This is a genomic window from Citrobacter sp. wls710, from assembly GCF_005281115.1.
GTDB classification, from domain to species: Bacteria; Pseudomonadota; Gammaproteobacteria; order Enterobacterales; family Enterobacteriaceae; genus Citrobacter; species Citrobacter werkmanii.
On record NZ_SZXD01000076.1, the window covers coordinates 1 to 57318 of the forward strand.

The following is a 57318-nucleotide window of genomic DNA, read 5'->3' on the forward strand; positions in this document are numbered from 1 at the left end:
CGCCAGCTATACCGCGCCGTGTAATAACACCATGCTCAACCTGGTGATTATTTGTGGGGCGGTTGTCTATCTGACGGTGGTTCTGGACGTATTTGGTCTGCTGCCAACGTTTCACTAGCGCAGGAGGCATTATGTTTATGACATTGCTACGATTTCAGCATCCACTGGTCTACCGTTTTGCGTGGCTTCGTCTGTGGGTCAGGGTGTTAAGGGCGTGCGGGCTGCGCAAGTGAAAGGGAGCTAGTTGCCGGATGCGGCGCTTGCGCCTTATCCGGCCGACAAATGAGCGTGAAACGCAGGCCTGATAAGCGAATCGCCATCAGGCATTACACGCGGAAGTAGCGTGGTGGGATCAACGCAGAAAAGGCGTCGAACTTCTTCACCATCTTTTTCCAGAACAACATAACAACAATCCTCGATTTGAAACATCGGCGCTATTTTAGTCAGCGCCGACAAATCGTAAAGCCTGTCACCTCGTTCCGATCCCGGGGCGGTGTAAACCTTTATGGTCACCGCTTCGTCAAATACGATTGCCGCGAATTTGGCGGGGTTGACAACGGGTTACGCCATAAACCAGTAATAAAAGAGACCGACTTTCAGGCCGAGGATCACAATGTAGGCGCAGCAGTATTTCATGGTGCCAGACATTATCTGGTTGGCCTGACCGTCCATTTTGGTAGCCGAAACTGCGATGGCGATGCTCTGTGGTGAAATCATTTTTCCGCCCGTTGCGCCGGAGGTGTTGGCCGCCGCCAGCCAGTTGGGATCGATATGCAGCTTACTGGCGGCAATGGTTTGCAGTTTACCGAACAGAATGTTCGAGTTGGTATCGCTGCCGGTGACAAATGTACCCAGCGCGCCAATCACCGGGGCGAGGAAGACGTATGAGCTGCCGGTCAAATCAACAATCGACTGGGCCAGCGTGGAGATAATCCCACTGAGATCCATCACCGTGGCCAGCGCGACGATCGCCATAATCGCCACAATGGAATTTTTAAGCTGGAAAATAGTTTTGATAAACACTTCCAGCATCCCACGTGTCGATGCTCCCTGAATAAAACCGCCGATAATGGTCGCAAAGATGATCAGCATCCCCGGCGTGGTCACCCATTCAACTTTCAGCGCCAGCGTTTTGCCGTCGGCGAGCGTGAAATGCAGTACCGAGGCCAGTTGGGACGCCGCAGCTTTTATCGTCGGGAACAGCGGCGAACACAGCAGGATAAAGACAAAAATAAACAGATAGATAGAGCCCACGCGGAACAACACTTTTGCGGAGCGCGGCGTGGTTTCGCGGGTATGGCTGACCTCAATGCGCCATTCGGGATCGGTTTTCCCTTTGCGCAGGCGGCTGACCATCGCGACGGCAAGCAGGCTGACCAGGCTCCCGGCAAAGGCGGGCAATTCCGCGCCAAGATGGATAGCGACAAAATATTGCGGAACCAGCGTGGTGATGCCACACATCAGTGTGATCAGAAATACGCCGCGAATGGCTTTCAGGCCACCGCCAATTATGCAGACAATGACAAACGGCAGCAGGATATTAAACAGCGCCAGCTGCAAAATAATGGTTCCGCCTAAGGTATAAACCGGCAGATTAACCTGTTCCGCCAGAATAGAAACCGGGATCCCGACCGCGCCGAATGCGGTGGGAACGGTATTTGCCACCAGAGAGGCGATCGCCGCCTTCAGCGGGTTGAATCCGAGCGCAATAAGAATGCCGATCGGGATGGCGACCGCCGTGCCATAACCTGCCGCGGCTTCAAGAAATCCGCCAAAGCACCATGAAATCAGCAGCACCTGAATACGCTTATCTTCGCTAATGCTGGCGAGAATGTCGCGCAGAATATCCAGCGCTTTGGTCGCCTGCATGACGTTATAACTGAAGATAGCGCCGAGGATCACAATCACGATCGGCCATAATCCCTTCAGTGCGCCATAGCCTATCGCGGCTTTCAAATTCTGTACGGGCATTTCCCAGAATAGTGCCGATAGCGCGGCGGTGAATACTAAAGAGATTAGCACAGAATAATGGATGGGCATTTTCAATTTTAATATTAAAAATACCATCAGTAGTAACGGAGAGAGTGCCAGGGCAAACATAAAATATTCTTTCATTGCTATTCCCGATTGGTTCATTAAACCTGATTTATATTTATGGCGGGGAGGGTACCTTGCTGAATTAATAAAAGCTGTAAACTGAATCGCTTCAGTGGATAAAGTAATTATGATTTGTGGTTTTGTAACTATTGTAATTTTTTAATTAAGAATTAGCGCCGTGTAAATATACTTAAGATCAAGCTTAATACCCATAAGTAGTTATTTAACAACCTCTTTGATAATGGTAGTGACGAGAATAGTTATCTCCTGAAACTATTGTTAAGGTGTTAATAATGCTGTGATTTTAAATATAAAAATGTGAGCGATGCCGAAATAAATAAACCTGGGTATTGCATGTCCGAGTCGATTAGGGGATTATTTTGTTTTGTCATACAAATGAAAATGCAGACATTTGCGATTGTCCTGATATAAGAAATGGAGAGTCGCCATCAAAGGAAAACGATCTGAGCATCATTATGAACCCAGGCATTAGTAAAACGAGCAAACCGAAAAACTGGGTGTGAAAGACGATTGAACCTTTGCTTGATATAGCAATATCAAGCGCAATAAACAGAAATGAAGCAATGGAGTAGTTATTGTGAATGTAAATTTCTTTGTTACCTGCATTGGTGACGCACTGAAATCACGGATGGCACGAGACTCCGTATTGCTGCTGGAAAAACTGGGTTGTCGCGTGAATTTCCCCGAGAAGCAAGGGTGTTGCGGTCAGCCAGCCATCAACAGCGGTTACATCAAAGAAGCGATCCCCGGGATGAAAAACCTGATCGCCGCGCTGGAAGATAACGACGATCCGATTATCTCTCCGGCAGGCTCCTGCACCTATGCGGTAAAAAGCTACCCGACCTATCTGGCCGATGAACCTGAGTGGGCGATCCGTGCTGAGAACGTTGCCGCGCGTATGCAGGATCTTACCTCTTTTATCGTCAACAAACTCGGCGTGGTGGATGTCGGCGCCAGTCTGCAGGGCCGCGCCGTATATCACCCCTCCTGTAGCCTGACCCGCAAGCTGGGTGTGAAGGAAGAGCCGCTCACATTGTTGAAAAACGTGCGCGGGCTGGAACTGCTGACGTTTGCCGATCAGGACACCTGCTGCGGCTTTGGCGGGACGTTCTCGGTCAAGATGGCTGAAATATCCGGCGAGATGGTGAAAGAGAAAGTTTTCCACCTGATGGATGCGAAGCCGGAATATTTGATTGGCGCAGACGTCAGTTGCCTGCTGAACATTGGCGGTCGACTGCAACGGGAAGGTCAGCCGGTCAAAGTGATGCATATTGCTGAAGTGCTGATGAGCCGCTGAGGGGAAATAAATGTCGATAAAAACCAGCGATGTAGAATTTAAACTGCGCATTCGTCAGCAGATTGAAGACCCGATCATGCGCAAAGCCGTGGCCAATGCGCAGGAGCGTATCGGCGCGAATCGACAGAAAATGGTCGATGAGTTAGGCCACTGGGAAGACTGGCGCGATCGTGCCAGCCAGATCCGCGATCACGTTCTGAGCAATCTCGATGCTTACTTGTATCAACTCTCCGAGAAAGTGACGCAAAACGGCGGGCACGTCTATTTCGCCAAAACCAAAGAAGAGGCCACCCGCTACATTCTGCAGGTCGCGCAGAATAAAAATGCGAAGAAAGTGGTGAAGTCCAAGTCGATGGTGACCGAAGAGATCGGCGTCAACCATGTACTACAGGATGCCGGAATTCAGGTGATCGAAACCGATCTCGGCGAGTACATCCTGCAATTGGATCAGGATCCGCCTTCGCACGTAGTGGTCCCAGCTATTCATAAAGATCGCTATCAGATCCGCCGTGTGCTGCACGAACGTCTGGGCTACGACGGCCCGGAAACACCGGAAGCCATGACCTTGTTCATTCGCCAGAAGATCCGCGAGGATTTCCTGAGTGCCGAAATCGGCATTACCGGCTGCAACTTTGCCGTGGCGGAAACCGGCTCGGTGTGTCTGGTGACCAACGAAGGTAACGCGCGCATGTGCACCACGCTGCCGAAAACGCACATTGCGGTAATGGGTATGGAGCGTATCGCACCGACGTTTGCCGATGTGGATGTGCTGATCACTATGCTGGCGCGCAGCGCCGTGGGCGCACGCCTGACGGGCTACAACACCTGGCTGACCGGCCCGCGTGAGGCGGATAACGTTGACGGACCGGAAGAATTTCATCTGGTGATTGTCGATAACGGGCGCTCGCAGGTGCTGGGTTCAGAGTTTCGTGATGTGCTGCGCTGTATCCGCTGCGGGGCCTGTATGAACACCTGTCCGGCGTATCGTCATATCGGCGGGCACGGCTATGGCTCTATCTATCCAGGCCCCATCGGCGCGGTGATCTCTCCGCTGCTCGGCGGCTATAAAGATTTTAAAGACCTGCCGTATGCCTGTTCACTGTGCACGGCCTGTGACAGCGTCTGTCCGGTGCGGATCCCTCTGTCAAAACTGATCCTGCGTCATCGCCGGGTGATGGCCGAGGAGGGCATTACCCCGAAAGCCGAGCGACGGGCGATCAAAATGTTCGCTTATGCCAACAGCCATCCAGGGCTGTGGAAGGTCGGCATGATGGCCGGGGCCCACGCGGCAAGCTGGTTTATCAATGGCGGTAAAACGCCGCTTAAGGTTGGCGCGATTGGTGACTGGATGGAGGCGCGCGATCTGCCTGATGCTGACGGCGAGAGTTTCCGCAGCTGGTTTAAGAAACATCAGGCGCAGGAGAAAAAAAATGGATAACCGTACCGCATTTTTAAACACCGTCGCCCAGGCGCTGGGTCGCCCGCTGCGTTTCGAGCCACAAGCGGATGCCGCGCCGGTTAACAACTATGCCAACGAGCGCCTGACCGAACTGAGCCCCGAGCAGCGCTGCGAGGCGTTTATCCAGTTTGCCAGCGAGGTGATGCTGGCCCGCTGCGAACTGACCCGCGAGGATCAGGCGGCAGACGCGGCGCTCCGTCTGTGTGAGGAGCTGGGGTCGCAACCGGTGGTACTGAGCGGCGACAGTCGGCTGGTGGAACTGGGCATTACCGAACGCTTACAGCAGGCATGCAACGCCGTGGTCTGGGACCCGGCGCGCGGTAGCGAAAATATTGCCCAGGCCGAGCAGGCTAAAGTCGGCGTGGTCTATGCCGAGTATGGCCTGACTGAGTCCGGCGGCGTGGTGCTGTTTTCTGCGCCGGAGCGTGGGCGTTCCCTGAGCCTGTTGCCGGAGTCATCGATTTTCGTGCTGCGTAAAAGCACCATCCTGCCACGCGTGGCGCAACTGGCAGAAAAACTGCATCAGAAAGCGCAGGCCGGTGAGCGTATGCCGTCGTGCATTAACATTATCAGTGGACCCAGTTCGACAGCGGATATTGAGCTTATCAAGGTGGTTGGGGTGCATGGCCCGGTGAAGGCGGTGTATCTGATTATTGAGGATTGCTAAGACGGGATGGAAAACCGCTCTGGCGCGACTGGCCAGAGCGGGACAGACGTTATGCAATCATGCTGATGATCAACACGATTATCAGGCCCACCACGGAGTTCACCAGTTCCAGCAGACCCCAGGTTTTCAGCGTATCCTTCACCGACAGGTCAAAGTAGCCTTTGAACAGCCAGAACGAGGCATCGTTGATGTGGGTCAGTGTGTTGGAGCCTGCCGCCGTTGCCAGCACCAGTAGCGCCGGATCGACGCCCACCAGTTGACCGGTTGCCGGGTCGAGGATGGCTGCGCTGATAATTCCCGCCGCCGTCATGGCTGAGACCACGCCCTGGCCGGTTGCCAGACGAATCAGCACGGTTATCAACCACGCCATGATGTACGGAGAAATATTGCCGTGCGACATCAGCATACCGATGGTGTCGCCAATGCCGGTATCGATGATGGTCTGCTTCAGTACGCCGCCCGCGCCGATGATCAGGATCACCATAGCGATACTTTTCACCGCGTTTTCAAAGGCGTTCATGACCCATTGCATATCGTGACCACGCGCGGTACCAAACAGCACGAAGGCAACAATCATGGCGATGAACATCGCAATCGGTGAAGAGCCGAGGAAGTTGACCACTTCCCACGCTTGTGTCCCTTTTACCAGCCAGATATTGGCGATGGTGGTGGAGATCATGATGATCGCCGGGATCAGCGGCACCAGAATAGACACGCCAAATGACGGTAGATTGTTCTGGTCAACCGGGACGTCGGCTTTCATGAATGAAGGCGTCGGGCGATCGAGGTTGCCGAGAAACTTCGGCAGGATAAGCCCGGCGCAGATCACGCTCGGAATGGTCACCAGAATACCGTAGATGTAGACCATGCCCATGTCAGCTCCGTAGGCGTTAACCAGCGCCACCGGGCCAGGCTGCGGTGGGAACAGGGAGTGAGCGGTGGTGGCGGCGGCAACGGCGGGAATCGCCAACTTGAGGAAGGGGATCTTCGCTTCTGCAGCAATAACGATCACCAGCGGCGCCAGCATAATAAACGCCACTTCATAGAACATCGCCAGGCCGAAGATCAGACCAATAATGATCACCGACAGCTGCACATAGCGCAGGCCGAGGCGCGCCAGTAGCGTATGGGCAATCTGATGCGCCGCCCCGGAATCAACCATCAGCTTACCTATGACCGCCCCGAATACCACGATAATCGCCAGCTCTCCCAGCGTACTGCCGAAACCGGATTTCATGGTGTGCAGCAGCTCCATTAAATCCATACCCGCCAGCATACCGACCGAGAGCGCCGCCAGCAGCAGGGCGACCATCGAGTTTATTTTGAATCTTAGATTAAGTACCAGCATCAGACCGATGCCGAATACGACCCACAGAATATTGAGAACGTGCATAAAACGTCTACCTTCTTTTGGTTGAACCATTATGATTTTGGTTGAGATGTTACATATATTGGTTAACCATTGATGCGATAGATGTCACATTGCGTTACATGTTTACATATTTACCGTGTGTTTTTGCGGCATACATAGGATCTCAACGCCTTTCATTGTGATTTGGTTAACCAATTTTGGCGTTTAGGTTGACATGTAATACCAAAAGGAGGAATTTATGCGCCATATCGTCGAGTCCATAACGTAAACGAGGAATAAAACATGGAACAGACATGGCGCTGGTATGGCCCTAACGATCCGGTCACCTTAGCGGATGTGCGTCAGGCGGGTGCCACGGGCGTTGTCACCGCCTTGCACCATATCCCGAACGGGGAAGTGTGGACGGTTGATGAAATCCTAAAGCGCAAAGCGATTGTTGAGCAGGCGGGCCTGGTCTGGTCGGTCGTCGAAAGTGTGCCGATCCACGAAGACATTAAAACCCGTTCTGGCAACTATCAGCAGTGGATCGCCAATTACCAGCAGAGCCTGCGTAACCTGGCCCAGTGCGGCATTCGTACGGTGTGCTACAACTTTATGCCGGTTCTCGACTGGACCCGTACCGATCTGGAATACGTCCTGCCGGACGGCTCCAAAGCGTTGCGTTTTGACCAGATTGAATTTGCCGCCTTTGAGTTGCATATCCTCAAACGCCCGGGCGCGGAAGCGGACTACACTGCCGAAGAAATTGTTCAGGCGAATGAACGCTTCACCACCATGAGCGATGAAGACAAAGCGCGTCTGACCCGCAATATCATCGCCGGTCTGCCTGGCGCGGAAGAAGGCTATACCCTCGATCAGTTCCGTCAGCACCTTGAGCGTTACAAAGATATCGATAAAGCTGCGCTGCGCGAGAATTTTGCCGTCTTCCTGAAAGCGATCATTCCGGTGGCAGAAGAAGTGGGTGTGCGTATGGCGGTCCATCCCGACGATCCGCCGCGCCCGATCCTCGGCCTGCCGCGTATTGTTTCCACCGTGGAAGATATGCAGTGGATGGTAGATACGGTCAGCAGCATGGCGAACGGTTTTACCATGTGCACTGGCTCCTACGGTGTCCGTGCGGACAACGATCTGGTTGACATGATCAAACAGTTTGGTCCGCGCATTTACTTCACCCATCTGCGCTCCACGCTACGTGAAGATAACCCGAAAACTTTCCATGAAGCGGCGCATCTTAACGGCGACGTTGACATGTACGAAGTGGTGAAAGCGATCGTCGAAGAAGAGCAACGTCGTAAAGCTGAGGGTAAAGAGGATCTGATCCCCATGCGGCCGGATCATGGTCACCAGATGCTTGACGATCTGAAAAAGAAAACCAACCCTGGCTACTCCGCGATTGGTCGCCTGAAGGGGCTGGCGGAAGTACGCGGTGTTGAAATGGCTATCCAGCGCGCTTTCTTCAGCCGTTAAAGCAGATTTGCCGGTCACCTGTCTGGCCGGCTTTTTCCTTTTCTCTTCCGTTGGTATTCCAACGGCTTCTGGAGTTCACGATGACAACGACAATTGCCAGTAGCAACCTGCCGGTTGCGCGTCCGGCCTGGGACAGTTCTCGCCTGCAATCCCGTATTGTTCACTTGGGATGCGGTGCTTTTCACCGCGCGCATCAGGCGCTGTACACCCACCATCTCTTAGAAACCACCGACAGCGATTGGGGTATCTGTGAAGTTAACCTGATGCCGGGTAACGACTGCGTACTGATTGAAAATCTGCGCAAGCAGCAACTGCTGTATACCGTGGCGGAAAAGGGCGCGGACAACACCGTGCTGAAAGTGATTGGCTCGATGAAAGAAGCGCTGCACCCGGATCTTGACGGTTGCGACGGCATTTTACAGGCCATGGCGCGCCCGCAGACGGCGATTGTCTCGCTGACGGTCACGGAAAAAGGGTACTGCACCGACGCTGCCAGCGGCCAGTTAGATCTCAATAACCCACTGATTAAGCACGATCTGGCGAACCCAACCGCGCCGAAATCGGCGATTGGGTACATCGTACAGGCGTTGCATCTGCGTCGTGAGCAGGGGCTGGCGGCCTTTACCGTGATGTCCTGCGATAACGTGCGTGAAAATGGTCATGTGGCGAAAGTCGCGGTGCTGGGCCTGGCGCAGGCGCGCGACCCGCAGTTAGCGGAGTGGATTGCAGCTAACGCCACCTTCCCATGCACCATGGTAGACCGCATTGTGCCGGCAGCGACGCCAGAAACGTTGCAGGAAATTGCCGACCAGCTGGGCGTTTACGATCCGTGTGCTATCGCCTGTGAGCCGTTCCGTCAGTGGGTGATTGAAGACAATTTCGTCAACGGTCGTCCGGACTGGGATAAAGTCGGCGCGCAATTCGTTGCCGATGTGGTGCCGTTTGAAATGATGAAATTGCGCATGCTTAACGGTAGCCACTCTTTCCTCGCGTATCTGGGCTATCTTGGCGGGTATGAAACTATCGCCGATACCATGACGAATCCCGCGTATCGCAAAGCGGCGTTTGCACTGATGATGCAGGAACAGGCGCCGACGCTGGCGATGCCGGAAGGTACCGATCTCAACGCCTACGCGACGCTGCTGATCGAACGTTTTAGCAACCCGTCTCTGCGCCACCGCACCTGGCAGATTGCGATGGATGGCAGCCAGAAACTGCCGCAGCGCCTGCTGGATCCGGTACGTATGCATTTGCAAAACGGCAGCGACTGGCGTCACCTGGCGCTTGGCGTCGCGGGCTGGATGCGTTATACCCACGGCGTGGATGAGCAGGGGCAGGCCATTGATGTTGTTGACCCAATGCTGGCTGAATTCCAGCGTATTAACCAACAATACCAGGGGGCTGAACGCGTGACGGCGCTGCTGGGGCTGAGCGGTATTTTTGGCCATGATTTAGCGGAAAACGCCGACTTTGTTGAGACGGTTATCGCCATCTATCAACAACTGTGCGAGCTGGGCGCGCGTGAGTGTGTTGCCGCGCTAAGCGCTGACGCTTAATTCCCCGAACTATGACGGGTCAATCAAAATACTGATTTGGTTGACCCGTTTTCTGTTTTTGACTTGCCGCAAATGCTATAGTTCGATACCTATTCACCGTATCTGATTACACGCTTCTGACGGACATAACACGATGAAATCGAACACTTCTCAACAAAGACCCTACCAGGAAGTGGGTGCCATGATCCGCGATCTGATTGTCCAGACGCCGTACCAGCCCGGTGAGCGTTTGCCCCCGGAGCGTGAAATTGCTGAGATGCTCAATGTCACTCGCACGGTGGTACGCGAAGCATTAATCATGCTGGAAATTAAAGGACTGGTGGACGTACGTCGCGGTGCCGGAATCTACGTGCTCGACAGTGCGGATGCGCAGAGTATCGACAGTACCGATGCAAATCACTGCAACGATGCCGGTCCGTTTGAACTGCTGCAGGCACGCCAGTTGCTGGAAAGCAACATCGCTGAATTTGCCGCGCTGCAGGCCACTCGCGAAGATATCGTGAAAATGCGTCAGGCGTTGCAACTGGAAGAGCGTGAGCTGGCCTCCAGCGAACCGAATGGATCCGAAAGCGGTGACATGCAGTTTCATCTGGCGATTGCTGAAGCCACGCATAACAGCATGCTGGTGGAGCTATTTCGCCAGTCATGGCAGTGGCGTGAGAACAACCCGATGTGGATCCAACTTCATAGCCACCTCGATGATACTCATTACCGTAAAGAGTGGATGGTCGACCACAAGCAGATCCTGGCGGCGTTAATTAAAAAGGACGCCCGCGCGGCCAAGCTGGCAATGTGGCAGCATCTGGAAAACGTCAAACAACGGCTGTTGGAATTTTCAAATGTCGATGATATCGACTTTGATGGCTATCTGTTCGAGTCCTGGCCGCTGGATAAAGTTAACGCCTGATTTTCCTTCTTCAGCCACACGGGCAGCTTCGATCCGTGTGGTACTTTCCCTCGTGATTATTCCCATTTTATCGTGCTGAATTGGACATAAAAAATTCTGTCTGACACCTCAGCCGAGATTTTTTCGTCGTCTTTACACCACGTAAATTGATTTATATCAATTAAAAATAACTTAATTTTGCATGCGAAAAAATGGGTTATTTACCTTATTTTTACCTTTTCGTGCGTATTTTTAGACAAAACAGGTCAGCATTAAGTGAGAATCAAAGTGATTCCGGTAGTGGTTTGGATAGAACCGCTTTGCATAACAGTACATAAAAACAAGCAGTTCGCATAAAAGTAGACATTAATAACGGCATGTAACTTATTGGCTGTAATGATGTTTTGATTAAGTGCAATTGTTCTTGTCAATGCTTTAAGCGTTTTTAATCAAATGAATAAAAATGAATATATGTAAAGTTAAAATTACACATTATTCTATAAACAAGTTATCTTTCACTTGAAATATCGTTCCATTTTCCTGCTATTTATTAACAGTTTTATTACGATTGTGAATGTTTTTTACCGTTGACATGTTTTTACACTGACTGCATATTTCATCGCCATAAGCGTCTTATTGCGTTCAGGAGATGATGACGATGCCTTCTCGAGATTATCCAGATATCCGAAAAGCCAGGGGTACCCGATCTAAAGATATGGTTCTTTTAAGTGCCCGTGTTGATAATTCTCTGTGGGAATATGTCCGAACGCTGGCATTTGAAACGCGAAAAAGTAAACAAGACATTATCGCTGAGGCGTTAATGCTACATCGCTCTATTAACCAGGGCGAGAATCAAGAGTAAACCTGGCTGACCTTATTCCGGATTTTGAATGAAATCTGAGTAGTGAATTATTTATTGCCACTTCATTATTGCCTTTATTGGTGTGTTATTGATTTCTCCCCTTGGTATTCAGGGGGCTTTTTTATGAGGACTTTCTGCCTTCATAACAAAGTTGATAGCAAAATTCACAATTAAAAGTGAGTAAAAATATGAAAAAGTCAGCAGTGGTATTAGCAGTGATGGCATTAGGCATCACTACCGCTCATGCAGCGGAAATTTATAATAAAGATGGCAACAAACTTGATTTGTACGGCAAAGTGAAAGCGGTCCACTCCTGGACTGACGGCACCGATGCTGACGGCACCTACGCACGTCTGGGTTTTCGCGGTGAGACTCAAATCAACGATCAACTGACTGGCTATGGTCAGTTTGAAAGTCAGTTTGATGCCGCTAAAGCAGAAGGTTCTCAGAATGGTGTTAATACACGTCTGGCGTTTGCTGGTCTGGATTATGGCCATGACGTTAGCTTTGACTACGGTCGTAACTACGGTATCGCTTACGACGTGGGAGCTTACACTGACACTCTTTCAGAGTTCGGCGGTGACTCCTATGAAAATACTGACCGCTTCCTTACTACACGCACTTCTGGCGTTGCAACACTCCGCACCAAAAATCTGTTTGGTGCCGTTGATGGCCTGAGCCTGGGCGCGCAATATCAGGGTCAGGATGATACCGATAAGGATCCGACGAAACAGCACGGCAATGGCTACGGCTTCTCCCTGGGCTACGACAATATCGCCGATTCCGGCGTGTCTGCGATTGCGGCCTACACCACCAGTTCCGTGACTGCTCAGCAGAAACAGAATGGTTGGGATGGCGAAAACGCAGAATTCTGGGGCGCTGGCCTGAAGTATGATGCTAACGCCATCTATGTAGCGACGATGTACGGTGAGTCCCACAACCTGATTCAGGATGCGGACAAAGCTAAGCACTTTGAAGCGATGGCTGCGTATGTGTTTGATTTTGGTCTGCGTCCGAATGTGGCCTACGTCCATACGCGTGACAACAACAATAATGACCTGACCGAATATGTGGCGCTGGGTACGGACTACTACTTCAACAAAAATATGGTTGCTGATGTAGGTTATAAAATTAACCTGCTTGATGGTGCTGACGGTGACAACCAGGTTGTTGCGGGTCTGACCTATCAGTTCTAATTTGTTGTGATAATATGTAAAAGGCGTCTTTTGTAAGACGCCTTTTTTACATCTACCTGCTTTTAAAGGAGCAAGTTAAACCGATCAGGATTAGTAACCCGCGTGATTTTTTTAAACCAGGATATATGTGTTATATGAAGACGGTGGTGATGTTGAGTCAAAATGTCCATTTTTACGCATTTTAAAGTGCGTTTATAAATTAACGGTTGTGAATTGTAATTTTCCTGGTGGGTATTTTGTTCGTTATTTAGGGTTACCGAAACGCTGTTTATATAATTGCGTGAAGCTAATAATCACAGCAATAAACAACGCAACGGCACCACACAGCGTGGCGTTAATTATGGCCTGAGCACCGCTTCCCAGCAGATTAATATTGCGCGGCACGCTAAGTTGACGGGCGAGCGGCATCACCAGCGAGGTGGTCCCTTTAAAGATTCGCCAGCGTCAGCAGGGAAGGAATTTGCGACAGGAGATATAACAGCAGGCCAATAGAACCGCCGACCAGCGTGCCGTTGACGCGAATAAACTGCAAATCTTTGCCAATGTTTAGCTCAATTTGCTGTGACATATCGCGTGCATCCCAGCTTTTCACTGTGTCGCTAATGTGGCGCGTCAGGAAGGTGGCGAACTCTGGCGCAACCTTATGCGCGGCCTGCTCCAGATGCCCATTCAATGAAGCGCGCAGGGCGCTGTCGGCAACCAGCGTTTCGCCGAACCACTGCCCGGCATTAGCAATGCGCTGCTTCACGCGAGAATCCTCGGCGTTAATGTCGGTTTTCAGCCACTGACGCAGGTCTGCCCAAAGCTCGCCGAGATAACGGTTGAAGGCTTCGTCTTCTTTCAGATAGCTTTTGAGGCTTTCCGCTCGCACGGCCATTTCCGGATCGTGTTTGAGCTTATCGATGAGCTTAAACGTCGCGCGATCGAAGGCGTGGCGGATCTGATGGGCGCGATCGTGGCTGATGTCATCCAGCAAGGAGTTTACGGCGTCAGAAACCAGCTCGGCGCTGTGCTCGCCCAGCCATTCGGTCGGCAGGATCTTCGCTTTCAGCGGATGTTCGGTCTCCAGCCAGTGCACGATCTGCCGGGCGATAAACGCTCTCGAGCTGTCGCGTTGTAACAGAGAGATCAGTTGGGCGATCAGCGTGTCGAGCAGCACCTGATGGCGATTGTTTTTGGTCATGCTTTCCAGCATCAATGCGCTGGTTTCTGAGAGATCAACCTTATCGATGGCCTTATGCACCGCCCGCTTGATCAGCCGCTGAATGCGCGCGTCGTCGGTCAGTTCGAGAAAACCGCTCATAATTTGCAGCAGGTGCTGGCCAATACGCCGGGCGTTTTCCGGCTGGCTGAACCAGTTCCCGATCAATAGCGCCGGTTCATGGCGGCGGATCAGCGCAACCAGGGACTGAGTGTCGAGAAATTTTTCCTGCACAAACTGTCCGAGATTTTCCCCGATCCGATCCTTATTGCGTGGGATAATTGCAGTATGTTGCGAGATAAACGGGATCGGCACCCGGCGAAAAAGTGCCACCACGGCAAACCAGTCCGCCAGTGCGCCGACCATCGCCGCTTCAGCGATCGCTTTGATTCCGAGCACCCAGAAGTTAGGCGGCAGAAACAGCGTGATAACGAAAGTGGCGGCGGCAATCAGCAGCAATGAGAGCGCCAGTCGCTTGGCGCGTTTGAGTTCAGTAATTTTATTCATAGGCTTAAGAATAGAGCCAGACGACAGGATCGCGCAAAAATTGTGGTGCGGCCCTCATTTTTAGGCGGCCAGATCTTACTCCGGGATCCAGTTGTCCCAGGCGGGTAAGGGACCGAGTTCCGCTACCAGAAAATCGATAAACGATCGTACCTTGGGATTGCTGTACTTACTGGGAAAATAGAGCGCATACAGGGCGTGAGTTTCACAGGTAATCGTGCCGTCGAGCATCAACGGCGTTATCTCTTCTTTTTGAATATGATCGCCAATCAGGTAGGTCGGCAAGTACGCCACGCCCTGATCTTCCAGTACCGACTTCAGTAATACCAGACTGCTATTGGCCTGGATCGGCATATGGAGTTTGAGCTGATGCAGACGATCCTGTTCATCAGCCACTTTTAACACAGGCGTGAGCCCCGGATACACCAGGCAATCATGGCTGACCAGATCGCTGCGGCGCTGGGGCATGCCTTTTTTGGCAAGGTAGCCGGGTGAGGCGCAGTACGCCCAGCGAACAGGCACCAGCTTGCGCATGGCATAGTTCTGCGGCGGCGCGGTAGAAATGCGCAGAGCGATGTCAAAATCCGTTTCGTTCAGATTCACGAAGTTATCGTTGAGATCGATATACAAATTCACATCCGGGAACTGAGTGCGATATTTATCCACCAGGTTCACCAGTCGGGAATAGCCAAACGCAATTGAGCAGGTTATCCGTAATTCACCCTGCGGGCTGTGGTAATAACCGGAAGTAGTATTCAGCGTTTCATCGAATTCTTTCAAAAGCTTATTTGCGCGGTTGAAGAGATATTGCCCAGCGTCGGTCAGGGTAATACTGCGGGTGGTGCGTTTAATTAACGTCGTCCTCAGCGTGTCTTCCATCGCGGCCAGGCTTTTACTGACCGCAGACGGCGAGACGTTGAGCTGCGCCGCGGCTTCTGACAGCCCCCCGCAATCGACGATTTTCGTAAAAAATTCCAGATGCTTGAGTGAAATTGGCGTACTCATAATTTCCTTTAATTCACAAGTGATTTGCAAAAACGGTACGACCAGGCCGTTACATTCGGCTTTTAAACATGCAACTATTGAATCACAGGCAACAAGTTGCTGGCAAAATGAAAAAATAACAACTTAGGTGAGTTACGTCACAAAATAACAGGAGGCGAAACGGAAACTCATCATATTGTGAATTTAATCTCATTAATTATTATTCTAAAGGTACCGATTATGTGGTCACGACTCGAACCCTATAGATCGTCGATTATTTTATTAGTTGCTCTGGTGATTGGCGGCATATTAGGTATTTATGCCCCATCGTTGGCAAGTAAACTCCAGCCAATAGGTCAGATATTCTTAAACCTGTTATTTATGATTATTGTGCCGCTGGTGGGGATCAGCGTTATGTCTTCGATCGCCAGTATGACCGACCTGAAAAGGTTAGGGCGCATTATGGCGATAATCTTTATTGTTTCGATCGCCATGGCCTTTATTCCGGCAGCCGGGATCGTCGCGCTGGCGCTCTGGTATAACCCGGCGCAGGGCGTCACTATCGATCTCTCGCAGTCCGTACAGGCGGGTAGCGGCAAGATGGATTTTGTGAGCATGATTACCACCAGCGACTTTATTGGACTGTTTTCTAAGTCCAATATCCTGGCGCTGATCGTGATGGCGATCATTGCTGGTGTGGCGATTGGCCAGTCGGATCAGGCAGGGAAACGCATTGCTTCACTGCTGGAGGATGCCAACATGCTGATCATGAAGATCGTCTCAATCATCATGAAGGTGGCGCCGATTGGTCTGGGCTGCTACTTCGCCGCCACCATGGCCAGCCAGGACTCTGCTCTGTTGCTAACCTTTGCCCGCGCCATTGGCCTGTTTATGGTTGCTACGCTGGTCTACTTTGTTTTTGGCTCTATTCTCTATTCGTACATTGGCGGCGGTATTCCGGCGGTGAAAGCCTTTTGGCGTAATGCGATTGAGCCCTCTGCGACCGCGCTGGGAACCTGTTCTTCGCTGGGCACGCTACCGGTGACGCTGCGCGCCGGTAAAGCGATGGGGATCAACCCGGAAATCGTTGATGTCTCCATTCCGCTGCTGGTAAACCTGAATAAAGGCGGTGTGGCGATGATAGCTGCACTGAAAATTGTCTTTATCTATTCCGTGCTGGGTATGGAGTTCACCACTGAAACCTTCTTCCTGACGATGCTGATTGCGGTGCTCTCCGCCATTATCGTCGGCGGCGTGCCGGGCGGGGCGTTCCTTGGCGAGATCTTTATCGTCACCACGTTGGGTCTGCCGATGGAAGCGATCCCGATGCTGGTGGTACTGGGCACCATTACCGATGCGCCGGCTACATTGATTAACGTGATCCATGATTTGAACGCGGCACAGATTGTCGAACGGTTCGCTGGAAAAAAGCAGACCAACACTGAAATAAACTCTACTGCTGCGGTGGTATAGGTTTTCACACGGATTAAGAACAGGAGAAGTTATGAAAGACGCTATGAAGCTTGAAACGCATCTGGTCGTTGCTGGTCGCGACAAACGCTATACCCAGGGAGCGGTGAATCCGGTGATCCAACGCGCCTCTTCACTGGTGTTCGATACCGTGAAGGATAAGAAATTTGCCACCGCCAACCGGGCGAACGGTGAACTGTTTTATGGTCGTCGCGGAACCTATACGCATTTTGCCTTCCAGAAAGCCATGAGTGAGCTGGAAGGCGGTGTCGGCTGCGCGCTGTATCCGTGTGGAGCAGCAGCGGTGACCAATGCGATTCTGGCGTTCGTCCAAAGCGGCGATCATATTTTGATGACGGGCGCGGCCTACGAGCCAACCCAGGATTTTTGCAATAAGATCCTGAGTAAATTTAATGTGGAAACAACGTATTACGATCCGTTAATTGGGGCTGGGATCGTTGATCTTCTGCGTCCGGAAACGAAGGTGGTGTTCCTCGAATCACCAAGTTCTATCACGATGGAAGTCCAGGATGTGCCGGGAATGGTGCAGGCTATCCGCGCGGTGAACCCGGAGATTGTCATTATGATCGATAATACCTGGGCGGCGGGCGTTCTCTTCAAGGCACTGGATTTCGGGGTGGATATTTCCATTCAGGCAGGAACCAAGTACACCATAGGTCATTCGGACGGCATGCTGGGAACGGCGGTGTCTAACGCCCGCTGCTGGGACCGTTTGCGGGAGAACTCCTATCTGATGGGGCAAACGCTGGATGCCGACACAGCCTACAACGGTAGCCGCGGATTACGTACGCTGGCGGTACGTCTGAAGCAGCATCATGAGAGCAGTATTCACATTGCCCGCTGGCTGTCGGCAAGGCCGGAAGTGGCGCGGGTAAATCATCCGGCATTAGCGGAATGTCCGGGACATGAGTATTTTCAACGTGATTTTGTCGGAAGTTCTGGCCTGTTCTCGTTTGTGCTGAAAAAGAGACTGACCGACGAGCAGATGGCGAATTTCCTCGATAACTTCTCGCTGTTCCATATGGCCTATTCGTGGGGCGGATTTGAGTCACTCATTCTGGCGAATCAACCGGAAGAGCTGAACAGCATTCGCCCGGCCGGAGAGGTTGATTTCAACGGCACGCTGGTCAGGGTGCATATTGGTCTGGAAGATGTTGACGATCTGATTGCCGATCTGGAAGCGGGGTTTGCGCGCATCGCGTGAGGTAACACATTCGCTGCCGGATGGCGCTGATGCTTATCCGGCCTACGTAACCCAGTAGGCCGGATAAAACGCCTGTACGACATTCGCGATGACGCTATATTCACAATCAAATTAACTCATAAGTAGTCATTTAAGATCATTTTTTATCAAAAGTAATCTTTGTCACAATTTTCAGCATCCCTCCTGGGTAGCATAGCCACTGGTTTTAAGTGTTATGGCATATAAGGGATGATGAGTTATGAAGCTGAAAGATTTATTCTCACGGACACCAACTGAACGCCGACATTATGGCGTTGCCGTGTTAGTCGGTATCGTTTCCGGCGTACTTTCTGCATTTGTTAAGTGGGGAGCCGAAGTTCCGCTTCCACCCAGGACATTTTCTCTGGGAAGAAATGAGTTTAATCCTCCGTACCTTTTTCTCCGGGACTATTTAGGGATTGACCCCACGCAAACGGTCTATACCTTTTCTGAACATGTGATTAATCCGGTTATGGTCACGCACATCATATTTTCATTAGTGTTTGCAGTCGGATATTGCGTTGCCGCTGAAATTTTTCCAAAAGTTAAACTTTGGCAGGGGGTACTGGCAGGTTTAATCGTGACGGTGGCAGTTCATGGCATCTTCATTCCCGTCCTTCATCTTTCGCCGCCTTTGTCTCAGCTACCATTTGATGAATATGTGTCGGAAATTATTGGACATATTTTCTGGTTTTGGGTCATTGAAATGATTCGTCGCGACCTGCGTAATCGGATTACGCATGAACCCGATGCGGAAGTTTCGTTATCTCTCGCCAGATGATTAAAAGTTGATGCACTATGATGGATTGCCCCCGACCGCTAAACACAAAACCAGTGTTCGCGAATGGGGGCGGTTCATAGGAGGTTAACTCTCTGTGACTAACGCGGTGGCCTCATGCTGACGTACGCGCTTCAGTAAGCCTGCCAGCGTGAACACGACGGCAATACCTGCCACCACCGCCAGCAGATGAAACGAAATCCTGCCGCCGTTGAACCATAACCAACGCCCAATTTCGACAGAAACCGCCATCACCGTCAGGATCACCATATTCAACGACGCCGAAACCGTACCCTTCGGTAAGTTGTTGGAAAATAGTGTAAAGCGGAATAACGTTGGGAAGATCATTCCAATGCCAAACGCATACAGGCTGGTCCCCAGCACTGACCACAACCACACGTGCGGCGACAGTAAATTGCCAGCAATCAATACCGCCAGCCCGCTCAACTGAATGGGAACCGCTCGCCAGATAAAGCGTGGCCGGGTCGGATCCTTCACGAAGCGCACGACCACCATATTGGCGACGATCACCGCGCCAAACACTGGTGCCTGCGCCCAGGCAAACTGGGATGTGGTCATGCCGCCAGCATCAATGAGGATCACCGGTGAGACTGCCACCCAACTCATCATCGGGATATAGCTCAACGACAGCGTGGCTGCGCCAAACAGGAATACCCGGTTGCGGAAAACGTCGCGAAAATCACGCACTACGCTGCGCGCACTGAACGGCACCGCGCCACGCTGGACGGTTTCTGGCATTGCTAATGTGAGTCCAATGAGTGCGATAAGCCCCATGACGGCGATAATGGCAAACAAGATCTTCCAGTGTACAAAGTGCATCAGCGCCGCTCCTGAGAGCGGGCCGATAACCGGTGCAACCAGCACAATAGAGGTGATTACCGCCATTAGCTTGATGGCCTTTGTTTGCCCAAATGCCTCCTGCACCGTGACATAGCCGACGGTGGCGATAAAACAGATGCTGGTGCCTTGCGCAAAACGGGCGGCCAGAAATTGCGTCATCGAGGTGGTGAACAATGTGGCAGCGCAGGCGAGCGTAAAAATTAGCGCTCCCGCAATCAGTACCGGACGGCGGCCAATCCGGTCGGAAAGCGGTCCTAACAGCCATTGCAGCGCCATACCACCCGCCAGATAGAGGCTGACCGCCGCGGGTGCCAGGCTGACGTCGGCGTTGAAATCGCGGACGACATTAATGATGCCGGGCTGGATCAAGTCCGTCGACAGATAGGCGGCGAAATCATACAAAATCAACGCAATAGGAAAAAATAGCGTCGTAGCGCGTTGGGAGAAAAACGCGAGAATCCGTTGCATAAAACAGCTCCTTGTCGGGAGAAAACCCTCAACGGGAATAGCGAAATTCAATACCGTCTTTGAGACGTCAGACCGATAACAGAATAAAAGCAGACTGCAAATGTACTGAATTTCATGTAATCAAAAACGCTGTCTGCGTGAAGCGCAAACAGGAGAAACGCTCACTAACGCGGGGTCAGAAAGCGTAACGATTACAGGTAACAATCAGCACATCGCACCTCAGGAAGAGTAAGTTGAACGGGTAGTGACCATCCGCAGTGTAATGCGGATTGGATATTAATTAAACGAGTTTATCCGGTTTATTTGCAGAAAATCGCCACGTTAATCAGAGTACGATGCTCTGCAAAAAACGCAGCGCGATGGCACAACCGAAGATGACCAATACGCCGCCGGCGATACGTTCTACCCACACTATCCCGCTGGTTAACCGTCGCTGGATCTGCGGTAAACCGATGAACATCACGATCAGCAAATCCCAGAACAGCACCACGCTGGTCATCCATATCCCGCTCACGCTTTGTTGTAGCAATGTCACCGACGGGCCGAGCAGGGCGGTCATTAGCGCCAGATAAAACAACGCATTTTTCGGGTTGAGTAGTGACGAAGCTAACCCCAGCAGCAACTGTTTGCCAAACCCTGGACAGGTAGACTGGGCGTCTGCTCCGGTCAGCGTTTGCGGGCGGCTGCGTATCAACAGGCTGCCAATCCACAATAAATAGAGTGCGCCCAACAGCTCAATAACCGTAAACAGCAGAGGAAGCTGGCGCAGGATCCCCCAACCGATAATCGCCAGCATGATATACAGCCCGTTGCCGAGGGCGATCCCCACGCACAGCCCGGCACTGCCGCGCATCCGGTAACGTACGGCATAGCCGACCAGTAAAAAGAAGTCCGGACCCGGGCTGAGGAGTGCGACAAAATGCGCCAGCGCCAGCGCGGGAAAAGCAGACGGAAAAAGTAAGGAAAGCAGCGACATAGTGACCTCAGAAACGGAATCCGAGTTCACCCTACGCCTGACGCCGCACTAATTATTGTCTGATATTGATCGTCCTAATGCGTATTGACGCGGTGTGGCCGCGGTGTAGCGCACAAAGGTGCGATGGAAATGGCTCTGGTCGGCAAACCCGCTCTGGTAGCCGACATCCGCAATTTCGTCCCCTGCACGCAACCGCTGGCGGGCATAGTTAACTCTCAGGATATTCAGATAACTCCCCGGCGTCAGGCCGGTGTCCTGCTTAAAGTTACGGATCAGCGTCTCTTTACGCATGCGGCATTCATACGCCAGCTCGTCCAGCGAGGGAGGCGCAACCAAACTGGACTGCAGCCGTTCACGCAGATACGTGCTGGCTGGGCTAAGGTGTTCCGTTTTTACTGATTGCAACGGCAGCGAGCGCAGCAGTGCCTGCGCGGCATCGGTTATCTGTGTCGTTTGTTTGCGCTGCATGAGCGCCACGAGGCGTAAATAACGCTGGAATAATTGCGGATCGCGGATAACGGGATTGCGTGGGTAAAGTTGCTGATTGCTGCTCAGCTCAGGCAGATGGTTCAGGCACCACTGGGCATCAAGATAGAGCATATGGTAACTGCGAAACCGCCCATTAACGGGGTTACAGCTGTGAGGTGCCAGCGATGGGATCACAATGAGATCGCCTGAGCTCAGGAGGTATTCTTTGCCATCACACTGGCAGCAAGTCTCACCCTCAAGAATCGCCCCAATCGAGAGCTGAGAGTGATGATGACGTTTATAGGCCTGCTGGCTTTGCCAGGTGCTGCGCAGTTCCAGCCACGGCAACTGCTCATCACGCCAGAACGATTGTGGAATATCCCGGGTATGCGTCACATCGCGCCCTCCATGAAAGTGATGATTTGTTATAGCACAGGGCGTGCGATGAAAAAGCGGGAATGTGCATTGAGGTCGTGATTCTGCGGGACGCGTTCCAGACCAATGCAGACGTTACATAAGGACGTTGTTATCCCGGAAATCGCCTCGCAAAGAGAGAAAGTTGCAGGTGAGGGGGGGAGTTTTCCGGCGCTACAGTCATGGCATCTTATTTTCAGGTGAAAGATCGCCATGAACAAAGCTTCCACTTCCACACCGCATGATGCGGTCTTTAAAACGTTCTTACGTCACCCTGAGACCGCACGGGATTTTCTGCAAATACATCTTCCCGCTTCGCTACGCGAACTTTGCGATCTTCAGACGCTGAAACTCGAGTCAGATAGTTTCATTGAAGAGAATTTACGCGCGTCCTATTCCGACGTGCTTTGGTCGGTGAAAACGACGGAGGGCGATGGGTATATTTATGTAGTGATTGAACACCAGAGCACACCGGATGCACATATGGCATTCCGGTTGATGCGCTATGCGGTAGCAGCCATGCAGAAACATTTAGATGCTGGGCATCAGCAGTTGCCGCTGGTGGTGCCGATGCTGTTCTATCACGGCGCTAAAAGCCCGTACCCTTATTCATTGTGCTGGCTGGATGAGTTTGCCAACCCGAAGCTGGCTCGTCAGCTGTATGCAGCGGCGTTTCCGCTGGTGGATATTACGGTCATACCGGATGACGAAATTGTGCAGCATCGACGTATGGCGCTGTTGGAGTTAATCCAAAAACATATCCGTCAACGCGATCTTATGGGATTGGTCGAGCAAATTGTTTCCCTGCTACTTACCGGACTGACTAATGACACTCAGATAAAGACGCTGTTTAATTATATTTTACGAACTGGCGATGCACCTCGATTCAGTGAGTTTATTCGCGGGGTTGCCGAACGTTCACCGCAGTACAAGGAGCATTTGATGACGATCGCAGACAGATTACATGAGGCAGGATTTCAAAAAGGATGGCTTGAAGGCAAGCTTGAAGGTAAACAAGAAGGTAAACAAGAAGGACTGATAAAGGGGCGACGTGATGAGGCGCTACGTATTGCCCGCACTATGCTGGCCGACGGTATCGATATCAGCACGGTACAAAAAATTACCCGACTTTCCGCTGAAGATATTCAGGGTTTAAGCCATTAGAGATGATTTAAACCGCTTAATCGCCTGCCCGGAAGCACCGGATGGTCCGGTTACTCCATCGCCGTTTTCACCGCCTCGCCGAGCTTTTGCATGACTTCCTGATGCTTCTCGTTTGGCGGCAATGCACAATTGATGCGTACGCAGTTGCGGTATTTACCGGATGCAGAGAATAGTGAGCCAGGCGCGACCTGGATTTTCAGGCGACAGAGCTGTTTGGCAACGCAGACCATATCGACCTGCTGTGGTAATTCCACCCACAGCATAAAGCCGCCTTTTGGTCGGGTGACGCAGATCCCGCAGGGGAAATATTCCCGTACCCAGCAGGTATAGATCTCCATATTCCGCTGGTAGATCTGACGCATACGGCGAACATGACGATGATAATGCCCCTCGCGCACGAAGGTGGCGGCCGCCAGCTGTGTAGCAGGAACGTTAGTGCCGATGACGGCATATTTCATATGCAGAAATTTATCGTGATAACGACCGGGAATAACCCAACCGACGCGCAATCCCGGCGCCACGGATTTGGTAAATGAGCTGCACAGTAGCACCCGACCGTCGCTGTCCCAGGAATGGATTGTGCGTGGACGTGGATATTCTGTGGCAAGCTCTCCGTACACATCATCTTCAAAAATAACAATATCGTGCTGCTGGGCGAGGGCGAGCACAGCGCGTTTACGCGCATCCGGCATAATAAAGCCGAGCGGGTTGTTGCAGTTAGGAACCAGGATCACCCCTTTAATCGGCCACTGATCCAGCGCCAGTTCCAGCGCTTCAATGCTGATCCCGGCATCCGGATCGGTCGGGATCTCAATAACTTTGATCCCTAATCCGCGTAGCAGCTGCATGGTGCCGTAATAGGCGGGAGATTCAACGGCGACAATATCGCCAGGCTGGCAGACCGTTAGCAGCGCCAGCGACATTCCGCTCTGGCTGCCATTAGTAATCACAATATCATCCGCAGTGACGACCGAACCGCCGTCCAGCATGAGCCGGGCAATCTGTTGACGCAATTCCCGACAGCCAGGTAATTCATCGTAACCCAGCACCGCCTTGAGATTATGCTGCGCCACACGGCTTAGCTCGCGCCACAGTGGCTTCAGGCTGGATTGGTTGATATCGGGCACGCCACTGCTAAAAGGGATTATCGATTTGTCCGCATGACCTGCCAGCATGTCCAGCACCTGATCCCACTGGGTTATCTCGACCGGACGCTGTACCGGGCGCGACATTGGCGGCACCGGCGGTTGTGCTTTTTGTGGCGCGACAAAATAACCGGAACGCGGCTGCGGCGTGATCAGCTGTAGTTGTTCCAGCGTCTGATAGGCCTGCTGGACGGTGCTGATACTGACCCCATGTTCCTGACTCAAGCTACGCACCGAAGGCAATTTTTCGCCGTGGCGATACAGCCCCTGCTCAATGCGTTCGGCCAGCAGATTGGCCAGATGTTGGTAACGCGTCATGCTGTATCCCTCATGGGTGCCATACAGATTAAAAAACCAGTACAGATTGGCGTGAAAAAAGCGATGCAGAACTCTTTTTAACCAATCTGTATGTTAAATAAAAGTACTTTGTGAGTCTGTATTGTTCAGACCCAAATCCGTGAATATAAAGCCTCTGGCAAGGTGGGAGGCAAGGTATGGAATTTCATGAGAATAGAGCAAAGCAGCCGTTTATTGGGCTTGTACTGATCTGGCGGGCATACAAAGCATGGCGGCTACGGGCGCAAACGCGGCGTCTGTTGCACCAGATGAGCGATGAGCGCCTACGTGACGTCGGGCTGCGACGCGATCAGGTGGAGTAATTATTTTCTATCGACCAAGGCCGGGTGTTAGCGCATCCGGCCTCTTTTATATTCACTGTGTTTATCAATTGATGCTTGTTGATAGTCTGTTTCTTGATACTTACCATGATAAGTATTATTTTCTTCATCAGCGATGAGGAAAAAGATATATGACTGAAGATGAACTGTTTGCCCGCCGTCCGATGGGGATGCGCATGGCGATGGTGGTGCGCCAGTGGCGGGCCATTATTGATGCTGCCATCACCGATACTGGCCTGACGCAATCAAGCTGGACGGTATTGATGCAGCTGTATCAACTGGGAGACAACGTCTCGGTCAGTGAACTGGCGGAGGTGCAGGGCATTGAACTGCCGCCGCTGATGCGCACCCTCACACTACTGGAAAAGCAGGGCTACCTGCTGCGTTCCACATCGCCTTATGACAAACGCATCCGACTGTTAACGCTGACCGCGCAAGGCCGCTCAAGGCTTGAAGAACTTAACCGGGTGATTGAGACATACCAACATCGCGTCACCTGTACCATTCCTGAAGCGGAGCTTGCCGCCTTTAGCACGACGTTAAATCAACTCGCCTGCAATTTGCGGACAATCCGCGAAGAAGACAATCAACACTAAAAAACTATGATGACCCCAGAACAAAAATTTGCCCGTTGGGTAAGGGTGAGTATTGCCGCTTTCCTGGTAATATTCGCTTGGTTTATCGTTGCTGATATCTGGATCCCGCTGACGCCGGACTCCACGGTGATGCGCGTGGTAACGCCTGTTTCTTCACGCGTATCCGGCTACGTCTCGCAGGTGCATGTACATAACAATAGCCAGGTGAAAAAGGGCGATTTGCTGTACGAGCTGGATCCGACGCCGTTTATCAATAAGGTCGAAGCGGCGCAAATCGCCCTTGAGCAGGCGAAGCTGAGCAACCAACAGCTGGATGCGCAGATCGCCTCCGCGCGCGCTAATCTGCGCACCGCGCAATTCAACGCCCGCAACGATAAGACTACCTTTGACCGCTATCAACGCCTGAGTGCCATGCAGAATGTGTCGCAATCCGATCTCGATAAGGTGCGCACCGCCTGGCAGACCAGCGAACAGTCGGTGGCGGCGCTCAACGCCAGTATTCAGAACCTGCTGATCCAGCGCGGCGAGCGCGATGACAAGCGCAACGTGACGCTGCAAAAATACCGTAACGCGCTGGAAGAGGCGCAGCTGAACCTCCGCTGGAGCAAAGTGTACGCCCAGACCGACGGTATAGTGAGTAACCTCCAGCTTAGCCCCGGACTTTACGCCACCGCCGCCACGCCGCTACTGGCGCTGGTCAGCCATCAGACCGATATCGTGGCCGACTTTCGCGAGAAAAGCCTGCGCCACACTCGCGTGGATACCGATGCCGCCGTGGTGTTCGACGCCATGCCGGGCAAGGTTTTCTCTGCCCGCGTCACCAGCAGTGATGCCGGTATTCTGGCGGGCCAGGAGCAGGTTAACGGCCAGCTGTCGCAGCCGGAACAGTCCACCCGCTGGGTGCGCGATGCCCAGCGTATGCGTATTCACGTAGCGCTGAACGAACCGCTCGACACGCCGTTACCGACCGGGGCGCGCGCCACGGTACAGCTGTATAACAGCGAGGGGATGTTCGCTCGCACTTTTGCCGGGGCGCAGATCCACCTCGTTAGCTGGCTGCATTATGTCTATTAACACGCTGGCCCACGTCTTTACGCCGCACGGGAATATCGTCTACACCGCCAATGACTTTCGCCAGACCCTGCGGATTTCCGTCGCCGGGACAATCGCGCTGAGTATCTCGACCTTCTACAACGTGCAGTACGGCGTATTTTTTGTGGTTTATCCGCTAATGCTGTTATCGCTGGTGCCGGTGTTCAACCGCCATGTGGCAAAACAGTTTGTGTTCAGCGCGGCAGTGAACTGCGTTGAAATGGTGCTAATCGTCGGCTATCTCTCACAATGGCCGCTGATTATGACGCTGGTGGTGTTTGGTCTGTACGTGATGCGTTTTCGCTTTATGAGTAAAGGGCCGCTGTTTTTGCTCGGCTCGATGGGCGTAGTATGTCAGAGCACGATGCTCAACTTTATGAGTTATCCCACCACCAACTGGCATACGCTGATGTTTTCCAATATGGAAGCCTGCGTCATGGCGGTGGCGCTGAGCGCGCTGCTGCATTACCTGATCCCGGACATGGAACCCCGCCAGCCGCCGCCGCGCATTGAAAAAGATGCCGCCCGGGTTCGCCACGAGTCGCTGCTTTCCGGTACGGTGGCGACGATGATTTTTGTGGTCTTCCAGATCTGCGATTTGAGTGATTCGCTGTCAGCGCTGATGGCAGGCATTTTGATTCTGTTTCCTATGCACTATCGCGGGGCGGTGATTAGCTCGATCTGGCGTGTGGTTGGCGTGGTGCTGGCCTGTCTGTATATTCTAATGGTGCAGCTGCTTATCTATGATTTCAGCAACCATATGGTGCTGATGATGCCGCTGATTGGCCTTGGGCTGGCATTCAGCGCCCGCCTGCACGTAATGGAAAAAGTCGGCGCAGGCGTGGGGTTTGCCAGTATCACCACCATCGGCATTATGTTTGGCCAGAACCTGCACCCGGATCAGGACCTGGTATTCAGCGATCTGTACCGTATCACCTCCGTCACCGTCGCGCTGGTGGCAACGCTAACGATGGTATTTCTGGTACACCAGGTTTTGAACTGCTTTGCCGCGACACAGTTTGTGATTACCGAATAAGTGGGGCTGTGAGTGCCGGATGGCGGCTGCGCCTAATCCGGCCTACAAAAATCTACTTCTTCAACCCCGCAAACGCGGCTCTGATCTCGTCTTCCGGCAGATTAATACCGATAAACACCAGCAGGCTGTGCGGCGTTTCGTCGCCCCACGGGCGGTCCCAGTCGGCGCTGTACAGGCGCTGTACGCCCTGGAACAGCAGGCGGTTTGGCTCGCCTTCAATCCACAGCATGCCTTTATAGCGCAGCAGCTTCTCGGCGGATTCCAGCAGCAGATTTTCCATTACCCGCGACACGTCGCTGATGTTCACCGGGTAATCCAGTTCGACGACGATCGAGGAGATATCGTTTTGCTTGTCGGCGATAAAGTGGAAGCGCGGTTTGGCGCTGACCACGTTCTCTTCCAGCATAAAACCGTTGGTGTCAAAAAGCAGAGAGAGGTCGATATCGCCATGCGTGACGGTGTAAATCGGGGCACGGGCGTTGATGCGCGCCAGGCGCTCACGCAGTTTCTCGCTTTCACCTGCGACGTCGGTTTTGGTCAGCAGGATGCGGTCAGCATAGCCGACCTGCGACTGGGCGATGGTAAACTGGTTCATCTGCTCGTCGGCATGCACCGCGTCAACCAGCGCAATTACGCCGTCCAGCAGGTAGCGTTCGCAAATCACTTCATGGGAGAAAAAGGTCTGGATAATCGGGCCGGGGTCGGCCATGCCGGTGCACTCGATCACCAGACGGTCAAAATTGATGGTGCCTTTGTCGAGGTTGTCGAGCAGGTCTAACAAGGCATCTTCCAGTTCATTAGAACGGGTACAGCAAATGCAGCCGTTGGTCAGGGTTTTGATCTGCGTGGCGCGGTCGCCAATCAGTTGATCGTCCACCGAAACTTCGCCGAATTCGTTTTCGATAACGGCAATCTTGTAACCGTGCTGCTCGTTGAGAATATGGCGTAGCAGGGTGGTTTTACCCGCGCCAAGAAAACCGGTGAGTAGGGTAACTGCAATCGGGGTCATTCACTTCTCCTTCTAACAGCAACTGCTTCCGCCGCTACCGTAGCGGGCTTCCTGGCGCTCGCGGAAGAATTCTTCGTAGGTCATGTACGGCTTATCGGGATGGTTGGTCTTCATGTGCTCGACGTAGTTGTCGTAGTCCGGAATGCCAATCAGCATCTTCGCCGCCTGACCGAGATATTTTTTAGCTTGCCCTAAAGTACCAAACATAAACAATCCTGATAAGCGAAAAGCCCCGCCGAAGCGGGGCTGAATACATCTTAGTGGTGTGAAGAGGTCTTCACGCCGCCTTCCGGCACCGGTACATACGGCGTCTCTTTATCAGAGCGACCGTTGATGGCGCGGGCTTTCTGCCAGGTACGGAACCCGTAGAAAATGATGCTGTACACCACCACCAGGAACAGAATACTCAGACCTGCGTTGGTGTAGTTGTTGACGACGATATGGTTCATATTGGCAATCTGCTGCGCGGTCAGTTCGCCGCCGTTAGCAATCTTCTCTTTGTACTGATTCGCCATAAAGAAGAAGCCTTCCATCTGCGGGTTGGTGCTGAACAGTTTCAGACCCAGCGCCCAGGTGGTGCAGATAAGCAGCCAGACTGCCGGAACCACGGTAACCCAGATGTATTTGGTGCGCTGCATTTTAACCAGTACCACGGTGCCGAGAACCAGCGCCACGGCAGCCAGCATCTGGTTAGAGATACCGAACAGCGGCCACAGGCTCTTAACGCCGCCCAGCGGGTCAACCACGCCTTGATACAGCAGATAACCCCACAGGCCTACGCAGCCCGCAGTACCGATGATGCCCGCAACCAGAGAGTCGGTTTTCTTCAGGAACGGCACGAAGTTACCCAGTAAATCCTGCAGCATAAAGCGGCCAGAACGGGTACCGGCATCCAGTGCGGTCAGGATGAACAGCGCTTCAAACAGAATACCGAAGTGATACCAGAAGCCCATATCAGCCATCGGCAGCACTTTGTGGAACACGTGAGCGATACCCACGGCCAGCGTCGGTGCGCCACCTGCGCGGTTCAGAACGGACGGTTCACCGATGTCTTTCGCGGTCTGCAGGATCTGCTCAGGCGAAATCACGAAGCCCCAGGAGCTGACGGTCGCTGCCGCATGTGCGGTAACATCTTTCAGCTGCGCCATAATCAGCGGTGCGTTTTCGCCGCTCATTTCATGCAGGTTCGGCATGGTGATGCCAAGGCCCGCAGGCGGGGTGTTCATCGCGAAGTACAGACCCGGTTCGATGATAGACGCAGCAACCAGCGCCATAATCGCCACGAAGGATTCCATCAGCATCGCGCCGTAACCGATAAAGCGCGCATCGGTTTCACAAGCCAGCAGCTTCGGCGTGGTACCGGAAGCAATCAACGCGTGGAAGCCAGATACCGCACCACAGGCGATGGTAATAAACAGGAACGGGAACAGAGCGCCTTTCCACAGCGGGCCAGTACCATCAACGTACTGCGTCATCGCCGGCATTTTCAGTTCCGGATTGAGGATAACAATCCCCACCGCCAGACCGACGATAACGCCGATTTTCAGGAAGGTCGCCAGATAGTCGCGCGGGGCGAGGATCAGCCATACCGGCAGCAGCGCAGAGATAAACGCGTAACCAATCAGGGTAAAGGTAATGGTGGTGTCTTTAAAGGTCAGCGCCGGACCCCAGTACGGGTCGTGCGCAATCACGCCGCCGAAGTAGATGGAAGCCACCAGCAGCACAATACCAATTACCGACACTTCACCCACACGTCCTGGGCGCAGGAATCGCATGTAGATCCCCATGAATAGCGCAATCGGTACGGTTGAGCAGACGGTGAACACACCCCATGGGCTTTCCGCCAGCGCTTTCACCACGATCAGCGCCAGTACCGCCAGGATGATGATCATGATTAAGAAGCAGCCGAACAGGGCAATGGTTCCTGGGATCGGGCCCATCTCTTCTTTGATCATCTCGCCGAGAGATGCGCCGTTACGGCGGGAAGAGATAAACAGCACCATGAAGTCCTGTACCGCACCTGCCAGTACCACGCCTGCCAGCAGCCATAACGTTCCGGGCAGGTAGCCCATCTGCGCGGCCAGTACCGGTCCAACCAGCGGACCTGCACCAGCGATAGCAGCAAAGTGGTGACCAAACAATACGTTACGGTTGGTTGGAACGTAGTTCAGACCGTCATTGTTGATGACCGCTGGCGTGGCGCGCGTCGGGTCAAGTTTCATCACTTTCTGGGCGATGTACAGACTGTAGTAACGATAGGCCACCAGATAAACAGAAACTGAGGCGACCACGATCCACAGGGCACTAATGTGCTCACCCCGACGTAATGCCACTACCGAGAGGCAGAATGCACCGATGATTCCGAGAATCACCCAGGGTATGTGCTTGAATATCTTTTTCGTATCCATAGTAAAACCTGGTATCTAATTAATAATTGGCCGAAGCCGCGTGGGTTTGATCTTGTGTATGAGGAGGTAAATTGACTGCTATGTTGGAGGGATCTTGCCAGAGAATTACGCGCGTAAAGTAAGGTAAATAAGTGAGCGGTTGTATGTCAGCTTAAGCGGTCTCAAGTGTCAGTGAGCGGTTTTGATTCGGCATAACAGATTGAAAATATGTGATTTTAGTCACATATTTTCAGGTCTGTTGTTCACACGCAGGGAGGAGATACCTGTGTTTGAGTGGCAATGAGGTAGATATAGTAGGCGGTAATGCCGATAACCACGAAATAAAACATACGCCTCTCTATTTTGTCGACCGCGTTTTTACCCATGTGACTAAGGAAGTCAAACGTGCCCCATATCACAATCAACATTAGAGAAAATTTTACGCCGACACCCGCCATGCAAAACTCACCGTAGAACAAAGTTGCCAGTGTAAGGCCGAACAGAGCGCCAAAAGTGGCCGCGGTAATAGATTTTCCAAGTTTATTGAGTGTAAAAGAAAAAATTTTGTAGAAGCATGCAGCCACTTTCTTTTGCGGATCGAATGTTCCACATAACTTGAGTAAAACGACGGTGAATAACGCATCAGTGATTAACAGTAACATGATACTTTTGGGCGCGATACTTTCCATTAAAATGCCCGCAATCTCCGGGATAAATAGCTTCGGCACGACAGGGGTAAATAACCCTAAAATGAATCCCAGCATCATGAAGGCAAACGAATGGGAGAGTAAGTCGAGAAATTTCTTTTTCACAGAAGGACTTCCTTGTTTTAGCGATGGGAGACAAGACTATCATTGGTAGTCGAAGTGCGTATGAATGAAAAGCCCTCTGAAAAGGTAGGGGAAGGCGTTGATGCTATTGTTCGTTACTTGAACTATTGGGTGTTGCTGCTTTTTTCTGCGGGATATGTCGCCGGAACATCTGCTTTTCTAACGAATTCCATAAAGTTTTCCCTTTCCAGGCCGAAAATTCTGACATCTGTCTAGCGGAAAGAGAAAACATGTTAAAACGAATGAAGATTGTTACCAGCTTACTGCTGGTATTGGCGCTATTTGGCCTTTTACAGCTCGCCTCAGGCGGCTTGTTTTTTAACTCACTGAAGAATGACAAAGAGAACTTTACCGTTCTGCAAACCATTCGCCAGCAGCAATCTGCGCTGAACGCTACCTGGGTTGAACTGCTGCAAACGCGTAATACCCTGAACCGGGCGGGTATTCGCTACATGATGGATCAGAGCAACATCGGCAGCGGCGCGACCGTTGCAGAACTGATGCAGGTGGCGAGTAATGCCCTGAAGCTGACCGAAAAAAACTGGGCGATTTACGAGTCGCTCCCGCGGGATCCGCGTCAAAGCGAAGCCGCGTTCCAGGAGATCAACCGCACCTATGACATCTATCACGGTGCGCTGGCGGAGCTGATCCAGTTACTGGGTGAAGGCAAGATCAACGCGTTTTTCGATCAACCGACGCAGAGCTATCAGGACGGTTTTGAGAAGCAGTACATGAGTTACATGCAGCAGAACGATCGCCTGTATGACATCGCGGTTGAGGACAATAACGCTTCCTATAGCCAGGCAATGTGGGTGCTGGCATGTGTACTGATTACCGTGCTGGCCGCTATCGTTGCGGTTTGGTTTGGTATCAAACTGACGCTGATCTCTCCGATGAACCGCCTGATTGAAAGCATTCGTCATATCGCCAGTGGTGATTTGGTGAAGCGTATTGAGGTGGAAGGATCCAACGAGATTGGACAGCTGGCGGAAAGTCTGCGCCACATGCAGGGTGAACTGATGAACACCGTGGGTGACGTGCGTAACGGTGCCAACGCGATTTACAGCGGCGCCAGCGAGATTGCGATGGGCAACAACGATCTCTCCTCGCGTACCGAGCAGCAGGCGGCTTCTCTGGAAGAAACGGCGGCCAGCATGGAACAGCTGACGGCGACCGTGAAGCAGAACGCCGAAAACGCGCGTCAGGCCAGCCATCTGGCGCTGAGCGCTTCGGAAACCGCGCAGAAAGGCGGTAAAGTGGTTGATAACGTGGTGCAAACCATGCGCGACATCGCTTCCAGTTCGCAGAAAATCGCCGATATTATCAGCGTTATCGACGGGATTGCCTTCCAGACCAACATTCTGGCGCTCAACGCCGCAGTAGAAGCCGCGCGTGCGGGCGAGCAGGGGCGTGGTTTTGCGGTGGTTGCGGGTGAGGTTCGTAACCTGGCCCAGCGAAGTGCGCAGGCCGCGCGCGAGATCAAGAGCCTGATTGAAGACTCGGTCAGCCGTGTGGATGTGGGGTCAACGCTGGTGGAAAGCGCCGGTGAAACCATGGATGAGATCGTTAATGCGGTAACCCGCGTGACCGATATCATGGGTGAAATTGCCTCCGCCTCTGATGAGCAGAGCCGCGGCATCGACCAGGTGGGTCTGGCCGTTGCAGAGATGGATCGCGTGACGCAGCAGAACGCCTCGCTGGTGGAAGAATCCGCCGCTGCCGCCGCGGCACTGGAAGAGCAGGCCAGCCGTCTGACCCAGGCCGTTGCCGTGTTCCGTATTCAGCATGACCAACAGCGCGCGCGCGACGTTGCCGCCGCAAAACCGGTTTCAACGGTCCAGCCGCGTAAAGCTGCGGTAACCGATGCCGGGGATAACTGGGAAACGTTCTAAGCCTGTGATGCCGGATGGCGCTGTCGCTTATCCGGCCTACGGGGACAAGTTACCCAGGGCCGATAAGGCGTAGCCGCCATCGGGCAATTAACGCAGCATCAGGCGCATGGCGCAGCGTCGTTCGTACGTCTGCCCGTGCGCCACCTCTTCAGCCCTTTTTTCGCGCAATTCCGGAGAAAGCGTCTCGTCAGCCAGCATTTCAAAACCCAGCCGCGCATACAATGGCGCATTCCACGGCACATCGCGGAAGGTGGTCAGCGTCAGTGACGTATAACCTTTCTCGCGAGCCTGTTCGGCAACATAGCCAATCAATCTGCGGCCAATTCCTTTTCCCTGCCACTCCAGATGCAGCGACAGTTCAGCAATAAACAGCGATGACCCCAGCGTTTCGGCTACCAAAAAACCGACCGGACGCTCATCGACCTGCGCCAGCCAGCTCATGCCTGCGGCGGCAAATGCCCGATGCTGAGCAGCAGATATAATCTGGTCGTCAGCAATCCACGCCAGGTCGGGGAGGAGTAAAAAACGTTGCCCCGCAGATCGTTCGATGGCGGGAAGAGCGGCAGTTTCTGCCAGAGTAGTCGCGCGCAAGATGATGTTCATACGGAGAGCATAACATGCCCGATAAGCACGGTGTTATCGGGCATCTGGAGGATTAATCTTTACGCGGATCGCTAATGGGCTGGCGCACCAGGATGATGTAGGCGAGGGCACCTGCCATCGTGACGCAACCGCAGATAATCAGCGCCAGGCGGAAAGAGTTGGTGGTATCCACAATAAAGCCGGTAACGATCGGCGCGAAGGACGCGCAGATAAAACTGGCAAAGTTCTGGATACTGCCTACGGAGGCGGTCATACGTGAGGCGACGGCGACGTGGATCAAGCCCCAGCAGGAGGTTCCGGCGAAGTGGATACAGAACAGCGCCATACCGATCAGTAACACCGCGGCCATTGATGTTGTCGCCTGCGGTACCACGAAGGTGAAGGCTGCAGAGCAGAACATCCCGGCGATAATACAAATCTTACGGCTCTTAATCGGTGCCATACCGCCTTTCACCAGCCAGTCGGTGACAAAACCGTTAATCAGCATGCCAGCTGCGCCGAACAGGAAGGGAATGGCCGCCATTAAGCCAGTGCTTTTTAAATCCAGGTTGTAGGAGGTCTGCAGGTAGCCCGGTAGCCAGGCCAGGTATAACCATGCGGTGTAGTTGATGCCGCTGAAGCCCAGCATCATGCCCCACATGGTACGGTTGCGGAACAGGCTACGCCATTCGGCAAAGCTCAACGGATCGCGGCGGGCATTGACGCTGCCGGCGTTCAGGTAAGCCTGTTCAGTGGCACTCAGCGCAATCTGCTCACGGTTGCGATACAACATGTACCAGCCGATGGCGAGGAAAATGCCCAGCACGCCGATGGTGATAAACATCCAGCGCCAGCCCATAACCAGCATCATTGCAGCCAGAATCGGTGGACTAATGGCGACGCCGATGGTGGAGGCGGCGTTAAATAAACCCATTGGGCGACCGCGCTCTTTGATGTTAAACCAGTCGTTGATGACCTTTACGCCGCACGGGTTCATGGGCGCTTCGCCGATCCCCATGCCAATACGCACCAGCACAAACTGTGTGAAGCTGTGTACCATCCCGGACAGCGCCTGAAACAGCGACCAGAAGAACATCCCGAGTCCTAACATAATGCGCGGACCCTTGCGATCCAGCAGCGGGCCGCAGGGCAGTTGTGCAATACCGTAAGCGAGAGAGAAGACCGACAGCAGGACGCCGATTTGCGTGGCGCTCAGCCCCAGTTCTTCCCGAATCGTTAAGTTGGCGACCGATAATGAACTACGGTCGAGGTAATTAATCACCGCAGCAAAAAATAATAAAATCATTGCTGTGGTCTGAATGCGTTTTATTCGGCTACTGCGTTGTACCATGCCCTCAGGCGGAACATTAATATCCGCTGATGACGACGTGTCAAACGAAGAACTCGGGTCGAGGGTAATATTATTTTTTTCCACGCCGGACTCCTGAACCTCAATAATTTATTTTTACACAGCAGTGGGCTGTGCAGTATTGAAAAAATACCAGTGATGAATCAATTTACTCATCACCGCTCACAAAAGTTTTTAATGCAGTCGACTTAGCGTGAGCATAGGCAAGAGGTATTTTTCAGGGGTTTATATTTTTATAAAATCGTGCTCCCGGTAATGGTTTGCTGTTTTTTATCGGTACTTAATGCGCGGCAGCGCTACTTTGATTGATAGAGCGAATCATCGATTGTTTGGCTGTATTCAAATGGTTACACAGCGCCAGAGTGGCATCCAGATCGCTGCGGCAAATTAGCGCGCTGAGGATGGTCATATGCTCATCGATGGCAATGATGTTGCGCTGTTTAAGATCGCTTTCATCCCATTGATAGTGGAAGTGGAAAATCACGGAGATGATTTCAAGTGATTGATTAAAAAATATATTATCAGCAGCGGAGAGCAGTAAAGCATGAAACTCACGGTCTAACTGCGAGAACATACGAAAGCTGCTGCCGATGCTGTCGCGCAGGATGCGATGGCGCTCCAACAGCGTTTTTGCCTGCAGCCAGCGCGGGTCATCATCGGGCAGATTGAGGAAATGCTGCAAAGAATGGGTTTCCAGCATTTCTCTGAGTTCAAACAACTGTTCCGCATAGGCCTGATCGAACTGCTTCATGCTCCACTGACCGCGTTTTTCGTTTTTAATCAGGTTGTAACGTTCGAATTTTAAAAGATATTCCCGTACAACTACCGGACTAACGCCTGCGGCTCTGGCAAGCTGCAGTTCGGAGAAACTCTCGCCTGCGCGCAGTTGGCGCTGGTTGATCATGGTGAAAAAAGCCTGCTCGAAGATCCGGTTTTGCTCGGTCATGGAGGCGGTGGTGCAGGCAAAACCGTCGTCATGGTCAGGTTTACGCACGATGACATAGTGGCTGCCGACCTGCGTTAGTACGCCGCATTCGCCTAAGTGGCTCAGCATATGGCGCACGGTGGTGCGGCTGATGTTGTACATCTCCGCCAGCGCGCTTTGCGACGGAAGTGGGGAAGGGATATGACCCCGCGCCATATCATCGATTATTTGGTTAATCACATTGTGGCGTAAGTTCTGTGAACGGCTCATGGCGTCTCCTTTTTGGCTATTAAAACCCGATTTAAAACATTTTTATGCGCTGAGATTCACAGATTACGTTTCCGCTTTCTCCGGTTTTTTTATTTTCGTTGATATCTGAGGCAACAAAAAACAGGAGAGCAGAATCATGTCTACGATGAATACGTTGATTTGCCAGGAACCTAAAAAATTAGTCTGGAAAGAGCGTGAAATACCTATTCCTGGTGAGGGCGAGGCATTAATAAAAATTAAGTCGGTGGGTATTTGTGGCACCGATATTCATGCCTGGGGCGGCAATCAGCCTTTTTTCAGCTATCCACGTGTATTAGGCCATGAAATATGTGGGGAAATTGTCGGGTTGGGCAAAAATATACAAAATCTGAAAAATGGCCAGCAGGTGGCGGTTATTCCTTACGTGGCCTGTCAGCAGTGTCCGGCGTGCCTGAGCGGGCGCACCAACTGTTGTGAGAATATTTCAGTGATTGGCGTGCACCAGGATGGCGGCTTCAGCGAATACTTGTCCGTGCCGGTGACCAACCTGCTGGATGCGCAGGGCATTGACCCGCAGGCTGCGGCGTTGATTGAGCCTTATGCCATCAGCGCACATGCGGTACGTCGGGCGGCGGTAGCGCTGGGTGAGCAGGTGCTGGTGGTCGGTGCCGGTCCGATTGGTCTGGGCGCGGCGGCGATTGCCAAAGCCGATGGCGCACAGGTGGTGGTGGCGGATACCAGCCCCGCGCGCCGGGAGCATGTGCTTTCCCGACTGGATCTTCCGGTTATCGATCCCTCCGCTGAAGATTTTGAGGCGCAATTGCGCGCTCAGTTTGGCGGCTCGTTGGCGCAAAAGGTCATTGATGCCACGGGGAATCAGCATGCGATGAACAACACAGTGAATTTGATTCGCCATGGCGGCAGCATCGTTTTCGTTGGGCTGTTCAAAGGCGATTTACAGTTCTCCGATCCTGAGTTCCATAAAAAAGAAACCACCATGATGGGCAGTCGCAACGCGACCCCGGAAGATTTCGCCAAGGTGGGGCGCCTGATGTCGGCAGGCAAACTGACCGCCGACATGATGCTCACGCACCGTTACGCGTTTGCCCAGCTTGCAGAGATCTACGAGCGGGACGTGATTAACAACCGGGAACTGATTAAAGGCGTGATCACGTTCTGAGAGGATAAGAGTGATGAAAACATTGAATCGACGTGATTTTCCGGGGGCCAGCTACCCAACGCGCGTGATCCAGTTTGGTGAAGGTAATTTTCTGCGGGCGTTTGTTGACTGGCAACTGGATATCCTTAATGAGAAAACGGATCTCAATGCTGGCGTGACCATTGTTCGCCCGATTAATACCGATTTTCCGCCGTCGCTGAACGCTCAGGATGGGCTATATACCACACTTATTCGTGGGTTGAACGAGCAGGGCGAGGCGGTAAGCGAGGCGCGGCTGATTCGTTCGGTGAATAACGAAATCAACCCGTACAAGGATTTCGCGGCGTATCTGGCGCTGGCGCACAATGCAGATATCCGTTTTGTGTTTTCGAACACCACTGAAGCCGGGATTAGCTATCACGCGGGGGACAGTGTGGATGATGCCCCGCCGGTGAGTTTTCCGGCCAAACTGACGCGACTGCTGCTGGAGCGCTTTAACCATTTTGCGGGGGCGGTGGATAAGGGCTGGGTGATTATCCCCTGCGAACTGATCGACTATAACGGTGAGTCGCTCAAAACGCTGGTGCTGCGGTATGCGCAGGAGTGGCACCTTCCTCCGGCGTTTGCCGACTGGGTGGAAACGGCGAACACCTTCTGTTCCACGCTGGTCGACCGCATTGTTACTGGCTACCCGCGTGAAGAAGCCGCCGCGCTGGAAGCTACGCTTGGCTATCACGATGCGTTTCTCGATACCGCGGAACACTTTTATCTGTTCGTGATCCAGGGACCGGCATGGTTGGCCGAAGAGTTAAAACTGGCGCAATGCCCGCTGAATATCCGAGTGGTGAGCGATATCAAGCCGTACAAGGAACGTAAGGTCGCGATTCTGAACGGCGCGCATACGGCGCTGGTGCCGGTTGCCTGGCTGTGCGGGCTGGAGACCGTTGGCGAAGCGATGCAGGATGCTGATGTCCGCCATTATGTTGAGCGAGCGATTGGTGAAGAAATCATTCCGGTATTGGATCTCAACGCCGATGAACTGCGTGAGTTTGCCGGGGCGGTGAGCGGACGTTTTCAGAACCCCTACATTCGCCACCAGTTGCTTTCCATCGCGCTTAACGGCATGACCAAATTCCGCACCCGTATATTGCCGCAGTTGCTGGCAGGTCAGCAAAATGGACGCTGGCCTGTGCGTTTAACCTCTGCTCTGGCCGCGCTGTTGGCGTTTTATCGCGGCGAACGGGCCGGGGAAAGCTATCCATTGCAGGACGACGAGCAGTGGATAAATCTGTATGCCAGCCTGTGGCCGCGAGTCGGCAATGACCTGACGCTGCGTGAATTGGTGGATACCGTGCTCGGCGATGCCGCGCACTGGGGGGAAGATCTGACGTTGCTGCCAGGCCTTGCAGAGCAGGTGACAGCCAACCTGGAAATGATTCTGGTGCAGGGAATGCGTCAGGCGGTGAACAGTCTGGAATAAGGTTGCCATGCAGCGCCCGGAGTTGTGTTGGGCGCTGTTTTTTTTACCCCTGAGCTGCCACCACTTTGATTTCAACCATCCCGATCCCCAGCTTACGCGGCGAGTGGCCGAGAATATTGCCCTCGTTGGTAGCGACCGGATCGGGTGGGATAATCACCAGCGTATCGGCATCCGCCGGATTATCAAAATGTAAGGTAGTGGTGCTGATATCATGGCTTAGCACCAGCGTCTGTTCCTCATTGCCAACGCGTACGGGGATTGGGCGATTGGCGTTATTGCCATAGGCTTTGGCGGTGATGACCAGATCGAATTTTTTCGGCAATGGCGCTTTGTATTCGATTTTTACCTCTTCACTGAGCTGCGCATTGGACCAGCGTCCCCATGATTCAGGGCGTGAAATACCGCTAAATTGTTTCACCTCTTCCGGCGCGCCCGCCACGTTAAAGACGAAGCTGTCTGCCTTGTAGCGAATATCGTTATCGACAATTTTCAGCGTATCGACGTTGCCTTTGTAGCGCTCCATGTCGATCACCGTGTCTTTAAAGACGGTTTTGCTTTTCCATTTGGCTTTGTCAACGTGCTGCACGATTTGTTGCCCGCCCAGTTGCCCCTGCGAGACGCACCAGTCGGTGGAAAGCGCCAACTCCGGTGCCCACAGCTGCGCCATTTTGTAGCAGCGATCGACCCAGACAAAGTTATCGCGCGGCGCGAAATCTGCCAACTGGAAGCGCAGCGGGGCCGAATATTCGCTTTCTGGTAGCGGCTCGACGCGTTTATCCGATACGCGCAGCAGCAGCGGCAGGCGGAAATGGCTGCCGGAGAAAGCGATCATATTTTTGTCCTGGTCGACGGTGAACTCTTTCATCTCTTTGGGGAAATTCCACAGGCGGATGATGTCGGGTTTCCACGCCAGCATTTTTTCTTTGATGTTGAGGAACACTTCCGACACGGATTCGCCCGACAAACTGCTGCGGCCAAGGCCGATAAAGTTATCACCGCCCAGGATATCCAGCACCGTTGCGCCGTTATCCATCGTGTTACGTTTCACCGCCAGCGTATCCTGTTGCGGCTGGTCGCCGCGCAGCACGAAGAACAGGTTGTTGCGATCCTGCTTGTTCAGATACTTCCATGCGGTGTTGTTCATCGCCAGATGATCGGAAGAAACCACGATCACGGTATCTTTAAACCACGGGGATGCTTTGATTTTATTGATAAATTCAGCGATGTTTTCCTGGCTGCAGCTCACCGCGCTGAAGGACTGATTGGCCTTACCGTCGATGTCATAACGTTTGCGGTTACAGCTACGTGAGATAAATCCATCCGGATGATGGGTATCCACGGTTAGGGTAAACAGCGAAAAACGTTGTCCTGAACGCGATAGCTCTTCAAATTTTTTCCAGGCTTCGTCCAGCACGGTGTCATCGTAAAAACCCCAGTCGTTACGATATGCGGGATCCGCCACCACACTTTTTAACTCTTCTGCGCCGTACAGATGATCAAACCCGTGAGATTTCAGGAACACATCCTTCCCGGCAAAGCGCAGGTTGGCCCCCTGCACAAAGTAGTTTTGGTAGCCGGAGTTTTTCAGGATGTCGCCGAGACAGATATTGTTGGGGAAAAAGCTGGAAACCGATGCCGAGGCATTGCCTTCAAATGGCGCAAACAGCGGGATGCCACATTGTGAAGCGACCATACCAGCGATGGTGTAATCCGTCCCCGGTAGCTGCATGGTGTTGCTGAAATCCATGCCTTCGTTTTTCAACGCGCCGAGTTCCGGGGTCAGATCCGGGAACGCATAGTTGTTAAAGTAGGTGCGTTCGAGGCTTTCGCCGTAGATATAAACCAGGTTCAGCTTCGGATGAGGGATGGTTTTCGACGGCTCTTTATAATAGGTCAGGAAATCCGGATCGCCATCGCGTGACTGAGATTTCACCAGTTCAGTTATCTGGTGAAACGCCGGGCTGGCGTCAACGGAGGCCAGCGCCAGCAGCAGGGCCAGCAGGCTGTAACCCACGTGATGCGGGTGATGGCGACGGCGGCGAAGGATCCAGCTGAGGGCGACGAAGACGGTCGTCAGCGCCAGCGCAATTCCGACGCCAGGCAGAATATATTTCCCGATACCCGCGCCGGTCAGGCTGTTGGTCAGAGTGTAAAGCACTGCGTCGTTGATTCCGTCGCCGGTGAAATAGTCACTGGCATACAGTGTGATATTCAAGACGATAAAAATCCCCAGCACCGTTAACGTGGCGGCAAACCACCAGGTATTGCGACCCGCTTTCCAGGCGTAAATCAGCACTGAAGCGAGAAACAGAGTGATGGAGATTAATTCTGACACGGTCGATCCTCAGTAAACCGGGCACATGCCTGGCAGGCTAATCATTTGGTGAGAGAACAATGTAATAGCGTTGTTATATTGCTGCAATTGTAGTGACATTAAATTACGTTGTTATTCAGAATTGGTTTAGATATGCGCGTTTTTTTGCGGGTAATTACGGCTTTCGTGATGGCGGTATGTATCGGCAGGAATGGGGGATGCCGCGCAGGGGACGCGCGGCATTTAATGCCTCAGGAAATGAAGTTCATGCCCTGTTTTAACACCAGATCGCAGGCCTTGGTTTTTACCTGCTTCGCCAGCGAGCTATTACCAATCGTATTCAGGTCCAGCTGTTGGCCATCTTTGGCATTGAGCAGGCCCTGAATGCCGTCCATGTAGTTGGTATCTTGTTTCTGCTCTGGAGCACTGAGGCCGAGTTTATCCAGCACCTGGTTTTTGACGTTTTGCGTGTCGGTAACCGAGGCCAGTTTCTGTTTGGCGCAATATTCCAGGATCCCGGCGGCGTTATTCATGCTGCTTGAGGTCAGTGACTGATTGCTGCCATTCAGCAGGCTGGTCAGGGAAGAGAGCGACGAGCTGCCCTGCGAGCCGGAGCTTTGTTTACTCAGTTCGCTGGCCGCGCTGGAGAGCGAATCCTGCCAGGAGGCAGCAAAAACGCTGGTGGAGATGAGCGTGCTGGCGGCAAGCGCACAGCACAGCAGACGTTTGGTTGTTTTCATCATTATATGCAACTCGTGTTATGCCTTTTCAGCGCAGTATAGCGCTGGCAGCTTTAGGAGTGGTCCTAATACGTTTAATACTCTTTGCCTGTTACCCGGCTACGGTAGCTGTCCCAGTTAAAAATCACCCACAGGCTGTTGCCAAGGCGCATACGGTCCATCACGCGCTCTCCCAGCAGTTTGTTCATTTCATCCATATTGCTGTTGGTTAACATGCCGGTTGGGCGTTTTGAGGACGATCGGCGATCGACGATCTGATTGATGATCACTTTTTCATAGCGCGATTCGGTCTGCATGCCGATCTCATCGATCACCAGCAGATCCACATTGCTAAGATCGTTGAGCAACTGTTCTTCGCTGGTTTCACGGTTACTAAAGGTTTCTTTCATCGCCGACATGATATCAGCCACGGTGATGATCAGTACCGACTTACCGCGGAGCAGCAGTTCATTGCAGATCGCTGCCGCCAGATGATTTTTGCCGGTGCCGGGTTTGCCCGAGAAAATAAAGCTGGCGATGTTGCCGTCAAACTCATCAACGTACTGGCGGGCTTTGCTCAGGGCGTTCATCTGACCTTCGCATTCCACCCGATAGTTATCGAATGAACAGTTTTGGTGCAGCGGACGGATACCGGAGCGGTTAAATGTGCGCTGCATTTTCATGGCCCGGTTTTCGCGGGCCAGCGCTGCGGCACGAATTTCACCTTGCTCTTTTTGCCATGCCAGTAGCTCTTCGCCCGTTTTAAAGGCAGGCTCGACATTGGGCGGCATCATTTTTTGCAGACGTTTCATCAGATCGCCAACGTTTTTCATCGTTATCCTCTAAAACCTGGTGGAATATGGCTGTCAGGTTCGCTGACACTGTTCACATCGCGCTTTGGCATTCCGCCATTGCTGGCCCGGCCAATCTGGATGCTACGCGCCAGTTTTTGCTGCCACTGAATATGGTGAAAGACTTTGCCTTCGGCCTGCCAGTAGGCGACGAATGAGGCCAGTTCCTCGGCGGTGACCGGTTCTCTTAACGCCACGCCCCACAGAGCGGCCTGGCGCTGAAAGTCGGCATCGGGCTGCCAGTCAGCGTACATCGCAAATTTCCCCATTGGCACGGCAACGGGCGCAGCTTGCGGCTCTTCATAAAATTGCGCATCCAATGTCACATCACTTCCTGGACGTGACAGCTTCTCTTCAAGCTCCAACAACTGAGCCAGTCGCGCAGGCGTCAGCGCGTAAAAGGCTGGCGCATTGTTGGCGAATACCGCTACGGCGCCACCCGCAGACTTTGCCAGTACCGCGTGATGATCGTGTAGTAAGGCGTCAATGCTGATGACGTCCGGCGTCAAAATTTTGCAGGGCATAATGTTTCTCAAAACTGAACAACAACTGAGAAGGGACTGCTTTTATAGTAACACAGAGAACCAGGAGAGCAGCAGATGAGGGGGAGATTCCCCCTCTGCGATGTGCTTAGAAATTACCGCGCTAGACGCGCGGGCGTTTGCGATACAGCCATAAGCCCGGTACGGATAAGCCGATAGAGAGCGCACCGACAATTGATGAGGCTTTCAGGAAATTGGTTAACAGGGTGATCATCAGCGCTTCGCTATAGCCGAAATGGCCGATTTTTACCGCGGAGATCATGGCGGTGTAGGCGGAGATCCCAGGAAACATGGGAATCACAGCCGCGACGGTGAAGACCTTAGGATGCGCCAGATACCAGCGCGACCACTGGATCCCAATGCAGCCAATCAGCAGCGACGCCATAAAGGTTGACCATTCAATATTAAATCCTGCGCTCATCATCACCATTCGTGAACCATGGCCCAGCGCACCGAGTAACGCACACCAGGGAAGCGCGCGATGCGGGACGTTAAATACCATGGCAAAGCCCAGTGCCGGAATCGCCGACAGGATCATGTCCTGTATTAGCGCCAGAATGAAATCGATCACGCCCATCCGCGTAGCCCCCATAAGGTCATCGACATAACCACCCCAATGCAGGTCGCCAACGTTAGCAGGCTGGCAATGGCCCAGCGAGCCAGCCCGGTATTAATGTGCCCCTTAAACATATCCGCGACAGAGTTGATCAATGGAAAACCTGGAACCAGCAGCAGCACGCTGGCCGCCATGGCGATGGTTGGGGTGTGATTAAAGGTCGGCAGCGTCAGCAACAGGCCGGATATCGTGGTTGCCACAAAGGCGGTGATACAAAAGTTGATTTGCGGGTGCAAATGCCGGGATGCCAGGACCTGGCGGATATACATTGCTACCATGCTGGCGAAAAAGGTGATCACTGCGCCATCCCATCCGCCGTTATTGAGTTTACAAAAGCAGGCGCAGGACAAACCAACCATGAATGCGACCAGCCATCTTGGATAGCGTAGCGGCTTAATCTGGCTAAAGCGCTTCTCAACGCCTTTTATATCCAGCAGCTTGTGTTCCGCTAAAATAACGATGTGCTGCACTTCCGTCACGACGTGCATGTTAATGCCGCGATCATGATTTTTTCGGGTCGACGTCAGGCATTGCCCATCTTTAATGGTGGTCAGGACAATCGCGTTGGAGGAGATGGCGCTTTCTACGCTATCCATGCCAAGCGCCAGGCCGAGGCGAGTGGATAGCTCGTCAACCAGCGCGCTTTCCGCACCATGCTGGAGTAAAAAAAGCCCACATTGTATACATAACCGTGTAACCGTTCGCTGTGACGACTGCTCTGTTTGCATGGCTCGCTCTGACTGAAAAGGATCTCATTGAAGGGTGAATGCTTTCTTTTTATCATGAAGCACGAGCCCGTTGGCTCTGGCAAGATCAATCTTTGCGTTGAAAAAAGACGCAGGTCGCAGCTGCTTACATGCCTTACCTGCTTATCAATAAAGATAGCGCTACATGAAAAGATCGTGTTATTTATAAGGATGGCAAATACGTAAGCAATGCTAATGTTCTATTGTAGTTCTTTTAATTGTACATAGAATGTATTTGTGCGTAATTTTGTAATAACGGTTCAATAGTTTGACGCTATTGGGATTATAGCGCCATTACTTTAATATTTTAATAAAATCCAAGGATAAACAATTCACCTCGTCTATTGTTTAGGTTTTTCTGTTAATTAATATATTTAATTTATCAGGAAGCTTTTAATAAGTGCGAATACGGACTGGTGAATGTGGAGGGGATATGTTGCCAGGACGCTGCAAAAACGCAATTATTATTAGTAAATTACCGATCGTACAAACTGGGCTTAAAGGTGTAATGCAAGGACAGTTCGCTGATTGCGAATTAACTTACTGTCGTTCCGTTGAAGAACTGACATTGTTGCAGTTGCGGTGCGCTGATTTGGTGATTGCTGATTTACCCGCAGACTGTAATCATCCTCGCTCAGTCTGCGAACAATATTATTCTTTATTATCTCAATACCGTGATATTCATTGGGTATTTCTTGTATCTCGTATTTTTTACCCTCTCGCCATCGAACTGCTGATGTGCCCGATCAGTTCGCTGTTATCTGATGCAGAGCCGATTGAAAGTTTAGTGAATGTAATTCATGCGGGAAATACCCGAGCAGAGAGAATTAGCAAGTCGCTGCTCTCTCCGCCCGTAATGCCAGAGTTGGCTGACCATAGCGTCCGCTCAATTGTACTTACCCTCTCGGAGAGGAAAGTGCTGAGACTCCTGGGAAAAGGCTGGGGAATTAACCAGATTGCGTCGTTGCTTAAGAAAAGTAATAAAACAATCAGCGCCCAAAAGAACAGCGCCATGCGTCGCTTATCAATACACAGCAATGCAGAAATGTACGCATGGATAAACAGTTCTCAAGGATCGCGAGAACTGAATTTACCTTCAGTATATGGAGAGACCACGGAATGGAAAGCAGAAGCATTAAAAGAAACGTCGCACTTATAGAAAAATGTGCGATGAGTAGCGTGGGTATTGAGAGTTTATTTAATACCATGCCGGGTGACCAATACGCACTTCATCTCTTTTCGAATCAGCTTGCCTTTAGTCAGGCGATGTTAAAAATGTCATTTTCGGCAGTTATTTTTTCTCTTTCTGCTATCAGGACCGATCGCAGAGCAGGGCTCGCCTATCTGACGGAACTGGCGATAAATTTCCCTCGCATCAGGCGTATAGTTATTGCCGATGACGATGCTGAGGCGCGTTTAATTGGCTCTCTGTCACCATTGCCATTGGATGGGGTTGTTAGCAAAGCGTCTTCGTTAACTGTGTTGCAGGACGCGTTATTTACAGCATTGAATTGCCCTACCCAGGTAACCGAAAGCGCGAAAAACCATTGGTTTATCAATCAAAGCCGTGTGCTTAGCCCTACAGAACGAGAAATTCTGCGTTTTATGTCGAATGGCTATTCGATGCCGCAGATTGCCGTTCAGCTTGAGCGGAATATTAAAACCATTCGGGCGCATAAATTTAACGTAATGTCCAAGCTGGGCGTGAGCTCAGATGTTGGGTTACTGGATGCCGCCGATATCCTGCTGTATCTGCGCGCAGGTGAATCGACACCTTTTCTACAAGCGGCGTCGTAACGATCAACGTAGACCTATTTTGTGTCGGTTTCAGTCACCGGGCTGGGGCGTGAAACATCACTGACACACATCAACCCAGGTGGCTGAAGTTAGCTCAGCCATCCTTTCCGGTGTGATGCGAACCGCGCTGTGAATGGCTCCTGCCGCAGGCAACACTTCAGCATAGTGCTTCAGAGAAACATCGCAATAAACCGAGATCGGTGTTTCCAGCCCGAAAGGACAAACGCCGCCAACGGGATGACCCGTCGCGTTCACTACCTCATCACTACTCAGCATACGGGCTTTGGCACCGAACGTGCTCTTTAGCTTTTTATTATCCAGCCGGGCATCGCCTTTGGCGACAACCAGGATGATGTCGTTCTTCACCTTTAGCGAAAGTGTTTTCGCGATCTGACCGGGTTCGACATTATGGGCTTTAGCTGCCAGTTCGACGGTTGCCGTGCTCTGGTCTAATTCGATGATCTCAATATCTGGGGCATGCTGCGCCAAAAATTGGCGTACTGATTGCAAACTCATTCTTCTCTCCATGGTGCCTACAGGCAGCTCCGCACAGCAGAAAACCGCATGGCGTAATTTGTCATAGGGCTCACCTCTCTGTAAATATTTTATTGTAACAACATGGCAACATTGGCAGTTTTTCGATCGTCTTCACAATCAAAGAAACCGGTTACAGTAACCGGTTGCAGATTGTTGAAATGACGATTAATACTGAAGTTGTCACTTCCTCTGTATCACATAATAAGAGCCATCTATGAAACTTAACTCAAAATGCAGTTGCGCTGGTGCTCTTCCCGGCACGGTTGCGAAAAAGTGTAATGGGCTTTACGTGGTGGTGTTGATGACTGCATGGCTGCAGGGTTTTGCGCAACGGGAGAGCGGCTATGTCTACTAACCATGCTGTGTTTAATGTAATTTTCCGCTTTGTTGAAAACTACGTCAGCCCTGTCGCCGGGCGTATCTCTTCGCAACGTCACGTGATGGCAATTCGTGATGGTTTTATTTCGGCTATGCCATTTATGATCGTAGGCTCATTTCTGTTGGTTTTTGCCTACCCGCCATTTTCTCCTGATACAACATGGGGATTTGCCCGCGCATGGCTGGACATGGCAAAACAGTTTGAAGGCCAAATCCTCACTCCGTTTGATATGACGATGGGGATCATGTCGGTCTACATATGTGCGGCTATCGCTTATAACCTGGGGAAGCACTATGTGAAGTCGTATCAATTAGATCCGTTTATGTGCGCGATGTTGTCCATTATGGCTTTTTTGCTGATTGCTGCGCCGAAAACCAAAGGCACGATGCCCGTTGATAGCCTGGGTGGGACGGGGATTTTCACCGCTATCCTGGTGGCGATTTACTGTGTTGAAATGATGCGTTTCCTGAAGGCGCACAACATCGGTATCCGTTTACCCGATCAGGTGCCGCCAATGATCAAAAACTCCTTCGATCTGCTGATCCCGGTGCTGGTGGTGGTGCTAACTCTGTACCCTCTGAGTCTGGTTATACAGTCGCAGTTTGACATGCTAATCCCGCAGGCCATTATGGCCATCTTTAAACCACTGGTATCCGCCGCTGATTCTCTCCCGGCGATACTACTGGCCGTGCTGATTGGTCATCTACTGTGGTTTGCTGGGATCCATGGTGCGGCGATTGTATCGGGGATGCTGCAAATGTTCTGGCTAACCAATCTCGGAATGAACCAGTCGGCGCTGGCACAGGGCGCGCCTTTGCCCCATATCTTTATGGAAGCATTCTGGACGTTTTTCATCGTGGTTGGTGGGTCCGGCGCGACGATGGGGCTGGTGATTTGCTATCTGCGCAGCCGTTCGGCTCATTTACGCTCGATTGGGCGTTTGAGCGTGGTCCCCAGCATTTTCAATATTAATGAACCGGTGATTTTCGGTACGCCGATTGTTATGAACCCGGTGTTCTTTATCCCGTTCCTGTTGGCCCCGATGGTGAATGCGGTGCTGGCATGGGCGGCGATGAAGCTGGATTTAATTGGTCGGGTGATTTCCGTCGTTCCCTGGACGGCCCCGGCTCCGGTTGGTGCGGCATGGGCGTTAGGCTGGGATTATCGTGCGGCCATCCTGGTTGTCCTGCTGGCATTGGTGTCGGCGATCATTTATTTCCCATTCTTTAAAGTTTATGAAAAGCAGCTTCTGGCACAGGAAAAAGAAGAAGCACAGCGTATAGAAGAAAATCAGCAGGTTGCATAATTTGTTGGCGAGGGGCTACGGTTCCTCGCTTATTTCAGCGTACAGTCACCGCATTGCTGAACGTCGGGCAGGCGATAGCGCTGGCAGCAGGTTCTGCGAACTAACAGTCCCTCGCGTGGAACAACGGTACGCCACAGGGGGTTATCCTGGCCGCAGGAGAGTTGTTTCTCAAAAAAGCAGGTCTGGCGCAGCGTGTTCAACAGTTCTTCACCTAACAACGGCTTCATTTCCGTTAAGTACCAGTGAATTAAGTATCCCGTATTACTCCAGATAAGCTTTGCGTTGATCTCGCCTGTCGCTTCCAGCGCCTGCACAACCGGCGTCAGCGCTGTGAGAATCAGCGTTTCCATACGTTGTTGAGGAGACAGGGCCGTGGTCTGGTGATCCTGATGCACATCGATCCAGAAGCAGGCTGCACGGCCCGTTTCGTGGAATTCTACGTGCATGTGTTCAGGAGAGACATCGATAGCCTCTTTTTGCGTCAGCAGAGCTACCATGAGCGGAGGCATCATCAGGCCGATATACCACTGGGCCCAGAGAGAAATCAGCGGCTTATTTTCGCGTGTCAGCGTAGGTTGGTTGCGATAGATATGGTCTGAATAAACGGCCAACAGCGAACTGAGCGTCGCCGGTTGCGTCCATTCATGTAACGTCATCGCGCCCGGTACGGGGATTTCGTCAAGACGAATGAAGTCCAGTAGGTGCTCACGGGTCTTGGCTATCGTTTCGCGTACAGCAGCCGCCAGCGAGGGCATCTTTGCTGGGAGGTGGCTACGCCAGATGACATCTTCAACGATCGGTGCGGAACGATAAGCCATGGCAATATACGGATGTTAATCTAAATGATAATGATTGCTAATCCTATAATTGACAATGAACGATGGCAAGATCTTTGTCACGATGCTGGGTGCCACCGCACATATAGCTCAGAGTGAAGGGCGGTTTATCCGTAGCTCATCGCTGACCAGCGTGTTGTTACGCCCGAGGTTTTTCGCCTCGTATAGGGCTTTATCCGCTCTGGCGATAGCGGCCTCAATATCCTGCTCTACCAGAGGCGCAATGCCAATACTGACGGTCACGTTGGTTGCCACGCTTTCGTTAAACATGTGGGGTATTTTAAGGTCGTACACTTTCTGACGAATACGCTCGGCGGCAGCCTGTGCCTGCTGCGGATCGATCGCGGTCAGCAAAACCATGAATTCTTCGCCGCCGAATCGCGCCACCACATCCCGGGAGCGTACGGAATCACGAATGGCCGCTGAGACGCGGATCAGCGCCTGGTCACCCATCATATGCCCGTAATGATCGTTATAGGCTTTGAAGTGGTCGATATCTAATAACAACACGTAGTGCTTCGAGTTGCTCAGCGCCAACAGTGTATCGAGTCTGTGTTGCAGCCCCCGGCGGTTATATAAACCAGTAAGCGGATCAAGCATGCTGAGTCCGCTGAGCGTTTCTCGTTCCTCCAGCAGTTTGTACATCAACTGCTGGGCGAAACCATCGTAGCGCTTTTGAATCACATGCTGGATGGCGATCCCGGCCATCGGTAACGCCATAAAATAGAAAATTCGTAAACCATGCTCGTTGCCGCTAAGCCATAAACAGACGGCGACGGAAGGCAATGAGTGAAGCGTAAACGCGATGATATTATTGGCAAAAGCAATAGATCCAATAAACAGTACACTGAGCAGTGCGATTAACAGAAAATAATAGTCATTATGACCGAGCGTGGAATATTTCTGAAAAATATGAAATGCCCATAACAAGCCAAAAATTATTGAAATAAAAGGGAGATTAATTTTTTTATCCGTATATTTCCCATGCCATATAAGCAGCAGCGTGCTGGTGATCAGTATCAGCAGAGCCGGTACTGATACGGCTTTGACGGCAAAAAGTGGGAAAAAAAGCGTAAACAGCGCGGAGACTGCGTTGAGAAGCAGAAACAAACGCAACGAGAGTTGATATTTTTTAGTGCGCAGAGTTCGCCAGGATTGTACTGTCATAGGTAAATATTGTTAGTTATCTGTAATATACGAAGATGTGTTGGTAAATAAAACAAATAACGAACGGGGCATCATTCGCTGAGGTCTTTATTTTTAGTTGAAGCGTTAATCGGCGAGCAATTTATCACCTTAGGTTATTCATGTCATCAATCGTTAAGTAAAACTCATATAATTGATAGTGCCTCCCAGCTGACAAATGAGAAAATATATCATATGATATTGGTTATCATTATCAATGTCGTAGGTGGAACCATGTTGCAACGTACGCTGGGCAGTGGATGGGGAGTTCTGTTGCCGGGGATGCTCATTGCCGGAATGGCATTTACCGATCTGTCAGTCTATGTATGGAAGGTAATGATTGTATTAGGATTACTACTGACTTCGCTCATGCTATATCACAAGCGCTTACGGCATTTTGTTCTGTTACCTTCATGCGCGGCGTTGATCGGCGGCATTGTGCTGGTAATGATGAACTGGAATCAGGGATAAGCGAAACAGGGAAGAAAGCGAGAGGAAAATAAGATAATTGGTGCGAGGGGGGGGACTCGAACCCCCACATCCTAAGGACACTAACACCTGAAGCTAGCGCGTCTACCAATTCCGCCACCTTCGCACAGTCATCTTATTTTTTTGATATCGCCTCGTTGGTGCGAGGGGGGGGACTTGAACCCCCACGTCCGAAAGGACACTAACACCTGAAGCTAGCGCGTCTACCAATTCCGCCACCTTCGCCCAGTGCGAGCAATATCAACGTGGATTATGGTGCGAGGGGGGGGACTTGAACCCCCACGTCCGAAAGGACACTAACACCTGAAGCTAGCGCGTCTACCAATTCCGCCACCTTCGCATACCATCGACACTCAAAAAGTATCGTTACCACGGAGGCGCATTCTAGTTGTTTTCAACTTTTCGTCAATAGTTAATTGTACAGGCTGGGCCGATTGATGCAAAAACGGCCATGTGAATGGCCGTTCGATGCGAGACAATTACGCTTTTTTCGCCTGACGCGTCATGATGGTGCGATAGACCTTGAAGCGTCCGGTCTGTGCGATAACTTCATGGAATCCGAATACTTCATCCAGCACCTTCGGATAGGGCAGGAAGGCGTTCGCCACGATACGCAGTTCACCGCCGCTGTTGAGATGACGCACCGCGCCGCGAATCAGCGTTTGCGCGGCATCGAGGCTGGTCTGCATCCCATCATGGAACGGTGGGTTGGAGATGATCATATCAAAGCGGCCCGTCACGTCAGAAAAAACGTTACTGGCGATCACATCACCTTCAATACCGTTGGCGGCAAGCGTGGCACGGCTGGCTTCAACGGCGGCAGCGCTCACATCACACAGGGTTAAGCGGACTTTTGGCGAATGGCTGGCTAAAGCGACGGAGAGTACGCCTGCGCCACAACCGACATCCAGAACTTTACCTTTGGTATGCGGCGTCAGTGTGGAGAGTAGCAATTGGCTGCCAACATCCAGGCCGTCACGGCTGAATACGCCCGGCAGCGTTTTGATGGTCAGATTATCAACCTGATATTCATCCCAGTATTTTTCTGCATCAAAGACTGGCTGTTTTTCCAGACGACCGTGGTACAGGCCACAGCGACGGGCGCTGTCGACTTTATTCAGCGGTGCGTATTCGGCCAGCATCTGCTCTGCACTACGTACGCCACTGCGGTTCTCACCGACAACAAAAACATCGCTGCCCACCGGTAACAGCGACAAAATGTTCATCAGCTGGAACTGCGCTTCCGGCTTATTCTTCGGCCAGTAGTAGATTAGCGTATCGCTATCGGCAACGTCATCGGCCTTAGCGACGAGGCTGAAACGGACGTTGTCACCCATCTGGCGGTTCAGCACCTGCCAGTGATGAAGTTGTTGAGTGTGCGCACGGCTGGCGGCGCTTTCGAAGTGGGCAGGTAGGTCATCCTGCAAATCACCGGCAAACAGAATACGGCTTTGTTCGAAATCATCACTGTGGCGCAGCAAGACTTCACTTGCCGGGGTAAAAGCAGACATGGAGTGCTCCTTAAATTGTACAGCCGGGGATTATAGTTGTTTGATGGCACGGATTCGACAAATTTGCTATATTTGCGCCCCTGATAGACAGGAGTGTTTCGCTATGACATCCCGACGAGACTGGCAGTTACAGCAACTGGGCATTACGCAGTGGTCGCTGCGTCGTCCTGGCGCACTGCAGGGCGAAATCGCGATCTCCATTCCTGCGCATATCCGTTTAGTGATGGTTGCTGCACAGCTACCCGCGCTAACCGAACCGTTAATGAGCGATATTTTACGCGCAATAACCGTCAGCCCGGATCAGGTTTTACAATTGACGCCTGACCGTGTCGCCATGCTACCGCAGGGCAGTCGCTGTAATAGCTGGCGGCTGGGAACCGAAGAGCCGCTGCTGCTGGAAGGCGCTCAGGTCGAGAGTCCTGCGTTTAATGAATTACGGGAAAACCCAGCGGCCCGTGCCGCGTTATGGCAACAAATCTGCGCATATGAACACGATTTCTTCCCTCGAACCGACTGATTTACCTGCAGCATTTCAGATTGAAAAACGCGCCCACGCTTTTCCGTGGAGTGAAAAAACATTTGCCAGCAACCAGGGCGATCGCTACCTCAATTTTCAGTTGAGGGTTGACGACGTGATGGCCGGCTTTGCGATTACGCAGGTGGTGCTGGATGAAGCTACGCTGTTCAATATCGCCGTCGATCCTGACTTTCAACGCCAGGGCCTGGGGCGCGAGCTGCTGGAGCACCTGATCGATGAGCTGGAAAAGCGTGGCATTTTGACGCTGTGGCTGGAAGTGCGCGCCTCAAATGCTGCCGCTATCGCGCTGTATGAAAGCCTGGGCTTTAACGAGGCGACGATCCGGCGCAATTATTATCCGACGGCCGATGGTCATGAAGACGCCATTATCATGGCATTGCCAATCAGCATGTAAGACAAGGTGTAATGATGAAGAAGTGGGACTGGATTTTCTTTGATGCCGACGAAACGCTGTTTACGTTTGACTCGTTTACCGGCTTACAGCGGATGTTTCTCGACTATAGCATTACCTTTACCGCTGAAGATTTTCAGGACTACCAGGCCGTGAATAAACCGCTGTGGGTGGATTATCAAAACGGCGCGATTACTTCATTGCAACTGCAGCATGCCCGTTTCCAGAGCTGGGCTGAACGCCTGAAGGTCGAACCAGGCCAGCTTAATGACGCATTTATCAATGCGATGGCGGAGATCTGCTCGCCGTTGCCTGGGGCGGTTTCTCTGCTCAATGCGATTCGTGATAAAACGAAAATCGGTATCATTACTAACGGCTTTACGGCGTTGCAGCAAATCCGCCTTGAGCGGACTGGGCTGCGCGACTATTTCGATCTGCTGGTGATTTCTGAGCAGGTTGGGGTGGCAAAACCCGATCCCCGTATTTTTGACCACGCGCTGGAGCAGGCGGGCAATCCTGATCGTTCCCGCGTGCTGATGGTGGGCGATACCGCAGAGTCCGATATTCTGGGCGGCATTAACGCCGGGCTATCCACCTGCTGGCTAAATACGCACCATCGCGAGCTGCCAGCGGGCATTCAGCCGACCTGGACGGTGGCGTCATTAAGCGAACTGGAGCAGCTCCTGTGTAAACACTGATTGCCTCCCCCCCGTTGATGGGTAAAATAGCCGCAATTTTTCGTATTCAACTTGCACGGCCCTTTGCCGTGCTTACCTAAGAAGATTTGACTATGACGTTGTCTCCTTATTTGCAAGAGGTGGCCAAGCGCCGCACTTTTGCCATTATTTCTCACCCGGATGCCGGTAAAACGACCATTACTGAAAAGGTCCTGTTATTCGGACAGGCGATTCAGACCGCCGGTACGGTAAAAGGCCGTGGCTCCAGCCAGCATGCAAAATCTGACTGGATGGAGATGGAAAAGCAGCGTGGTATCTCCATTACCACCTCTGTGATGCAGTTTCCGTATCACGACTGCCTGGTGAACCTGCTGGACACCCCGGGGCACGAAGACTTCTCCGAAGATACTTACCGTACTCTGACGGCGGTAGACTGCTGTCTGATGGTTATCGACGCCGCGAAAGGCGTTGAGGATCGTACCCGCAAGCTGATGGAAGTTACCCGTCTGCGCGATACGCCGATCCTGACCTTCATGAACAAACTCGACCGTGACATCCGTGACCCGATGGAGCTGCTGGATGAAGTCGAGAACGAGCTGAAAATCGGCTGTGCGCCGATCACCTGGCCGATTGGCTGCGGGAAGCTGTTCAAGGGCGTTTATCACCTTTATAAAGACGAAACTTACCTGTACCAGACGGGTAAAGGACACACCATCCAGGAAGTGCGCATTGTTAAAGGGCTGAATAACCCGGAACTTGATGCCGCTGTGGGTGAAGATCTGGCGCAGCAGTTGCGCGACGAGCTGGAGCTGGTGCAGGGTGCGTCTAACGAGTTCGACCATGATCTGTTCCTCGCGGGCGAAATCACCCCGGTCTTCTTCGGTACCGCGCTGGGTAACTTCGGCGTTGACCATATGCTGGACGGCTTAGTGGAGTGGGCGCCTGCGCCGATGCCGCGTAAAACTGATACCCGCACCGTGGAAGCCTCAGAAGAGAAGTTCACCGGCTTCGTGTTTAAAATCCAGGCCAACATGGATCCGAAACACCGTGACCGCGTGGCGTTCATGCGTGTGGTTTCCGGTAAGTACGAGAAAGGCATGAAAATGCGCCAGGTGCGCATTGGTAAAGACGTGGTGATCTCTGATGCGCTGACCTTTATGGCCGGTGACCGTTCTCATGTGGAAGAAGCGTATCCGGGCGATATTCTCGGTCTGCACAACCATGGCACTATTCAGATCGGCGATACCTTCACCCAGGGTGAAATGATGAAGTTCACCGGTATTCCGAACTTCGCGCCGGAGCTGTTCCGTCGTATTCGCCTGAAAGATCCGTTGAAGCAGAAGCAACTGCTGAAAGGGCTGGTTCAGCTGTCGGAAGAGGGTGCGGTGCAGGTCTTCCGTCCAATTGCTAATAACGATCTGATCGTGGGCGCTGTCGGTGTGCTGCAGTTCGACGTGGTGGTTTCACGCCTGAAGAGCGAGTACAACGTTGAAGCGATTTATGAGTCGGTCAACGTGGCGACCGCGCGCTGGGTAGAATGTTCTGACGTGAAAAAATTCGAAGAATTTAAGCGTAAAAACGAAATTCAGCTGGCGCTGGATGGTGGCGATAACCTCACCTATATCGCACCGACCATGGTTAACCTGAATCTCACCCAGGAACGTTACCCTGACGTTCAGTTCCGCAAAACGCGCGAACACTAATCGCCTCCCAGGGCACGGAATCCGCCGTGCCCGGTAACTTTTCCTGTCTTTTAAATCCCTTGCGGAATGTTCTTAAAACCTCTCGTTTTTCTGTTGTTTGCCTGTTTTTTAGTCAATCCGGACTGCGATCACGAAATCCTGAACTATATTTAACAATGTGATGACATAAATATCGGCGTTAAATGCTTTTTAGGCTGCCTGTTGCAGCTTCTATTGCTGATATTTATTCCACTTACAAGATTAGTTGCTGGTTAACGCCGTTTACGGCAGACCATCGCTTTTAGCAAAACATACAGGAATACATCGATGACAATGACAGGACTTAAGATTTCTAAAACGCTG

At 52.2% G+C, this 57318-nt stretch carries 53 protein-coding genes, 3 tRNA genes and 1 pseudogene (1 of these 57 only partly in view); 28 read left to right on the forward strand and 29 right to left on the reverse strand.

The genetic code is table 11. The features are described 5' to 3' along the window. Window positions 1-561: 561 nt before the first annotated feature. Complete coding sequence (locus FDX14_RS24400) at window positions 562-2115, reverse strand: L-lactate permease (RefSeq protein ID WP_137350408.1); 1554 nt, start codon at window positions 2113-2115, stop codon at window positions 562-564. Window positions 2116-2695: 580 nt separating this feature from the next. Here FDX14_RS24400 and FDX14_RS24405 point away from each other — a divergent pair. The 3 genes from FDX14_RS24405 to FDX14_RS24415 are packed head-to-tail and all read left to right on the forward strand — an operon-like array spanning window position 2696 to window position 5541. Next, on the forward strand, window positions 2696-3415 hold the full coding sequence (locus tag FDX14_RS24405; protein WP_137350409.1) for a (Fe-S)-binding protein: 720 nt from the start codon (window positions 2696-2698) through the stop codon (window positions 3413-3415). 10 nt (window positions 3416-3425) lie between these two features. Further along, window positions 3426-4853, forward strand: coding sequence for a LutB/LldF family L-lactate oxidation iron-sulfur protein (locus FDX14_RS24410; RefSeq protein ID WP_079225573.1), 1428 nt, complete (start codon window positions 3426-3428; stop codon window positions 4851-4853). Next, window positions 4846-5541 (forward strand): LutC/YkgG family protein, encoded by a 696-nt coding sequence (locus FDX14_RS24415; protein ID WP_137350410.1) that lies wholly within the window; start codon window positions 4846-4848, stop codon window positions 5539-5541. Before FDX14_RS24410 ends, FDX14_RS24415 begins: the two co-directional genes overlap by 8 nt. A 49-nt stretch (window positions 5542-5590) precedes the next feature. On the opposite strand, the gene gntP is transcribed toward FDX14_RS24415, so the two are convergent. Then, window positions 5591-6934 (reverse strand): gluconate permease GntP, encoded by a 1344-nt coding sequence (gntP, locus tag FDX14_RS24420; RefSeq protein ID WP_038636883.1) that lies wholly within the window; start codon window positions 6932-6934, stop codon window positions 5591-5593. Window positions 6935-7195: 261 nt separating this feature from the next. Between gntP and uxuA the strand changes: the two genes are divergently transcribed. The 5 genes from uxuA to FDX14_RS24445 all read left to right on the forward strand — a co-directional run bounded on the left by uxuA (window position 7196) and on the right by FDX14_RS24445 (window position 12880). Then, window positions 7196-8380, forward strand: a complete 1185-nt coding sequence (gene uxuA, locus FDX14_RS24425; protein WP_137350411.1) for a mannonate dehydratase — start codon at window positions 7196-7198, stop codon at window positions 8378-8380. 80 nt (window positions 8381-8460) lie between these two features. Then, the gene (locus FDX14_RS24430; protein WP_042312613.1) at window positions 8461-9936 is read left to right on the forward strand and encodes a fructuronate reductase; all 1476 of its coding nucleotides are present in this window, start codon (window positions 8461-8463) and stop codon (window positions 9934-9936) included. 133 nt (window positions 9937-10069) lie between these two features. Continuing rightward, on the forward strand, window positions 10070-10843 hold the full coding sequence (uxuR, locus tag FDX14_RS24435; RefSeq protein WP_061382826.1) for a Uxu operon transcriptional regulator: 774 nt from the start codon (window positions 10070-10072) through the stop codon (window positions 10841-10843). Window positions 10844-11480: 637 nt separating this feature from the next. Further along, window positions 11481-11684 carry a hypothetical protein gene (locus FDX14_RS24440; RefSeq protein WP_042312608.1) on the forward strand — a complete coding sequence of 68 codons (204 nt, stop codon included), beginning with the start codon at window positions 11481-11483 and terminating at the stop codon, window positions 11682-11684. 188 nt (window positions 11685-11872) lie between these two features. Then, complete coding sequence (locus FDX14_RS24445; protein WP_061382827.1) at window positions 11873-12880, forward strand: porin; 1008 nt, start codon at window positions 11873-11875, stop codon at window positions 12878-12880. Window positions 12881-13123: 243 nt separating this feature from the next. Here the strand turns inward: FDX14_RS24445 and FDX14_RS24450 are convergent. The 3 genes and pseudogenes from FDX14_RS24450 to FDX14_RS24460 all read right to left on the reverse strand — a co-directional run. After that, window positions 13124-13312: pseudogene (locus tag FDX14_RS24450) on the reverse strand (MFS transporter); the annotation flags it as partial. Continuing rightward, on the reverse strand, window positions 13308-14588 hold the full coding sequence (locus tag FDX14_RS24455) for a DUF445 domain-containing protein (RefSeq protein ID WP_079225571.1): 1281 nt from the start codon (window positions 14586-14588) through the stop codon (window positions 13308-13310). The pseudogene FDX14_RS24450 and the gene FDX14_RS24455, both read right to left, overlap by 5 nt. Window positions 14589-14663: 75 nt before the next feature. After that, entirely contained in the window at window positions 14664-15590 is a 927-nt protein-coding gene (locus FDX14_RS24460; RefSeq protein ID WP_137350413.1) for a LysR family transcriptional regulator, read from the reverse strand. 219 nt (window positions 15591-15809) lie between these two features. Here FDX14_RS24460 and FDX14_RS24465 point away from each other — a divergent pair, with 219 nt between their 5' ends. From FDX14_RS24465 to FDX14_RS24475, 3 genes are all read left to right on the forward strand, one after another. After that, complete coding sequence (locus FDX14_RS24465; protein ID WP_137350414.1) at window positions 15810-17042, forward strand: dicarboxylate/amino acid:cation symporter; 1233 nt, start codon at window positions 15810-15812, stop codon at window positions 17040-17042. Window positions 17043-17073: 31 nt separating this feature from the next. Continuing rightward, window positions 17074-18264 (forward strand): cystathionine beta-lyase, encoded by a 1191-nt coding sequence (metC, locus tag FDX14_RS24470; RefSeq protein ID WP_137350415.1) that lies wholly within the window; start codon window positions 17074-17076, stop codon window positions 18262-18264. Between the two features lie 238 nt (window positions 18265-18502). Beyond that, window positions 18503-19063 carry a YagU family protein gene (locus FDX14_RS24475; RefSeq protein WP_137350416.1) on the forward strand — a complete coding sequence of 187 codons (561 nt, stop codon included), beginning with the start codon at window positions 18503-18505 and terminating at the stop codon, window positions 19061-19063. A gap of 84 nt (window positions 19064-19147) precedes the next feature. On the opposite strand, the gene mdtM is transcribed toward FDX14_RS24475, so the two are convergent. The 3 genes from mdtM to FDX14_RS24490 all read right to left on the reverse strand — a co-directional run bounded on the left by mdtM (window position 19148) and on the right by FDX14_RS24490 (window position 22229). Then, on the reverse strand, window positions 19148-20389 hold the full coding sequence (gene mdtM / locus FDX14_RS24480; protein WP_137350417.1) for a multidrug efflux MFS transporter MdtM: 1242 nt from the start codon (window positions 20387-20389) through the stop codon (window positions 19148-19150). Between the two features lie 325 nt (window positions 20390-20714). Beyond that, window positions 20715-21365 carry a LysE family translocator gene (locus FDX14_RS24485; RefSeq protein WP_042312589.1) on the reverse strand — a complete coding sequence of 217 codons (651 nt, stop codon included), beginning with the start codon at window positions 21363-21365 and terminating at the stop codon, window positions 20715-20717. Window positions 21366-21413: 48 nt separating this feature from the next. Continuing rightward, window positions 21414-22229 carry an AraC family transcriptional regulator gene (locus tag FDX14_RS24490; RefSeq protein ID WP_137350418.1) on the reverse strand — a complete coding sequence of 272 codons (816 nt, stop codon included), beginning with the start codon at window positions 22227-22229 and terminating at the stop codon, window positions 21414-21416. A 231-nt stretch (window positions 22230-22460) separates the two neighbouring features. On the opposite strand from FDX14_RS24490, the gene FDX14_RS24495 reads away from it, so the two are divergent. Continuing rightward, the gene (locus tag FDX14_RS24495; RefSeq protein WP_042312585.1) at window positions 22461-23411 is read left to right on the forward strand and encodes an Rpn family recombination-promoting nuclease/putative transposase; all 951 of its coding nucleotides are present in this window, start codon (window positions 22461-22463) and stop codon (window positions 23409-23411) included. 50 nt (window positions 23412-23461) lie between these two features. On the opposite strand, the gene FDX14_RS24500 is transcribed toward FDX14_RS24495, so the two are convergent. Further along, window positions 23462-24874, reverse strand: coding sequence for an aminotransferase-like domain-containing protein (locus FDX14_RS24500; protein WP_137350419.1), 1413 nt, complete (start codon window positions 24872-24874; stop codon window positions 23462-23464). Between the two features lie 176 nt (window positions 24875-25050). On the opposite strand from FDX14_RS24500, the gene FDX14_RS24505 reads away from it, so the two are divergent. The 4 genes from FDX14_RS24505 to FDX14_RS24520 all read left to right on the forward strand — a co-directional run bounded on the left by FDX14_RS24505 (window position 25051) and on the right by FDX14_RS24520 (window position 27957). After that, entirely contained in the window at window positions 25051-25215 is a 165-nt protein-coding gene (locus FDX14_RS24505; RefSeq protein ID WP_137350420.1) for a DUF1127 domain-containing protein, read from the forward strand. 149 nt (window positions 25216-25364) lie between these two features. Beyond that, window positions 25365-25829 (forward strand): MarR family winged helix-turn-helix transcriptional regulator, encoded by a 465-nt coding sequence (locus FDX14_RS24510; protein ID WP_048215013.1) that lies wholly within the window; start codon window positions 25365-25367, stop codon window positions 25827-25829. A gap of 6 nt (window positions 25830-25835) precedes the next feature. After that, window positions 25836-26903 carry an HlyD family secretion protein gene (locus tag FDX14_RS24515; protein ID WP_137350421.1) on the forward strand — a complete coding sequence of 356 codons (1068 nt, stop codon included), beginning with the start codon at window positions 25836-25838 and terminating at the stop codon, window positions 26901-26903. After that, window positions 26893-27957: a DUF2955 domain-containing protein gene (locus FDX14_RS24520; protein WP_137350422.1), complete on the forward strand. Its 1065-nt coding sequence runs from the start codon at window positions 26893-26895 to the stop codon at window positions 27955-27957. The genes FDX14_RS24515 and FDX14_RS24520 overlap by 11 nt, the downstream gene beginning before the upstream one ends. A gap of 52 nt (window positions 27958-28009) precedes the next feature. On the opposite strand, the gene yjiA is transcribed toward FDX14_RS24520, so the two are convergent. The 4 genes from yjiA to FDX14_RS24540 all read right to left on the reverse strand — a co-directional run bounded on the left by yjiA (window position 28010) and on the right by FDX14_RS24540 (window position 32165). Further along, window positions 28010-28966, reverse strand: a complete 957-nt coding sequence (gene yjiA, locus FDX14_RS24525; protein WP_042312574.1) for a GTPase — start codon at window positions 28964-28966, stop codon at window positions 28010-28012. Window positions 28967-28978: 12 nt separating this feature from the next. After that, window positions 28979-29173, reverse strand: coding sequence for a YbdD/YjiX family protein (locus FDX14_RS24530; protein WP_003830038.1), 195 nt, complete (start codon window positions 29171-29173; stop codon window positions 28979-28981). A 50-nt stretch (window positions 29174-29223) separates the two neighbouring features. Then, window positions 29224-31374, reverse strand: coding sequence for a pyruvate/proton symporter BtsT (gene btsT / locus FDX14_RS24535; RefSeq protein WP_003830033.1), 2151 nt, complete (start codon window positions 31372-31374; stop codon window positions 29224-29226). Window positions 31375-31616: 242 nt separating this feature from the next. After that, a complete protein-coding gene (locus FDX14_RS24540; RefSeq protein ID WP_137350423.1) occupies window positions 31617-32165 on the reverse strand; it encodes a hypothetical protein in 549 nt (182 codons plus the stop codon). 248 nt (window positions 32166-32413) lie between these two features. On the opposite strand from FDX14_RS24540, the gene tsr reads away from it, so the two are divergent. Then, the gene (tsr, locus tag FDX14_RS24545) at window positions 32414-34075 is read left to right on the forward strand and encodes a methyl-accepting chemotaxis protein (RefSeq protein ID WP_042312566.1); all 1662 of its coding nucleotides are present in this window, start codon (window positions 32414-32416) and stop codon (window positions 34073-34075) included. 87 nt (window positions 34076-34162) lie between these two features. On the opposite strand, the gene FDX14_RS24550 is transcribed toward tsr, so the two are convergent. From FDX14_RS24550 to FDX14_RS24560, 3 genes are all read right to left on the reverse strand, one after another. Continuing rightward, window positions 34163-34678 carry a GNAT family N-acetyltransferase gene (locus FDX14_RS24550; RefSeq protein WP_137350424.1) on the reverse strand — a complete coding sequence of 172 codons (516 nt, stop codon included), beginning with the start codon at window positions 34676-34678 and terminating at the stop codon, window positions 34163-34165. A gap of 52 nt (window positions 34679-34730) precedes the next feature. Beyond that, the gene (locus FDX14_RS24555; protein ID WP_137350425.1) at window positions 34731-36092 is read right to left on the reverse strand and encodes an MFS transporter; all 1362 of its coding nucleotides are present in this window, start codon (window positions 36090-36092) and stop codon (window positions 34731-34733) included. Window positions 36093-36306: 214 nt separating this feature from the next. Beyond that, complete coding sequence (locus FDX14_RS24560; protein WP_042312558.1) at window positions 36307-37221, reverse strand: GntR family transcriptional regulator; 915 nt, start codon at window positions 37219-37221, stop codon at window positions 36307-36309. A 136-nt stretch (window positions 37222-37357) separates the two neighbouring features. Between FDX14_RS24560 and FDX14_RS24565 the strand changes: the two genes are divergently transcribed. Together FDX14_RS24565 and FDX14_RS24570 are read left to right on the forward strand one after the other, a co-directional pair. Further along, window positions 37358-38380, forward strand: coding sequence for a zinc-binding alcohol dehydrogenase family protein (locus FDX14_RS24565; RefSeq protein WP_137350426.1), 1023 nt, complete (start codon window positions 37358-37360; stop codon window positions 38378-38380). 13 nt (window positions 38381-38393) lie between these two features. Next, a complete protein-coding gene (locus tag FDX14_RS24570; RefSeq protein WP_137350427.1) occupies window positions 38394-39839 on the forward strand; it encodes a tagaturonate reductase in 1446 nt (481 codons plus the stop codon). 43 nt (window positions 39840-39882) lie between these two features. Here the strand turns inward: FDX14_RS24570 and opgB are convergent, their stop codons facing one another. The 6 genes from opgB to FDX14_RS24600 form a co-directional block, all read right to left on the reverse strand. Beyond that, a complete protein-coding gene (opgB, locus tag FDX14_RS24575) occupies window positions 39883-42174 on the reverse strand; it encodes a phosphatidylglycerol--membrane-oligosaccharide glycerophosphotransferase (RefSeq protein ID WP_137350428.1) in 2292 nt (763 codons plus the stop codon). 230 nt (window positions 42175-42404) lie between these two features. Further along, window positions 42405-42896 carry a YjjA family protein gene (locus FDX14_RS24580; RefSeq protein WP_042312547.1) on the reverse strand — a complete coding sequence of 164 codons (492 nt, stop codon included), beginning with the start codon at window positions 42894-42896 and terminating at the stop codon, window positions 42405-42407. 71 nt (window positions 42897-42967) lie between these two features. Continuing rightward, window positions 42968-43705 carry a replicative helicase loader DnaC gene (gene dnaC / locus FDX14_RS24585; RefSeq protein WP_038636979.1) on the reverse strand — a complete coding sequence of 246 codons (738 nt, stop codon included), beginning with the start codon at window positions 43703-43705 and terminating at the stop codon, window positions 42968-42970. A 2-nt stretch (window positions 43706-43707) separates the two neighbouring features. Next, on the reverse strand, window positions 43708-44247 hold the full coding sequence (gene dnaT / locus FDX14_RS24590) for a primosomal protein DnaT (protein WP_079225556.1): 540 nt from the start codon (window positions 44245-44247) through the stop codon (window positions 43708-43710). A 121-nt stretch (window positions 44248-44368) separates the two neighbouring features. Next, a complete protein-coding gene (locus FDX14_RS24595; protein ID WP_038636981.1) occupies window positions 44369-44842 on the reverse strand; it encodes a threonine/serine exporter in 474 nt (157 codons plus the stop codon). Beyond that, window positions 44833-45609, reverse strand: coding sequence for a threonine/serine exporter family protein (locus tag FDX14_RS24600; RefSeq protein ID WP_079225555.1), 777 nt, complete (start codon window positions 45607-45609; stop codon window positions 44833-44835). Before FDX14_RS24600 ends, FDX14_RS24595 begins: the two co-directional genes overlap by 10 nt. 451 nt (window positions 45610-46060) lie before the next feature. Between FDX14_RS24600 and FDX14_RS24605 the strand changes: the two genes are divergently transcribed. Continuing rightward, window positions 46061-46786, forward strand: a complete 726-nt coding sequence (locus FDX14_RS24605) for a response regulator transcription factor (RefSeq protein ID WP_042312542.1) — start codon at window positions 46061-46063, stop codon at window positions 46784-46786. After that, on the forward strand, window positions 46747-47424 hold the full coding sequence (gene bglJ / locus FDX14_RS24610) for a DNA-binding transcriptional activator BglJ (RefSeq protein WP_042312540.1): 678 nt from the start codon (window positions 46747-46749) through the stop codon (window positions 47422-47424). Before FDX14_RS24605 ends, bglJ begins: the two co-directional genes overlap by 40 nt. Window positions 47425-47481: 57 nt before the next feature. Here bglJ and FDX14_RS24615 read toward each other — a convergent pair whose 3' ends face one another. Further along, window positions 47482-47940: a YbaK/EbsC family protein gene (locus tag FDX14_RS24615; protein ID WP_038636987.1), complete on the reverse strand. Its 459-nt coding sequence runs from the start codon at window positions 47938-47940 to the stop codon at window positions 47482-47484. A 365-nt stretch (window positions 47941-48305) separates the two neighbouring features. On the opposite strand from FDX14_RS24615, the gene FDX14_RS24620 reads away from it, so the two are divergent. After that, entirely contained in the window at window positions 48306-49646 is a 1341-nt protein-coding gene (locus FDX14_RS24620; RefSeq protein WP_061382863.1) for a PTS sugar transporter subunit IIC, read from the forward strand. A gap of 29 nt (window positions 49647-49675) precedes the next feature. Here FDX14_RS24620 and fhuF read toward each other — a convergent pair whose 3' ends face one another. Beyond that, on the reverse strand, window positions 49676-50464 hold the full coding sequence (gene fhuF, locus FDX14_RS24625) for a siderophore-iron reductase FhuF (RefSeq protein WP_042312536.1): 789 nt from the start codon (window positions 50462-50464) through the stop codon (window positions 49676-49678). A gap of 108 nt (window positions 50465-50572) precedes the next feature. Next, complete coding sequence (locus FDX14_RS24630) at window positions 50573-51649, reverse strand: GGDEF domain-containing protein (RefSeq protein WP_061382865.1); 1077 nt, start codon at window positions 51647-51649, stop codon at window positions 50573-50575. 252 nt (window positions 51650-51901) lie between these two features. Here FDX14_RS24630 and FDX14_RS24635 point away from each other — a divergent pair, with 252 nt between their 5' ends. Continuing rightward, window positions 51902-52138: a DUF1435 domain-containing protein gene (locus tag FDX14_RS24635; RefSeq protein WP_072277010.1), complete on the forward strand. Its 237-nt coding sequence runs from the start codon at window positions 51902-51904 to the stop codon at window positions 52136-52138. 38 nt (window positions 52139-52176) lie between these two features. On the opposite strand, the gene FDX14_RS24640 is transcribed toward FDX14_RS24635, so the two are convergent. From FDX14_RS24640 to rsmC, 4 genes are all read right to left on the reverse strand, one after another. Then, a tRNA-Leu gene (locus FDX14_RS24640) sits at window positions 52177-52262 on the reverse strand. A gap of 32 nt (window positions 52263-52294) precedes the next feature. Further along, window positions 52295-52381, reverse strand: a tRNA-Leu gene (locus FDX14_RS24645). Between the two features lie 28 nt (window positions 52382-52409). Then, window positions 52410-52496: transfer RNA gene (locus tag FDX14_RS24650), tRNA-Leu, on the reverse strand. 139 nt (window positions 52497-52635) lie between these two features. Beyond that, entirely contained in the window at window positions 52636-53667 is a 1032-nt protein-coding gene (rsmC, locus tag FDX14_RS24655; RefSeq protein WP_038636991.1) for a 16S rRNA (guanine(1207)-N(2))-methyltransferase RsmC, read from the reverse strand. Window positions 53668-53770: 103 nt separating this feature from the next. On the opposite strand from rsmC, the gene holD reads away from it, so the two are divergent. The 5 genes from holD to osmY form a co-directional block, all read left to right on the forward strand. Beyond that, entirely contained in the window at window positions 53771-54184 is a 414-nt protein-coding gene (gene holD / locus FDX14_RS24660; RefSeq protein WP_038636992.1) for a DNA polymerase III subunit psi, read from the forward strand. Next, on the forward strand, window positions 54153-54599 hold the full coding sequence (rimI, locus tag FDX14_RS24665; protein ID WP_137350429.1) for a ribosomal protein S18-alanine N-acetyltransferase: 447 nt from the start codon (window positions 54153-54155) through the stop codon (window positions 54597-54599). The genes holD and rimI overlap by 32 nt, the downstream gene beginning before the upstream one ends. 14 nt (window positions 54600-54613) lie before the next feature. Next, window positions 54614-55294, forward strand: a complete 681-nt coding sequence (gene yjjG, locus FDX14_RS24670; RefSeq protein WP_042312525.1) for a pyrimidine 5'-nucleotidase — start codon at window positions 54614-54616, stop codon at window positions 55292-55294. A 92-nt stretch (window positions 55295-55386) separates the two neighbouring features. Continuing rightward, complete coding sequence (gene prfC / locus FDX14_RS24675; RefSeq protein WP_137350430.1) at window positions 55387-56976, forward strand: peptide chain release factor 3; 1590 nt, start codon at window positions 55387-55389, stop codon at window positions 56974-56976. 306 nt (window positions 56977-57282) lie between these two features. After that, window positions 57283-57318, forward strand: the 5' end (the start) of a protein-coding gene (gene osmY, locus FDX14_RS24680) for a molecular chaperone OsmY (RefSeq protein WP_137350431.1). The gene runs 582 nt beyond the window's last position; the window shows 36 of its 618 coding nt (coding positions 1-36); its start codon is at window positions 57283-57285; its stop codon lies off the right edge, out of view.

Bases quoted from the DNA above. Each gene is read 5' to 3' on its own strand.
- FDX14_RS24400 (WP_137350408.1), bottom strand. From the start codon at position 2,115: ATGAAAGAATATTTTATGTTTGCCCTGGCACTCTCTCCGTTACTACTG.
- FDX14_RS24410 (WP_079225573.1), top strand. From the start codon at position 3,426: ATGTCGATAAAAACCAGCGATGTAGAATTTAAACTGCGCATTCGTCAG.
- FDX14_RS24415 (WP_137350410.1), top strand. From the start codon at position 4,846: ATGGATAACCGTACCGCATTTTTAAACACCGTCGCCCAGGCGCTGGGT.
- gntP (WP_038636883.1), bottom strand. From the start codon at position 6,934: ATGCACGTTCTCAATATTCTGTGGGTCGTATTCGGCATCGGTCTGATG.
- uxuA (WP_137350411.1), top strand. From the start codon at position 7,196: ATGGAACAGACATGGCGCTGGTATGGCCCTAACGATCCGGTCACCTTA.
- FDX14_RS24430 (WP_042312613.1), top strand. From the start codon at position 8,461: ATGACAACGACAATTGCCAGTAGCAACCTGCCGGTTGCGCGTCCGGCC.
- uxuR (WP_061382826.1), top strand. From the start codon at position 10,070: ATGAAATCGAACACTTCTCAACAAAGACCCTACCAGGAAGTGGGTGCC.
- FDX14_RS24440 (WP_042312608.1), top strand. From the start codon at position 11,481: ATGCCTTCTCGAGATTATCCAGATATCCGAAAAGCCAGGGGTACCCGA.
- FDX14_RS24445 (WP_061382827.1), top strand. From the start codon at position 11,873: ATGAAAAAGTCAGCAGTGGTATTAGCAGTGATGGCATTAGGCATCACT.
- FDX14_RS24455 (WP_079225571.1), bottom strand. From the start codon at position 14,588: ATGAATAAAATTACTGAACTCAAACGCGCCAAGCGACTGGCGCTCTCA.
- FDX14_RS24460 (WP_137350413.1), bottom strand. From the start codon at position 15,590: ATGAGTACGCCAATTTCACTCAAGCATCTGGAATTTTTTACGAAAATC.
- FDX14_RS24465 (WP_137350414.1), top strand. From the start codon at position 15,810: ATGTGGTCACGACTCGAACCCTATAGATCGTCGATTATTTTATTAGTT.
- metC (WP_137350415.1), top strand. From the start codon at position 17,074: ATGAAAGACGCTATGAAGCTTGAAACGCATCTGGTCGTTGCTGGTCGC.
- FDX14_RS24475 (WP_137350416.1), top strand. From the start codon at position 18,503: ATGAAGCTGAAAGATTTATTCTCACGGACACCAACTGAACGCCGACAT.
- mdtM (WP_137350417.1), bottom strand. From the start codon at position 20,389: ATGCAACGGATTCTCGCGTTTTTCTCCCAACGCGCTACGACGCTATTT.
- FDX14_RS24485 (WP_042312589.1), bottom strand. From the start codon at position 21,365: ATGTCGCTGCTTTCCTTACTTTTTCCGTCTGCTTTTCCCGCGCTGGCG.
- FDX14_RS24495 (WP_042312585.1), top strand. From the start codon at position 22,461: ATGAACAAAGCTTCCACTTCCACACCGCATGATGCGGTCTTTAAAACG.
- FDX14_RS24500 (WP_137350419.1), bottom strand. From the start codon at position 24,874: ATGACGCGTTACCAACATCTGGCCAATCTGCTGGCCGAACGCATTGAG.
- FDX14_RS24505 (WP_137350420.1), top strand. From the start codon at position 25,051: ATGGAATTTCATGAGAATAGAGCAAAGCAGCCGTTTATTGGGCTTGTA.
- FDX14_RS24510 (WP_048215013.1), top strand. From the start codon at position 25,365: ATGACTGAAGATGAACTGTTTGCCCGCCGTCCGATGGGGATGCGCATG.
- FDX14_RS24515 (WP_137350421.1), top strand. From the start codon at position 25,836: ATGATGACCCCAGAACAAAAATTTGCCCGTTGGGTAAGGGTGAGTATT.
- FDX14_RS24520 (WP_137350422.1), top strand. From the start codon at position 26,893: ATGTCTATTAACACGCTGGCCCACGTCTTTACGCCGCACGGGAATATC.
- yjiA (WP_042312574.1), bottom strand. From the start codon at position 28,966: ATGACCCCGATTGCAGTTACCCTACTCACCGGTTTTCTTGGCGCGGGT.
- FDX14_RS24530 (WP_003830038.1), bottom strand. From the start codon at position 29,173: ATGTTTGGTACTTTAGGGCAAGCTAAAAAATATCTCGGTCAGGCGGCG.
- btsT (WP_003830033.1), bottom strand. From the start codon at position 31,374: ATGGATACGAAAAAGATATTCAAGCACATACCCTGGGTGATTCTCGGA.
- tsr (WP_042312566.1), top strand. From the start codon at position 32,414: ATGTTAAAACGAATGAAGATTGTTACCAGCTTACTGCTGGTATTGGCG.
- FDX14_RS24550 (WP_137350424.1), bottom strand. From the start codon at position 34,678: ATGAACATCATCTTGCGCGCGACTACTCTGGCAGAAACTGCCGCTCTT.
- FDX14_RS24560 (WP_042312558.1), bottom strand. From the start codon at position 37,221: ATGAGCCGTTCACAGAACTTACGCCACAATGTGATTAACCAAATAATC.
- FDX14_RS24565 (WP_137350426.1), top strand. From the start codon at position 37,358: ATGTCTACGATGAATACGTTGATTTGCCAGGAACCTAAAAAATTAGTC.
- FDX14_RS24570 (WP_137350427.1), top strand. From the start codon at position 38,394: ATGAAAACATTGAATCGACGTGATTTTCCGGGGGCCAGCTACCCAACG.
- FDX14_RS24580 (WP_042312547.1), bottom strand. From the start codon at position 42,896: ATGATGAAAACAACCAAACGTCTGCTGTGCTGTGCGCTTGCCGCCAGC.
- dnaC (WP_038636979.1), bottom strand. From the start codon at position 43,705: ATGAAAAACGTTGGCGATCTGATGAAACGTCTGCAAAAAATGATGCCG.
- dnaT (WP_079225556.1), bottom strand. From the start codon at position 44,247: ATGCCCTGCAAAATTTTGACGCCGGACGTCATCAGCATTGACGCCTTA.
- FDX14_RS24595 (WP_038636981.1), bottom strand. From the start codon at position 44,842: ATGGGCGTGATCGATTTCATTCTGGCGCTAATACAGGACATGATCCTG.
- FDX14_RS24600 (WP_079225555.1), bottom strand. From the start codon at position 45,609: ATGCAAACAGAGCAGTCGTCACAGCGAACGGTTACACGGTTATGTATA.
- FDX14_RS24605 (WP_042312542.1), top strand. From the start codon at position 46,061: ATGTTGCCAGGACGCTGCAAAAACGCAATTATTATTAGTAAATTACCG.
- bglJ (WP_042312540.1), top strand. From the start codon at position 46,747: ATGGAAAGCAGAAGCATTAAAAGAAACGTCGCACTTATAGAAAAATGT.
- FDX14_RS24615 (WP_038636987.1), bottom strand. From the start codon at position 47,940: ATGAGTTTGCAATCAGTACGCCAATTTTTGGCGCAGCATGCCCCAGAT.
- FDX14_RS24620 (WP_061382863.1), top strand. From the start codon at position 48,306: ATGTCTACTAACCATGCTGTGTTTAATGTAATTTTCCGCTTTGTTGAA.
- fhuF (WP_042312536.1), bottom strand. From the start codon at position 50,464: ATGGCTTATCGTTCCGCACCGATCGTTGAAGATGTCATCTGGCGTAGC.
- FDX14_RS24630 (WP_061382865.1), bottom strand. From the start codon at position 51,649: ATGACAGTACAATCCTGGCGAACTCTGCGCACTAAAAAATATCAACTC.
- FDX14_RS24635 (WP_072277010.1), top strand. From the start codon at position 51,902: ATGTTGCAACGTACGCTGGGCAGTGGATGGGGAGTTCTGTTGCCGGGG.
- rsmC (WP_038636991.1), bottom strand. From the start codon at position 53,667: ATGTCTGCTTTTACCCCGGCAAGTGAAGTCTTGCTGCGCCACAGTGAT.
- holD (WP_038636992.1), top strand. From the start codon at position 53,771: ATGACATCCCGACGAGACTGGCAGTTACAGCAACTGGGCATTACGCAG.
- rimI (WP_137350429.1), top strand. From the start codon at position 54,153: ATGAACACGATTTCTTCCCTCGAACCGACTGATTTACCTGCAGCATTT.
- yjjG (WP_042312525.1), top strand. From the start codon at position 54,614: ATGAAGAAGTGGGACTGGATTTTCTTTGATGCCGACGAAACGCTGTTT.
- prfC (WP_137350430.1), top strand. From the start codon at position 55,387: ATGACGTTGTCTCCTTATTTGCAAGAGGTGGCCAAGCGCCGCACTTTT.